Origin of the sequence: Vibrio iocasae (genome assembly GCF_042245395.1) — a bacterium.
GTDB classification, from domain to species: domain Bacteria; phylum Pseudomonadota; class Gammaproteobacteria; order Enterobacterales; family Vibrionaceae; genus Vibrio; species Vibrio iocasae.
Window position 1 is genome coordinate 1,672,473 of the sequence record NZ_CP145310.1, and the last position, 57,671, is coordinate 1,730,143.

Annotated in this window: 53 protein-coding genes (2 of these 53 cut by a window edge); 28 read left to right on the forward strand and 25 right to left on the reverse strand. The window is 43.7% G+C overall.

Features of this window, described 5'->3' with window-relative positions; all coding sequences use genetic code 11:
• On the forward strand, nucleotides 1–433 hold the 3' portion of the coding sequence (locus tag SNR28_RS07495; RefSeq protein WP_375748586.1) for an NRDE family protein. The gene continues 320 nt to the left of window position 1, outside the view; 433 of the gene's 753 nt are visible here — the last part of the coding sequence; its start codon lies beyond the left edge, outside the window; the stop codon is at nucleotides 431–433.
• Between the two features lie 77 nt (nucleotides 434–510).
• Nucleotides 511–966 carry a YHS domain-containing (seleno)protein gene (locus SNR28_RS07500; protein ID WP_375748587.1) on the forward strand — a complete coding sequence of 152 codons (456 nt, stop codon included), beginning with the start codon at nucleotides 511–513 and terminating at the stop codon, nucleotides 964–966.
• A gap of 60 nt (nucleotides 967–1,026) precedes the next feature.
• Here SNR28_RS07500 and SNR28_RS07505 read toward each other — a convergent pair whose 3' ends face one another.
• The 3 genes from SNR28_RS07505 to yqfB all read right to left on the reverse strand — a co-directional run bounded on the left by SNR28_RS07505 (nucleotide 1,027) and on the right by yqfB (nucleotide 3,095).
• Complete coding sequence (locus SNR28_RS07505; RefSeq protein ID WP_375748588.1) at nucleotides 1,027–2,193, reverse strand: methyl-accepting chemotaxis protein; 1,167 nt, start codon at nucleotides 2,191–2,193, stop codon at nucleotides 1,027–1,029.
• Nucleotides 2,194–2,273: 80 nt separating this feature from the next.
• The gene (locus SNR28_RS07510; protein ID WP_375748589.1) at nucleotides 2,274–2,612 is read right to left on the reverse strand and encodes a DUF1971 domain-containing protein; all 339 of its coding nucleotides are present in this window, start codon (nucleotides 2,610–2,612) and stop codon (nucleotides 2,274–2,276) included.
• A gap of 186 nt (nucleotides 2,613–2,798) precedes the next feature.
• Entirely contained in the window at nucleotides 2,799–3,095 is a 297-nt protein-coding gene (yqfB, locus tag SNR28_RS07515; RefSeq protein WP_375749916.1) for a N(4)-acetylcytidine aminohydrolase, read from the reverse strand.
• Between the two features lie 424 nt (nucleotides 3,096–3,519).
• Here yqfB and SNR28_RS07520 point away from each other — a divergent pair, with 424 nt between their 5' ends.
• Complete coding sequence (locus tag SNR28_RS07520) at nucleotides 3,520–4,119, forward strand: hypothetical protein (RefSeq protein ID WP_375748590.1); 600 nt, start codon at nucleotides 3,520–3,522, stop codon at nucleotides 4,117–4,119.
• 71 nt (nucleotides 4,120–4,190) lie between these two features.
• Here SNR28_RS07520 and SNR28_RS07525 read toward each other — a convergent pair whose 3' ends face one another.
• Nucleotides 4,191–5,816, reverse strand: coding sequence for a PTS fructose transporter subunit IIC (locus tag SNR28_RS07525; RefSeq protein ID WP_375748591.1), 1,626 nt, complete (start codon nucleotides 5,814–5,816; stop codon nucleotides 4,191–4,193).
• Nucleotides 5,817–6,195: 379 nt separating this feature from the next.
• Nucleotides 6,196–6,705 (reverse strand): NUDIX domain-containing protein, encoded by a 510-nt coding sequence (locus SNR28_RS07530; protein ID WP_375748592.1) that lies wholly within the window; start codon nucleotides 6,703–6,705, stop codon nucleotides 6,196–6,198.
• 128 nt (nucleotides 6,706–6,833) lie between these two features.
• On the opposite strand from SNR28_RS07530, the gene SNR28_RS07535 reads away from it, so the two are divergent.
• The 3 genes from SNR28_RS07535 (at nucleotide 6,834) to SNR28_RS07545 (ending at nucleotide 11,630) form a co-directional block, all read left to right on the forward strand.
• On the forward strand, nucleotides 6,834–8,066 hold the full coding sequence (locus SNR28_RS07535; protein ID WP_375748593.1) for an ABC transporter substrate-binding protein: 1,233 nt from the start codon (nucleotides 6,834–6,836) through the stop codon (nucleotides 8,064–8,066).
• A gap of 134 nt (nucleotides 8,067–8,200) precedes the next feature.
• Nucleotides 8,201–9,973: a choice-of-anchor I family protein gene (locus SNR28_RS07540; protein ID WP_375748594.1), complete on the forward strand. Its 1,773-nt coding sequence runs from the start codon at nucleotides 8,201–8,203 to the stop codon at nucleotides 9,971–9,973.
• A gap of 664 nt (nucleotides 9,974–10,637) precedes the next feature.
• The gene (locus tag SNR28_RS07545; protein WP_375748595.1) at nucleotides 10,638–11,630 is read left to right on the forward strand and encodes a porin; all 993 of its coding nucleotides are present in this window, start codon (nucleotides 10,638–10,640) and stop codon (nucleotides 11,628–11,630) included.
• Between the two features lie 424 nt (nucleotides 11,631–12,054).
• On the opposite strand, the gene SNR28_RS07550 is transcribed toward SNR28_RS07545, so the two are convergent.
• The 6 genes from SNR28_RS07550 to SNR28_RS07575 all read right to left on the reverse strand — a co-directional run bounded on the left by SNR28_RS07550 (nucleotide 12,055) and on the right by SNR28_RS07575 (nucleotide 18,467).
• A complete protein-coding gene (locus SNR28_RS07550) occupies nucleotides 12,055–13,053 on the reverse strand; it encodes a helix-turn-helix domain-containing protein (protein ID WP_375748596.1) in 999 nt (332 codons plus the stop codon).
• A 125-nt stretch (nucleotides 13,054–13,178) separates the two neighbouring features.
• Nucleotides 13,179–13,379: a hypothetical protein gene (locus tag SNR28_RS07555; RefSeq protein WP_375748597.1), complete on the reverse strand. Its 201-nt coding sequence runs from the start codon at nucleotides 13,377–13,379 to the stop codon at nucleotides 13,179–13,181.
• 18 nt (nucleotides 13,380–13,397) lie between these two features.
• Entirely contained in the window at nucleotides 13,398–14,018 is a 621-nt protein-coding gene (locus tag SNR28_RS07560; protein WP_375748598.1) for a TetR/AcrR family transcriptional regulator, read from the reverse strand.
• 257 nt (nucleotides 14,019–14,275) lie between these two features.
• Nucleotides 14,276–15,895, reverse strand: a complete 1,620-nt coding sequence (locus SNR28_RS07565) for a BCCT family transporter (protein ID WP_375748599.1) — start codon at nucleotides 15,893–15,895, stop codon at nucleotides 14,276–14,278.
• A gap of 82 nt (nucleotides 15,896–15,977) precedes the next feature.
• A complete protein-coding gene (locus SNR28_RS07570) occupies nucleotides 15,978–17,102 on the reverse strand; it encodes a mandelate racemase/muconate lactonizing enzyme family protein (RefSeq protein WP_375748600.1) in 1,125 nt (374 codons plus the stop codon).
• Between the two features lie 9 nt (nucleotides 17,103–17,111).
• Nucleotides 17,112–18,467, reverse strand: a complete 1,356-nt coding sequence (locus SNR28_RS07575) for an FAD-dependent oxidoreductase (protein WP_375748601.1) — start codon at nucleotides 18,465–18,467, stop codon at nucleotides 17,112–17,114.
• Nucleotides 18,468–18,608: 141 nt separating this feature from the next.
• On the opposite strand from SNR28_RS07575, the gene SNR28_RS07580 reads away from it, so the two are divergent.
• Nucleotides 18,609–19,265, forward strand: a complete 657-nt coding sequence (locus tag SNR28_RS07580; RefSeq protein ID WP_375748602.1) for a GntR family transcriptional regulator — start codon at nucleotides 18,609–18,611, stop codon at nucleotides 19,263–19,265.
• 76 nt (nucleotides 19,266–19,341) lie between these two features.
• Here SNR28_RS07580 and SNR28_RS07585 read toward each other — a convergent pair whose 3' ends face one another.
• The 3 genes from SNR28_RS07585 to SNR28_RS07595 all read right to left on the reverse strand — a co-directional run bounded on the left by SNR28_RS07585 (nucleotide 19,342) and on the right by SNR28_RS07595 (nucleotide 22,841).
• Nucleotides 19,342–20,898, reverse strand: coding sequence for a methyl-accepting chemotaxis protein (locus SNR28_RS07585; protein ID WP_375748603.1), 1,557 nt, complete (start codon nucleotides 20,896–20,898; stop codon nucleotides 19,342–19,344).
• A gap of 272 nt (nucleotides 20,899–21,170) precedes the next feature.
• Nucleotides 21,171–21,929 carry a DeoR/GlpR family DNA-binding transcription regulator gene (locus tag SNR28_RS07590; protein ID WP_375748604.1) on the reverse strand — a complete coding sequence of 253 codons (759 nt, stop codon included), beginning with the start codon at nucleotides 21,927–21,929 and terminating at the stop codon, nucleotides 21,171–21,173.
• Between the two features lie 24 nt (nucleotides 21,930–21,953).
• Nucleotides 21,954–22,841, reverse strand: a complete 888-nt coding sequence (locus SNR28_RS07595) for a PfkB family carbohydrate kinase (RefSeq protein WP_375748605.1) — start codon at nucleotides 22,839–22,841, stop codon at nucleotides 21,954–21,956.
• A 215-nt stretch (nucleotides 22,842–23,056) separates the two neighbouring features.
• On the opposite strand from SNR28_RS07595, the gene yihU reads away from it, so the two are divergent.
• The 8 genes from yihU (at nucleotide 23,057) to SNR28_RS07635 (ending at nucleotide 33,158) form a co-directional block, all read left to right on the forward strand.
• Nucleotides 23,057–23,950 (forward strand): sulfolactaldehyde 3-reductase, encoded by an 894-nt coding sequence (gene yihU / locus SNR28_RS07600; RefSeq protein WP_375748606.1) that lies wholly within the window; start codon nucleotides 23,057–23,059, stop codon nucleotides 23,948–23,950.
• A 37-nt stretch (nucleotides 23,951–23,987) separates the two neighbouring features.
• Nucleotides 23,988–25,049 (forward strand): aldose epimerase family protein, encoded by a 1,062-nt coding sequence (locus SNR28_RS07605; protein ID WP_375748607.1) that lies wholly within the window; start codon nucleotides 23,988–23,990, stop codon nucleotides 25,047–25,049.
• Between the two features lie 249 nt (nucleotides 25,050–25,298).
• On the forward strand, nucleotides 25,299–26,549 hold the full coding sequence (locus tag SNR28_RS07610) for an AGE family epimerase/isomerase (RefSeq protein ID WP_375748608.1): 1,251 nt from the start codon (nucleotides 25,299–25,301) through the stop codon (nucleotides 26,547–26,549).
• A 425-nt stretch (nucleotides 26,550–26,974) separates the two neighbouring features.
• A complete protein-coding gene (locus SNR28_RS07615) occupies nucleotides 26,975–27,835 on the forward strand; it encodes a ketose-bisphosphate aldolase (protein WP_375748609.1) in 861 nt (286 codons plus the stop codon).
• Between the two features lie 157 nt (nucleotides 27,836–27,992).
• Nucleotides 27,993–28,529 (forward strand): TRAP transporter small permease, encoded by a 537-nt coding sequence (locus SNR28_RS07620; RefSeq protein ID WP_375748610.1) that lies wholly within the window; start codon nucleotides 27,993–27,995, stop codon nucleotides 28,527–28,529.
• A gap of 9 nt (nucleotides 28,530–28,538) precedes the next feature.
• Entirely contained in the window at nucleotides 28,539–29,831 is a 1,293-nt protein-coding gene (locus tag SNR28_RS07625; RefSeq protein WP_375748611.1) for a TRAP transporter large permease, read from the forward strand.
• 74 nt (nucleotides 29,832–29,905) lie between these two features.
• Nucleotides 29,906–30,955, forward strand: coding sequence for a TRAP transporter substrate-binding protein DctP (gene dctP / locus SNR28_RS07630; RefSeq protein ID WP_375748612.1), 1,050 nt, complete (start codon nucleotides 29,906–29,908; stop codon nucleotides 30,953–30,955).
• 196 nt (nucleotides 30,956–31,151) lie between these two features.
• On the forward strand, nucleotides 31,152–33,158 hold the full coding sequence (locus SNR28_RS07635) for an alpha-glucosidase (RefSeq protein ID WP_375748613.1): 2,007 nt from the start codon (nucleotides 31,152–31,154) through the stop codon (nucleotides 33,156–33,158).
• 203 nt (nucleotides 33,159–33,361) lie between these two features.
• On the opposite strand, the gene SNR28_RS07640 is transcribed toward SNR28_RS07635, so the two are convergent.
• The 8 genes from SNR28_RS07640 to SNR28_RS07675 all read right to left on the reverse strand — a co-directional run bounded on the left by SNR28_RS07640 (nucleotide 33,362) and on the right by SNR28_RS07675 (nucleotide 39,646).
• Nucleotides 33,362–34,195, reverse strand: coding sequence for a trypsin-like serine peptidase (locus tag SNR28_RS07640; protein WP_375748614.1), 834 nt, complete (start codon nucleotides 34,193–34,195; stop codon nucleotides 33,362–33,364).
• A 93-nt stretch (nucleotides 34,196–34,288) separates the two neighbouring features.
• The gene (locus SNR28_RS07645; RefSeq protein WP_375748615.1) at nucleotides 34,289–34,831 is read right to left on the reverse strand and encodes a DUF924 family protein; all 543 of its coding nucleotides are present in this window, start codon (nucleotides 34,829–34,831) and stop codon (nucleotides 34,289–34,291) included.
• Nucleotides 34,832–34,938: 107 nt separating this feature from the next.
• Nucleotides 34,939–35,457, reverse strand: coding sequence for a GNAT family N-acetyltransferase (locus tag SNR28_RS07650; protein ID WP_375748616.1), 519 nt, complete (start codon nucleotides 35,455–35,457; stop codon nucleotides 34,939–34,941).
• A gap of 49 nt (nucleotides 35,458–35,506) precedes the next feature.
• Nucleotides 35,507–35,845 (reverse strand): hypothetical protein, encoded by a 339-nt coding sequence (locus SNR28_RS07655; protein ID WP_375748617.1) that lies wholly within the window; start codon nucleotides 35,843–35,845, stop codon nucleotides 35,507–35,509.
• Between the two features lie 68 nt (nucleotides 35,846–35,913).
• A complete protein-coding gene (locus SNR28_RS07660; RefSeq protein WP_375748618.1) occupies nucleotides 35,914–36,465 on the reverse strand; it encodes a GNAT family N-acetyltransferase in 552 nt (183 codons plus the stop codon).
• A gap of 10 nt (nucleotides 36,466–36,475) precedes the next feature.
• Complete coding sequence (gene cyaB, locus SNR28_RS07665; protein ID WP_375748619.1) at nucleotides 36,476–37,021, reverse strand: class IV adenylate cyclase; 546 nt, start codon at nucleotides 37,019–37,021, stop codon at nucleotides 36,476–36,478.
• A 200-nt stretch (nucleotides 37,022–37,221) separates the two neighbouring features.
• Complete coding sequence (gene glpK / locus SNR28_RS07670) at nucleotides 37,222–38,727, reverse strand: glycerol kinase GlpK (protein ID WP_375748620.1); 1,506 nt, start codon at nucleotides 38,725–38,727, stop codon at nucleotides 37,222–37,224.
• A 64-nt stretch (nucleotides 38,728–38,791) separates the two neighbouring features.
• On the reverse strand, nucleotides 38,792–39,646 hold the full coding sequence (locus tag SNR28_RS07675) for an MIP/aquaporin family protein (RefSeq protein ID WP_375748621.1): 855 nt from the start codon (nucleotides 39,644–39,646) through the stop codon (nucleotides 38,792–38,794).
• A 339-nt stretch (nucleotides 39,647–39,985) separates the two neighbouring features.
• Between SNR28_RS07675 and SNR28_RS07680 the strand changes: the two genes are divergently transcribed.
• The 10 genes from SNR28_RS07680 to SNR28_RS07725 all read left to right on the forward strand — a co-directional run bounded on the left by SNR28_RS07680 (nucleotide 39,986) and on the right by SNR28_RS07725 (nucleotide 52,902).
• Nucleotides 39,986–40,747: a DeoR/GlpR family transcriptional regulator gene (locus SNR28_RS07680; RefSeq protein WP_375748622.1), complete on the forward strand. Its 762-nt coding sequence runs from the start codon at nucleotides 39,986–39,988 to the stop codon at nucleotides 40,745–40,747.
• A 217-nt stretch (nucleotides 40,748–40,964) separates the two neighbouring features.
• Nucleotides 40,965–42,620, forward strand: coding sequence for an anaerobic glycerol-3-phosphate dehydrogenase subunit A (glpA, locus tag SNR28_RS07685; protein ID WP_375748623.1), 1,656 nt, complete (start codon nucleotides 40,965–40,967; stop codon nucleotides 42,618–42,620).
• A 1-nt stretch (nucleotide 42,621) separates the two neighbouring features.
• Entirely contained in the window at nucleotides 42,622–43,962 is a 1,341-nt protein-coding gene (glpB, locus tag SNR28_RS07690) for a glycerol-3-phosphate dehydrogenase subunit GlpB (protein WP_375748624.1), read from the forward strand.
• The gene (gene glpC, locus SNR28_RS07695; protein ID WP_375748625.1) at nucleotides 43,959–45,209 is read left to right on the forward strand and encodes an anaerobic glycerol-3-phosphate dehydrogenase subunit GlpC; all 1,251 of its coding nucleotides are present in this window, start codon (nucleotides 43,959–43,961) and stop codon (nucleotides 45,207–45,209) included. Before glpB ends, glpC begins: the two co-directional genes overlap by 4 nt.
• 378 nt (nucleotides 45,210–45,587) lie before the next feature.
• Complete coding sequence (locus SNR28_RS07700; protein ID WP_375748626.1) at nucleotides 45,588–48,035, forward strand: chitinase C-terminal domain-containing protein; 2,448 nt, start codon at nucleotides 45,588–45,590, stop codon at nucleotides 48,033–48,035.
• A gap of 102 nt (nucleotides 48,036–48,137) precedes the next feature.
• Nucleotides 48,138–50,477: a glycosyl hydrolase family 18 protein gene (locus tag SNR28_RS07705; protein ID WP_375748627.1), complete on the forward strand. Its 2,340-nt coding sequence runs from the start codon at nucleotides 48,138–48,140 to the stop codon at nucleotides 50,475–50,477.
• Nucleotides 50,478–50,637: 160 nt separating this feature from the next.
• Nucleotides 50,638–51,279 carry an esterase/lipase family protein gene (locus SNR28_RS07710; protein WP_375748628.1) on the forward strand — a complete coding sequence of 214 codons (642 nt, stop codon included), beginning with the start codon at nucleotides 50,638–50,640 and terminating at the stop codon, nucleotides 51,277–51,279.
• Nucleotides 51,272–51,526 carry a DUF1496 domain-containing protein gene (locus SNR28_RS07715; protein WP_375748629.1) on the forward strand — a complete coding sequence of 85 codons (255 nt, stop codon included), beginning with the start codon at nucleotides 51,272–51,274 and terminating at the stop codon, nucleotides 51,524–51,526. The genes SNR28_RS07710 and SNR28_RS07715 overlap by 8 nt, the downstream gene beginning before the upstream one ends.
• A gap of 164 nt (nucleotides 51,527–51,690) precedes the next feature.
• Nucleotides 51,691–51,849 (forward strand): hypothetical protein, encoded by a 159-nt coding sequence (locus SNR28_RS07720; RefSeq protein WP_375748630.1) that lies wholly within the window; start codon nucleotides 51,691–51,693, stop codon nucleotides 51,847–51,849.
• A gap of 285 nt (nucleotides 51,850–52,134) precedes the next feature.
• A complete protein-coding gene (locus SNR28_RS07725; RefSeq protein WP_375748631.1) occupies nucleotides 52,135–52,902 on the forward strand; it encodes a GNAT family N-acetyltransferase in 768 nt (255 codons plus the stop codon).
• Nucleotides 52,903–52,953: 51 nt separating this feature from the next.
• Here SNR28_RS07725 and SNR28_RS07730 read toward each other — a convergent pair whose 3' ends face one another.
• Nucleotides 52,954–53,529, reverse strand: a complete 576-nt coding sequence (locus SNR28_RS07730) for a class I SAM-dependent DNA methyltransferase (RefSeq protein WP_375748632.1) — start codon at nucleotides 53,527–53,529, stop codon at nucleotides 52,954–52,956.
• A 199-nt stretch (nucleotides 53,530–53,728) separates the two neighbouring features.
• On the opposite strand from SNR28_RS07730, the gene SNR28_RS07735 reads away from it, so the two are divergent.
• Together SNR28_RS07735 and SNR28_RS07740 are read left to right on the forward strand one after the other, a co-directional pair.
• Nucleotides 53,729–54,607, forward strand: a complete 879-nt coding sequence (locus SNR28_RS07735) for a LysR family transcriptional regulator (protein ID WP_375748633.1) — start codon at nucleotides 53,729–53,731, stop codon at nucleotides 54,605–54,607.
• Nucleotides 54,608–54,791: 184 nt separating this feature from the next.
• On the forward strand, nucleotides 54,792–55,688 hold the full coding sequence (locus SNR28_RS07740) for a cation transporter (RefSeq protein WP_375748634.1): 897 nt from the start codon (nucleotides 54,792–54,794) through the stop codon (nucleotides 55,686–55,688).
• A gap of 87 nt (nucleotides 55,689–55,775) precedes the next feature.
• Here SNR28_RS07740 and SNR28_RS07745 read toward each other — a convergent pair whose 3' ends face one another.
• A complete protein-coding gene (locus SNR28_RS07745) occupies nucleotides 55,776–56,264 on the reverse strand; it encodes a DUF2850 domain-containing protein (protein ID WP_375748635.1) in 489 nt (162 codons plus the stop codon).
• 163 nt (nucleotides 56,265–56,427) lie between these two features.
• Between SNR28_RS07745 and SNR28_RS07750 the strand changes: the two genes are divergently transcribed.
• Nucleotides 56,428–57,180 (forward strand): alpha/beta fold hydrolase, encoded by a 753-nt coding sequence (locus tag SNR28_RS07750; RefSeq protein WP_375748636.1) that lies wholly within the window; start codon nucleotides 56,428–56,430, stop codon nucleotides 57,178–57,180.
• Nucleotides 57,181–57,227: 47 nt separating this feature from the next.
• Here SNR28_RS07750 and SNR28_RS07755 read toward each other — a convergent pair whose 3' ends face one another.
• Nucleotides 57,228–57,671: the final stretch of an ABC transporter ATP-binding protein gene (locus SNR28_RS07755; RefSeq protein WP_375748637.1), read on the reverse strand. The gene runs 651 nt beyond the window's last position; 444 of the gene's 1,095 nt are visible here — the last part of the coding sequence; the start codon falls outside the window, past its right edge — the gene reads right to left on this strand; its stop codon occupies nucleotides 57,228–57,230.

A 57,671-nucleotide genomic window follows, 5' to 3' on the forward strand; every position in this document is an offset into this window, starting at 1 on the left:
TACAAACTATGCACCTTTTACTTTTGTCGTTTTCGATAGTGAGCTGAACTTAAACAGTGGGCATGTTAAAGCACTAAGGTGGGATGGAGAGAGCCTTTGTGAGTTTTTGGCAAAACCGCCTTTGATTTCAAGTGCGGTAGATGCAGAGACCGTGCATCACGTTCGCAGTGAACTATTTCATCGTTATCAATCTCAGGGAGATAGTCTGGAGTCGCGTTTGGCGTTTCATCACAGCCATCACCCGGAACAGGGGCACCTTTCTCCTTGCATGCACAGAGAAGACGCTCATACCGTCAGCTTTACCCTCATAAAGGTAACGACCGATAAAGTCAGCATTAGCTATCAGGAAGGGGCTCCGTGTCAGGAGAATCCATATCAGATAAGTCACCTTGAACGTAGACAAGTTGCTCAGAACATTAAGATTTCCAGATAAGAAAATCGCTTTCTACTGAAAGTTTTCTCTTCTTGTACCTGTCTTAATTATTACTGCACCAAGAATAGGATTTGGATATGAAAAAAATTGTATTACTGCTTACCATGGCTTTGAGCCAATTGTTGTTTTCGTTTAGTGCACACGCAGAAGACCCCGTTTACACAGGAATTTTCAGCAACAAAGCCGTTGATGGTTACGACACAGTTGCTTACTTCACTGAAGGGAAGCCAGTAAAAGGGACAAAGAAATTTAAGACAAGCTACATGGGTGCGGACTGGTACTTTGCTTCTCAAGAGAATCTGGATAAGTTTTCCGCGAACCCAGAAGCTTTTGCACCTCAATATGGTGGATACTGCGCCTGGGCCATCGCTGCAAAAAACGACTTTGCACCGGGTGATCCTGAGCAATGGAAAATTGTAGATGGTAAGTTGTACCTGAACTATGACTCAAATATTCAAAAGCGTTGGGTGAAAGATATACCCGGCTTTATTAAAACAGGCGACAAGAACTGGCCTTTACTAGTGAAGCAATAATCTTCGATTGCACAAGAACAAAAAGGCACTAGATAACCCGGTTTTCTAGTGCCTATTCTCTTAACGCGTTTTGAACAAATTCAAATGATCTACTATCTGTTCGGTAACTTCCGCTAACCTGTCGCCCTGCTCCTCTAAATTCCGACAATCGTTCGCGTTTGAGCCCGAAAGCGATTTCAAAGCTTCTGTTTCAACATGGACATCTTTCACCAGCTTGTTCAACTGAACGATATCGACACTGTTACTATCTCCCTCTTGACCAATGATGTTCAAAATCCCATCGATGCTACTACAAGCGGACTCCAACTCATGCTGGCTAGCTCTGGTGTGAGCAGAAAGTGATTCGAGAGCGCCAGATTGCGACTTCATCTGTTCCCCGGCATCTAACACCGCAGAAGAGATGCCCGCCACAATCTGGTTGATATCATTCAGGCTCGTCTGAGTTGACGCAGCTAAGGTGCGAACTTCATCCGCAACAACAGCAAAACCACGTCCATGCTCACCTGCTCTTGCAGCTTCAATTGCTGCGTTCAAAGCCAATAAATTTGTTTGGTCAGCCAGATTGCTGATAACCGCTATCACCTGACCAATAGAGCCCGTTTGCTCCGATAACTGAAGAAACTTAGCTTGCAGTTGATCATTGCTCGCAACATACCCTTCAAGATCAGAAACCATCTCGCCCATATTCTCGTTTGATCGAAGTAAACCTGTCCGCGTTTTCTCTACCTGATGTCTTGTTTCCTCTGCCTCAGCTTGAAGAGCGACAGATGTTCTATCCAAAACTTCAACCAAGTGAGTGATCTCATACACTCTCTTATCTTGTTCCGTAATACGCGAAGAAATGTTCTGAGTCTTTATCTTTAATTGCTCAGCAATATCATCTGACTCTTCAGCCTGTTGCTGTATCTCTGTTAGCGCTGATCTTACATTTTCTCTAAACCGATTAATCACACCGAGGACTTTGTCGATTTCGCTGTTATAGCTGCTGTTTATTTCACAGGGAACTGATAAGTCTTTATTCTCAAAAACACCCATGTAATCGGTGACGTTTCTCAGAGAATCAACACCCCAGACTTTTTCGTCAATATCGTGAATAATTAGAAATGCGGTGACGAAATATTGGATGACTTGTGAAGTCACTGACTCAGTGAAAAACAATGCGTTGATGAGAAGTGCAACAGCGCCTAGCCAATGGATCGTGCGCATCCGAAGAAAAAGAGATTTCATATAAGTTGATATTTCCTTAGCCTCCGATGGATTCATCAGAGGCTACAATTTTAAGTTTGCAATTAAGTTAGGGAGAATGGCTAGGATTTGGTGTTGTACATCTTTTGGTTATCTTTGTCAGATTCAGACCAAAAGTTAATGTTGAATTGCGCATCGTCACTCAATTCAATTCGATGCCAGTATTGAGGTGGGCTGGTAGCAAAACTCCCTGCGGGTATCACAACCTTTACTTCATGCTCCGTAGCATTTTCGTCAGCAAATCCGTAGTAAGTAACGACACCGTCCATAACACATAGCTGTCCGAATACGCCTTCGGCAGTGTTGTGGTGTGAAAGAAGAGCTGCGGGTACATTATCTTTCGTAAAAAAGGGAGTTGAGCGCTGAATTTTCCAGTTTTTCGGAATTCGATGGTGAGTCATACTGATCTCCTACTGTTATTTATGACTCTATAAGAGCAGGATACATGCCAGATTTTAATTCACTTAATATTCAATTAGTTAAGTGAGCTCCAGCCTCAAGGACAATCATTATGACAAAATTCAAACATTGTCATAATGAGCACGAGTTATCACCATGACAAAATGAAGTATTTCTCTTGCTCAGAGTTAAGCCAGATTGTAAGAAATGACGTACAGCTCATTGATACCAGGGTAGATTTCCTGAATCACACTTTTTAGCTGAGGAAGTGTCATATTCTCCTGAGTAGCATGAAACTCAGATAGTTCGTCAAACTTTATCGGGGTAACTGACTCGATGTTTAGTGAGCAAAACCAACGGTTATCTTCAAAGGTGGACACCTGAACAGTTGTGCCTGGTTCGTAATCCTTTTCTGCTTCGTCACGAATCGTGATGGTCTTCTTCCCCGAAAGAATGTCCGACTCAAATCGTTCAAAAAAGGTCATTTCAGATAAGCTCATCGTTGTTCCTAATTATTAGTCGCTATCAATTTGGAGCACCTTATATCACAGCTATTGTGGTAATTAACCCTAGTACGCAAAAATTTTGTATTGAAACAACTGTAAGTTTTTTTTACAGCACTTTAGTTTAGGGCTGAACAGCCATTAACCAACACATATTCTCCAGAAAAACTTTCTAGCTAAAAAATCAAGCAATTAAAGCAATATCTCCTCCTTTAGCCATCGAATGAATAAACTTTTACATTAAATCATCATTAACGAAGCAAATCATAGTGTCCACACTTTTTACATGGTTACTTACTTAATAAAACAACAAATCTAAGCAACTGATAAGTATAGAGATATAACGTATTGAAATACGGTTTGAATACTGCATGTATTTTGTTAGGTCATTGCTCTGGAGGTACTTATGAAGCTACGAACATTTTTTTCGCTACTGATGTTGCTCTACAGCCACGCCGTATTATCAGCGGTCATCTACAATGTCGATGGTAATGGTCAACTACTAGGAGCGAGTAACATAGATGTTTTAGGTATTACCTATGATGTGGCATTTCAAGACGGATCTTGCCGAACTTTGTTTGACGGTTGTGATAATGTAAGTGATTTCATATTCAAGACAAGAGAGTCTGCTCGTTCCGCTTCTGAAGCGCTGCTTTCTTCTGTTTTAGTTAATATTCCCGGACTCGGTTTATTTGACGATAACCCATCACTGACAAATGGTATTGAATACTTTGTCAGTGGGGGAATTGTTACACCATATGAGATACCAAGCATTAACAATGTCAGGGGTGCAAGAGCACACAATGTAAATCCTACATGGCCGGGTTCAGACGGAGCGGAATATCTGACTTTTACCACACGAAGTACTGACTTCTCAGATCATAACCAGCTAGTTTGGGCCGTATGGACACCGACGGCAATACCAGAGCCAAATGTACTCAATGTATTCTTACTTAGCTTGCTGATTCTGGGATACGTAAACCACAAAAACACCAATGGACTATGAGGTTAAAACCAAAATACAAAAAAGAGATGCCTTTCGACATCTCTTTTTAGTTTATTGATTAGAGAACTTAATTAAGCTTGAGCTTTAGTAGCTGCTGTCTTGCTCTCTTTGTTCATCATCTTCAGACCAACAGTGATAGCCATTGATACTGCGATACCGATTACGAAGTATGTTAACCATGTTAGTGGCTGACTGATTACTGGTAACATGAATACCGCACCACCTGCAACTGTACCGATTGTAATCTTAGATGAAAGAATCAGGCCTGCTGCTACACCACCACCAATCATGTGAGCTGGGATGATACGCATTGGGTCTTTAACAGCGTAAGGGATTGCACCTTCAGTGATACCACAGAAGCCCAGGATTGCTGTTGAAGGACCTGCTAGGCGGTCTTCTTCGTCGAAGTAGCGCTTGAATAGGAATGCCATGATACCTAGAGACATACCTGGGATACATTTCGCTGCAGTAAACGCTGCGTAGAAGATAGATGCATCACCGTCGAAGCTACCACTTGTACCCACACCGATACAGAACATGTAAGCCGCTTTGTTTACTGGACCACCCATGTCGAAACATGCCATTGCACCTAAGATGAAGCCTAGAATCAGTAGGTTGTTAGTACCCATTGATGTTAGCCACTCAACCAGACCAGAGTTCAGTTCTGCGAAGAATTTACCAGGACCAACGTACATGAAGATGATAGTTAGGATACCAGCAAGAAGCGGAGTGATGATAATCATCTTCACCGATTCCAGTACTGCCGGAACCTTAATCTGACGAACAAGCATTACGAACGCTGCTGCTGCCGCACCTGCTACCAGACCACCTAGGAAACCACCAGTCATAATGGAAATCTTACCGAAGCCGCCACCGACAGCAACGAAGCCACCTACGAAGCCCGGAGCAAGACCTGGCTTACCGACCATACCGTACGCTGTAAATGCAGCCAGAACACAGATCAGTAGTGGGTTAAACGCCTTCAAAGTACTGTAGTACAGGAAGTGAATGATACCCTGGAAAGAGGTTTCAAACTGAGCTTTACCCTCAGCTGTACCTATAGCAGCGTATACTTCTTTCTTAATTGCACCGATTTCACTATTTTTTAGACCTTCAGCGGCATTAAGGATTCCTAGATCCGCATAAGTCTTACCAGTGTACTCAGTTAGGATAGCTTCATCATAAAGGTGGGTGTAATCGTAACCAAAGAATAGGTTTAGAAGACCTACACAAAGACCACCGATTATTACAAGAGGAATGATGTGAGATACGCCTGACAGTGCACCTTTGTACCAGTCTTTCAGGAACTTCATTACAAAGTTATCGTTACTATCTTCCGTTGCTTCTTCAAACGATGCTTTAGCAGCCGCTTTAGGCGCTGAACCACCAGCTTTTACTTTAGCTTCAAGAGCGTCAAACATTTCGTCTGCTTTCTTGATGCCATCTTTAACTTTACCTTGAATTGAAGGAAGGCCTTCAAAACGTTCTACTTCAGCTACGCCAACATCTGTTGCGAAGATGATGCCGTCTGCTTCTGCTACATCTTGTGCTGTAATACGGCCATCAATACCGTTAGCACCCTGTTTTTCTACCTTGATTTGCCAACCGCGAGCGGCTGCCTTGTTTTCTAAATTCTTAGCCGCCATGTAGGTGTGTGCCACACCGGCGGTACATGCAGTAATAGCTAAGATTTTCATGTTCTGCCCCTTGTTCCGTCTCTAGTTATATGAGCAACCAATGAATTACTCAATGACTATATTGTTACCCAATTTGTCCTACTCATCCGTGACAGAACTCACAATAAGCGATTTTTTGTATTAAATTGGTACTATTTCAAAATACAACACCATTAATACAAGTCGATTTTCAGTCTGAATTTTAAGCGTTATATAGGCTTGCAAAGCAGTCACTTGAAAATTTTAACACCCTATCAAACCGTACAAAAGTCTACCATCATGTTGATTAAACAAGTAAAAACCTATTTGTTACAAATAATAGCTAATCGAGCTAACATCACGAGACATCCTAAAAAGCACTTAAAACAATTTGTACTTCAATATGTATGATGCAAATTACTTAATCAGACAAATGTGAGATAAGTCTCTTTACTGCCTGTTTTGCAGATTCAAACGCAAAGTTATCCAAACTCACATCTTTAAGTTTAGTCCATTCCACCGACTCGACGTCATCATCAGCCACAAGCAAAGGCTTGTGATCCAACTCGATAAGAAAGAACGCATCGAGGGTTTTGTACTCGACGTTCTTATATAGATAAGTATTGGGGTTTGAAGAAATGTATTGAGGAGTTTGAAAGGTAAAGTTTAGCTCTTCTTTTAATTCTCTTACTACCGCCTGCTCTAGCGACTCATCAGGATCGACAAATCCACCGGGAAGATCCCACATGCCTTTACCAGGATTACGCCCACGGATAGCAATTAGAATTTCATCGCCACAAACAATCGCCACCATAACTGCCGCAGCGGTGTTTTGAAACAGAGTAAAATCACATTTGTCACATACAAATTGCTTGGTTGGAAGGAAATAGGTTTGCAGAGCTTTCTCTCCGCATTCAGGGCAAAAATTCATGTTGTTACCTATAACTTTAGTCGTAATCTAAGTGACTGATTATAAACACCCTAGAAAGAAGTGTGTATTCTGGCTACCATTAGAGTGAAATACCTATTCAATACCATAACACTATTCTGGAGCAGTGAATGAAGAAAACGCGATTCATTAAGTTGTGGCTGTTCGCTTTATGGGGAGTAACCCTTGTTAGCTATGCTAAGCAAGACTTAAAAGTGTCTCTTTTGTCATTTAACGGGGCTCAACGAGCGGCTTATCACAATTTATTTGAACAGTTTTCAACACAAAATCCAGATATAAACTTGATAGTCCAAAACTACGAGGCAGAAAAATACAAATCAGAAATAAACCAATGGCTGGAATCCGAAAGTCACAGTGATGTCATGTACTGGTTCAGTGGCGAAAGGCTCCGGGCCTTCGTTAAAAAAGGACTGGTAAGCAATCTCGATAACGAATGGCTAGCTTATCAGTGGGACACACAGTTCACCCAAGGTGCGCGTTCTAGTGTTACCTACAATAATAATAAGTACGGTCTACCAGTACACTATTATCCCTGGGCGATTTACTACAAAAAATCGTTGTTTGAAAAACTAAATATTTCTCCCCCAACAGACTGGCCCTCTTTTATCGCTGCATCCGAGAAACTAAAGGAGAACGGTATCGCTCCAATCGTCATTGGTAGTAAAAACTATTGGACGCTCGCAGCATGGTTTGATTATCTCAACCTCAGAATCAATGGTCTCGAATTCCATGAAAGGCTGGTTACCGGTGACGTGAGTTACAAAAGTCAGCGTATTGCCAAGGTTTTTGAGTACTGGAAATCGCTAATAGACAGAGGCTACTTTTTAGATGGACATCAAGGCTTAACCTGGAGAGAAGCACTTCCCTTCTTATACAGAAATAAAGGAGGAATGATGTTGATGGGGAATTTCTGGACATCCCAAATTCCAGAATCACTTTACGATGACGTTGAAATGATTCGCTTCCCGGTGATAGATACATCTGTTCAGGTATATGAAGAAGCGCCTACCAATGTATGGATAGTGCCCCAAAATGCGAACAACAAAGCTGATGGCGTCAAGTTACTCCAGTTTATGGCTCAATCAAGGGTACAACAAGAGCTCAATTCTGCAATCGGCATGATTGCACCTAATCCAAACCAACAACAAGTTGACGATCATTTTATAAAACAAAGCTACAAGATCCTGGCTAACGCATCGGGTGTCTCTCAGTTCTATGATCGTGATAACCCCCAACCTATCGCCTCTGAAGGCATAAAACAGTTTGCGCGATTTGTAGCCGATCCCAGCTCGTTACCGCTAGTATTAGAGGAGCTAGAAAAGCTTCGCGAGCAGAGTTTTTAGCTAACAATCTCTTTACAACACACTGATTTTTCAGCGTAAACCGAACACTATACTCATAAGGCTTCTGAAAATGATTGTAGTAGAGCCTTCTTAAAGTACTCGTTTTAACTCACGAAAATCAGTAAGGAAGTTCTATGTTTACTAAATCGTCAGGCTATATCCTGGTGGGTGTATCCGCGATATCTCTGTCAGGCTGTTTCTCAGAAAATACAGAGAAACCAGAACTGGGAATACAATGCCAGGTTTCAACTAGCGTTGAAGCTTCGGACAAATCCGTCCAAGGGTTGTCATTGGTTGGTACCGCCATCGCAGACGCAAAATTTGCCAGTTCCGCAGCAGAAATCGTCAGCTATGACAGTTGTACCGACAAAGTGTATGTGGTGAATGCACAAGCCAGTCAAATAGACATACTTTCCTTAGATGGCAAAGGGGCACCTCGCCATAGTAGTGCGATAAACCTTGAGTCTGCCGGAAAATTAGCAGGCATAGAAATTGGTGCCGCCAACAGCATCGCCACCCACAACGGTCTGATTGCGGTGGCGATTGAAAATAAAGTTAAGCAAGAAAATGGGATCATCGCGTTATATCGCTCTGATACACTCGAACTCTTAACCACCTACCCTGCAGGTGCGTTGCCTGATATGGTCGGTATCTCCCATGACGGAAAATATATTGCGACAACAAATGAAGGTGAACCAAACAACGATTATTCACTCGATCCTGAAGGCAGCATCACTCTAGTTGATATCTCAAAAGATGTCACTAAAGGCGATGTATATCAAATTGGTTTTTCTGACTTTAATGAAGGGGCTGCACGCAGCAATGAGCTTGGTATGGATGTTCGAATCTCCGGGCCAAATGCGACCGTGGCGCAAGATCTAGAACCGGAGTATTTAGCTTTTGCAGATAACGGCAAGTTGTATGTGTCACTGCAAGAAAACAACGCTCTGGCGTCTATTAACTTAGACACAAAATCAGTCGAAGCCGTCGTTGGTCTGGGTAGCAAATCCTGGTCGAAGTACGAGCTTGATGCTTCAGACAAGGACAAAATAATCGGCAATTTCCATAGTTACCCGATGCTGGAAAGCCTTTACATGCCTGACACCATCGATAGCTTCACCATAGACGGAAAGTCTTACATTGTATCAGCCAACGAAGGTGAAGGTCGTACGTACGGTTTCGATACCACTCAGAAATCCTGTATTGCTCGAGGATTCAAGTGGGATGGTATCGACTATCGCGACACCGATATGTATGACACAGAGACAGGACTCTGTATTGCCTATACGGATGAAACCAGAGGCAAAAAGCTCGATGTTGATCCAGAACATCCTCTGGCGGAACAGCTAAACGACAAGAAAGCATTAGGTCGCCTTAAAGTAGCGAATGAAGATTCTATCTCCAAAGATGAGTCAGTATATCTATACGGTGCTCGCTCTTTCTCTATCTGGGATGAAAATGGAAAGCTGGTCTTTGACAGTGGTGATACTTTTGCCAAAGTGGCTTTTGAAACGAACGGTAAACATTTCAACAGTAAAAACAGCAACAACACCAGCGGTGATAAGCACAGTGACGCCAAAGGTACCGAGCCTGAAGCAATAGAAACTGCAAATATCAATGGTCGTCAGTACGTGTTTGTGGGTCTTGAAGAGCAGGGAGGCATCATGGTTTATGATGTTACTGAGCCTCAGAACAGCCATTTAGTCACTTACGTAAATAACCGCGATTTCGATGCTAACGTCTGTACCGAAGTGAGCAAAGGAAAATGTAAGAATGGTGTCTATAACCCTAAAGCGGGCGACCTAGGGCCTGAGTCTATTAAGCACTTCCAGAGAAACAGCTCTCATTTCATTGCTGTCAGCAACGAAGTGAGTGGAACAACATCAGTCTATAAGATTGAGTTTTAAGTCTTCGCGAGGCAGGCTTTGTTAAGAAGCCTGCTCAACCTCCTCTTGCACCTTCCCCTTTGCAACTTCCTTACCCCTGCAATCCCATATATAGATGGGTGAACAGGCAGCACACTCATCACAAACAACATGAGCCTCTTTCACTCCTCCTCCCCAAGCTGGAAAAAGGTATTCAACTGACAGTAAGTTGTTACTGCAAAATGGGCATGATTTAAACTTCATTCCTGACACTCCCCATAGCTCTGCCTTTTACTTTATAAGATGACGGGTTAACGGTGGGTTAAGCGACGAATAGTTTTATTGCTTTAATATAAAAATAATACACCAGGAATATTTTAATTTAAACCACTTGCTTAATGTGCCATATTTTTTATAGCGCGACACTGATAATAAATAAACGACAACTTAATCTGAATATGACAATACACCTCTAACAATGTCAAAAAAATTTAATTACGACATGATATTCCATTAAAGAATGGATATAGATATATTTATTACTATTAGTTTTTATAAGTTTAGATTTCATATATGAAAACATGAGTTCTAAAAACAACTGTGATCATCAGCAAGCTAATTTATCCGAGTAAATAAAACAATATATACAGAGCCTACAAATAATTGGTTCTAAATAATAATTAAACATAATTTAATAGGATAAATAATGAAAAAAAGCACAATCGCTCTTGCTGTTCTTGCCGCAGCTATTTCAGGTACAGCTTCTGCATACGAGGTAGTCAATACTGATGATACTAAATTATCTGTTGGTGGCTTCGCTGAAGCTCGTTACAGATCTCTAAAAGGCAATGATGACGCCGCAACACCAACGCCAGACAAAAAGAGTGACACCTCTCGCGCCCGTATCAACCTGGTTGGAGAAAAGAAGATCAACGACACCTACTCAAGTTTCGGTAAGGTGGAGATCGAATTTAAACAACATGATACTCAAACTCACCGTGCTATGTACGCTGGTGTTAAAGGAGATATGGGCTCTATCTCATTTGGGCGCAATGAGCCATCTGTAGGTTTAAAGAACGCTCGAAACCTTTCTGATATCCAAGTAGAAGGTGTTGAAGATACCCGCAAGCTTCCTAAAGCTTTGAAAGATTGGGCTGGTGCACAGTTTACCTACGAGTATGCGACTGATCTTTTTGAAGTAGCAGCGATTTATGCGTTGGAAGATGAAGGTGAAACCAAAGACAACCAAGGTAAAGCCTACGCTGCTTCAGCCAAAGTGAAGACGGATTTTGGCCTTCAGGTGGGTATTGGTTACGGTGCAGGTCAAAGACACTCTGATTTCCAAAATGGTTCCTGGACCGACAATATTGATGAAAGCGTATTGTATGTCGGTACTCAATATAAGTTAGACCAGCTAACACTGGGTCTGACTTACCATGACATGGGTAAAGACATCGATCAAAAAGGTTTTGAAGCCGTCGCTCGTTACGACTTCGACAAGCTAAGTATTTCTGCAGGTTACCTTCATGAAGAAGAAAAAGTTAGCGGAAAAACCAACGACTTGTACAAATCAGCAGTTATCTCAGCTGGTTACAACTTTACCGACAACTTCCTTGTTCATGCTGGTATAGCGACCAACTCTGCAGACGATGCTTCATTCGATCGTGTAGCAAGAATTGCTGCTAAATACTATTTCTAATATAAATTTCTAAACATAAATAAACACTGCCTTAGGGTTAATATTGGTGACGAGCTTTTATTAACCCTTTTTTATATATAATAAGTTATGAAAATATTCAATTACTCTTCAGCAGAAAACATAAAAGCCTATCGTGTCAAACAAGAACTTCACAAAAAAGGGCATTTTAAGATATCGATAATATCAAGATTCACTCAACTAAAAATAAAGGTAAACATATATCATGGTAACAACTATAACTTTAAGTTAATAAATAGTTATAATAATGAGACGATTGATGATTTAAATGATCGAGCAAGAAGTGTTAGTGCTATAAAGCGAAAACTGGCAAAGTACATCGATGAAATTAATACCATTCCACCTGCATGCTAGAAAACCGATATTTAATTCAAGAAATAATTTATGATTTAGCTATATTACTTTGCTATGCGACGCGAAGCTGGCGATAGTTTTCTGGTGTTTCACCATACCAACGCATAAATGCCCGATAAAATGAGTTTTCATCATTAAAACCCAATAAAAACGCCACATCATACGCAGTGAGTTGTGTCATTCGCAGGTAATGAGACGCTAACCTCATGCGAACATTGTTCAACACAGTGACATACGTTAACCCTTCATCTTTAAGTTTTCTTTGCAAGGTTCTCTTGCTCAACGCGAGTCTTTTCGCTGCTAACTCAATCGAATGTTGTCCGGTAGGCAGTGCGCGTAGCAGTATACGAGTTAACCTGTCTTCTGTCGTATTTGGCAGTGCAACATTTAAGAACGAAAATTCTGGTTCGAAAAAGCGCCAAATTTCTGCTTTATCGCTTAGAAAAGGTAGCTTCGCATCTCTGGCCGTAAATCGAATTCTGTTTCTGGAACTTTTGATTAACTTAGTACCAAAAAAAGTTTCATATGCACCTATCTGTTCCGGCAGTTCTTTTAGTTCAACAGACTGAACACGCATACGAGCATGTGATGCATCTCTAGCCATAACAACAAGAAAGACCATATCAAGTAGAACATTCAGTGCATGGACCGTTAGTGGCCCATTTTTCCCCTCGCAGCTGTATTCTATAGATGTCGACTCAGGAAGGTGTTGCACATACACACGTGTTGGACTAATCATAGCGATATACTCACTATAACGAGTCAATGCTTCATTAAGATCCTTACAACATAAAAAGGCAAACCAATCGGGGTAAAACTCCGTAGAGTCCGTGTCTTTTGCCATGAGCAACGGAACAGGCTTTCCATTCGCCACAAATTCGATCGCTTCGCAAAGTCTTATCGACTCTTCGTAGGTGATGGTTGTAATTTCATGAAGTAATTTATCTGGTGGTAACTGAGCATATGCAACGACTTGTTCTGGATTAACCCCAATCTCCTCTAGAAACTCGAACCAAATTGGAAATACTGTGAATTTTTTTGCCTGCTTCAAACTTTTCCCCCAAGGAGCCATAAAAAGACTCATTGAAATCGTGAATGCATTCTATGTGAAGCACTACACTATTTCACTTGCTGAACGTGCCAAATATCTTGCTAAACTAAGGTTTCAAGAAACAGCTAGGAGGCTTGAGCCATCGTCTCTTTCATTGGTGCTTTCACAGATTCTTTGCCTCTCTGATCCCAGATATAAACAGGTGACGATGCAGCACATTCATCACATACAACGTGGGCTTCTTTTTCATCTCCGCCCCAAGCTGGGTATAGGTATTCCACCGACAGAAGATTACTCCCACAAAACGGACAAGATTTATGTTTCATTGCTAGATATCCCCAAGGCTACATTATAGTTTTACTGGATTGCTGGTGAATTGCGGGTGAACTTCCGGTTAAAACTCGTACAACTTTGAGCACTTTTTTTAGTTCAGATTCCGCATCAAAAGAGGAAACGCTCGCAGCCATAGAGAGCGTTCCTTCAAACATTAGGTAAATTGCTGTTTTTAGTTCCTCGACACTCACCTCTTTTGTACGATTAGGGCAGCTTTCAATCGCTTCTTTAATCGCTTTCTTATACATCTCGAGGCAATTGTTCAGGATAGAAAGCACGGGTTCGCTCTCTGTGATTTCGTGACATACGGTGTTCAAACGATATAGCTTCACAAAATAATCCAAGTTATCCATCATATAAAAACTCAGAAAATCAAACGGCTGAGATTTGCTCTTAAACTCTTTAAAGTCTCTTTCGGTCGATATCTCTACCTCTTTTATGATCGAATGAAAGATATCCTCTTTACTGGTGAAATAGTGGTATATCGCTCCTTTTGAAAGCTGAGTCGCCACCATGATGTCTTTCATCGTTGTTCTCAAATAACCCTTCTCCAGGAAGATATCCAGAGCAGAGTCGAGAATCTGTCTTCGTCTCTCCTGCTCAGGTTTATGCTTAGTTCCCTGCGTCACCATAACCACCTATTAAACTCGCCATTCAAAATAAACCGCACGGTCGGTATGTTATTCTGTTTTGACCAAAAGATAAAGCAAAGTAATTATTCAAAAATGAAACAGACCATATTTTTATATTTACTCTTGAAGATGAAGAATGAAAGTCGATTAATTAACCAGAAGTGAATCAATGATGAAGTTGTTTGAAGGATAAAAAGAAGCCTTAGCTTTTTAAGCTAAGGCTTCTTATTTTAGTGGAGCAAGTGTGATTCAACAGATTAGTTGTTTTCAGTTACCAGAGTGCTTTCACCTTCTACTTCAGCTTTTTCCTTTACCGCAGTTTCCGGCTCCTGCTTATGCTTTTCCTGGATTTCTGAGGCACTCATATGCCCGTAATCTTCACCCATGTACTTCAGTGTCTTAAACAACATGAAGGTTTCTAGCACAAGTAGTGGCGCTGCAAATATCAGGATTGCTGACTGCATAGAACCAACAGGTGCGTTAACAATGATAAACACAGCCGGGATTGCGATAATCACCAAACACCAGAAGATTTTTAGCATGGTTGCCGGGTTCTTATCTTTATCAAGCACACGTTGTGTCTGACAAGCAACCGTGAATACCGAACCGTCCAGTGTTGTTACCAACAGTAGGAAAGTCGAAATGATAAACACAATCAGCAGTAGTGATGAGAATGGCAGCGTATTTAGCGCTTCTACAATCGACTGACTCGCCTGACCATCAGATACCATCTGGCTGATGTTAACCTTCTTATCAAGCTGTGTTTTCATCATAAATGAACCCACAATCGAGAACAGAATGGTTGTACCCAAAGTACCGCCACCTACCATACATGCGATAACTTCACGTAGCGTACGGCCTTTTGACACTTTAGTGATAAATACACACATCAGAGGAATAAAGATCATCCAGTATGCCCAGAAGTAAGCAGTCCAGTTCTGAGGGAACTTATCCTGAGTGATTGCATCAGTATACAAGCTCATGTGGATGAAGTTGGACGCCCACAGACTGATAGATGTACTTGTGTTCTCAAGAATAAACAGAGTTGGGCCAAACAACAGGATGTAGATAACCAGCGCAATCAGGAAGTAGGTACCCGAGCTGGAGATGTTTTTCATACCCTTTTCAATACCAACGAACGAGCTCACAATTAGCAGGGTCGCTACAATTCCAAGCATACCTAACTTCAGACCCAGACCATCTTCAAGGCCAGTAAGCTGAGCAAATGCCGCAGATACAATTGGCACACCCAGAGCAAGTACGATGATTAGACCAAATACCAAAGAGATTGGGTAAGTAATATCGATAACACGCGCAACCACTTTACCTACAGCTTGGTTCTTGATCATGCTCTGTACGATTTCACTGATCTTCAGAGAAGGATTCTTACGCACGTAGTACGAGTACATGATTGGCACAGCACTGATAGCATAAAGTGCCCAAGCGGTAATACCCCAGTGATGCAGAGAGTATGTCACAGCCCATTCGTGTGCAGTAACAGAGCCAGCTTCAATGGCAAAAGGTGGCGTCTTGATGTAGTACGACCATTCAAGGAAAGCCCAGTAAACGGTACCGGAACCTACACCCGCGAGTGCCATCATAGTGATGTAGGCAAAATTTGAGTATTCAGGTTTTCCTTCGCCCATACGGATATTACCGTACTTACTGGTCATTAAATAAACAGCAACAATAACCATGGCAAAACCAAACCACAAGATTGGCGTACCCAGGTTGTAAGCGATCATGGTAAAGATATCGCCAGCGATGGCAATTGCCCGATCTGTATCTGTCAGAAAGAACGAAGATATCGCAGCGATGATGACCAAAGAAACGACAATCGTCGTGCGGTCAAAATTATTTGGATTACTATTTTCCATAGAGGACTCCTTGATACTTCCGCCTACAGCAAAAGGCGGAAGTAACAGTTTCACGTCTTATTGTTAATTTTTAAAAGCAATATTATTCAAAAACATAGTGAGCAATAGATGCTTCTTTCACTGCTTCCCAGTCCATTTCTACACCCAGGCCATTGCCCTCTGGTGCATGAACATATCCCTCTTTATCCGTACGGATCTGAGTGTGTGAACAAAGCTCAAAACTCTCATATGGATAGAACTGTTCAAAGAAGTTGCAGTTGTTGTGAGCCAATGCCACATGCAGGTTCGCTGCCTGCGTAATGGTGTAACCCATGCTCTGGATCTCAAGGTTCTTAGAGTGGCCTTCCGCAATCGCGAAACACTTGTTAAGTTGAGTGATACCACCACAAACTGTCGCATCCTGACGAACATCAGACCAGAACTCGTTTCCAAGCGCGTAAGTCACTTCCTGTAGAGTCAGAAGGCAGTTACCGTGGCTGGAAATTTCCAGATCAGTTTTATCTACCAGACGTTGATAAGTTTTATAGTCATAGTCAGAAACTGGTGCTTCTAACCATTCCCAATCGTAGCTTTCCATCAGCTTAGCCATCTTCATTGCTTCAGCCGGAGTATAGAAAGTCGCTGTATCCAGCATAAAGCGGATATCGGTGTGGCCGTATCGCTCCTGAATTGCGTTAACCAGTTTTACGTCTTTCTCGAAAACACAGTAGCAATGAAGCTTAATCGCGGTAAAACCGTGCTCAATGCAGTCATCGATATACGGGTAGTACTCTTCAACTGTATCGAACATTGGTGAAGATGCGTAAGATTTCATCTTATGGCGTGCACCGCCCAAAAGCATATACAGAGGCATGTTTGCTTTCTTTGCCTTGATATCCCACGCAGCAATATCAATAGGAGATTTCGCTGGCAGTCCGCCCCATGAACAGCGAGCGCCCAACCAGGTACTTAGCTCTTCTGTCATTAACGGGTTTTTACCAATCAGTCCCGGAACGATCGTTTTCATCGCTTCGATGATGCACTTATCAAAATCATTTTCAGTGTAGCTAATTGTTGCACCCACACCTTCAGTGCCGTCTTCGGTGATGATTCTGACAATGTTGTTGGTGTAAAGCAGAGGTTCCTGATTGTCTGCCCAAGGAATCGGTGGTGCGTCTCTATCTGCTACTGCGTAGAGTTCAACACGTTTGATTTTTGTATCTTTCATGATTTCTCCTTAAAGAGCACTACCGTTTTTTATCATAATAGTGCGAATTTCTTCGCCACGTAGATCGCGAATTCGTCTGTTTTCTTCAATTGACTTCACAGCGGCAATACCTGCTGCGTGTCCATATTCAAAGCATTGCGCAGTAACACGAGCTGAAGCTAACGCCTCATGCTCTGCGCTCAGACAGCGACCAGCGACAATAATATTTTCACCAACGACAGGAACTAACGCGTTGTAGGGTACGTCGTAGTAATCGTTGATTAACCAATGAAGCTTCGGTTTGTCACCGTTATGTAGCTCGATTGGCCAGGGGGTTCTGCAGATGCCGTCTTCTCGCTTGCGGCAATTGACAACGTCATCATTCGAAAGGGTTTCCACTCCAACAATGGAGCGAGTTTGTCGGATACCAACTTCAACACCGGTATCAACAACGTATGAGGATTCACATCCCGGAACATGGTTTTGCAGGAAACGAGCGTATTGTCTGACCTGTCGACGGCCAAAGACTTCTGCCTCGGTAAAATCGACCGGATCGATAACATTCAATACTCGCCCATCCTGACCAGCCAGACGGGTAGCGTTCACCATGAGTTCGTTTGGTCGAGTTGTTGGGAATATCCAGATTTTGTGTCTTGGTAACTCATAATCACCCGATGCGTTTGCCGCCAGAATGTCTTCGGTTACCTTTGGTGGGCAAATAGTGTCATTGCCGTAGTAATCGAGATATTTGCCAATATCAACACCGCCGATTCGGAAGAACATGGTAGGGTTCTGAATCACGCCTTCTGCACCAAAGAAATAATCAAAACCTGCTCGCGCAACTGCAGCTGCATCACCTGAAGCATCAACGATTCTTTTGGCAAGTATCACTGACTGACCTGCATTCGATTCAATAACAACACCGTTGAAGGTATCTTCGTCCATAATCACGCCAATCACAGACGTATGAAAAAGCGTTTTTACACCCGCCTCTTCCAGCATATCGTCAGCGACTTCGCGCCAGACTAGTGGGTCATGCGTTACAGTAAATGTTTTGCCATAGCGCTGAGGCTCAGTAACACCACCTTTAGCTTTCAGTGCTTTTCTGAACTTTTCGGTAAACCCAAATACAACCTGTTCTGGTTGGTCATTAGCATCTTCACTCGCCAGGTACATACCGCAGATGGTTCCGGACAAGCCGGCAACCGCCGCACCACCACAAAATCCATACTTCTCAATCAGCCAGGTGTCCTTACCCATACTTCCGGTAGTTGTCGCCGCAGCTACACCAGCCGGGCCTCCACCAATGACCAGAACATCCACATCTCCGAGAATCGGTAGGTCTGGCACTTGTTCATATCGCTGAACAATTTTCCAATCTTTCATCTTAACCTCTCTGATGGACCACTGATAGACATCTGATATATCAGATGTATGTCTGGAATATACTCCCGGAATATTTGTGTTACAATCGGTGTGTTGAGATTCGTGAGAGCGCTCACTAAAAAATTTCCAGGAACAATAAGAATGAATTTAGAAATAAACCCTACAAATAAAACGGAAGTGGCTTATAACCAGTTGGAAAGAATGATCATTTTCCGGGAGCTAGAGCCCGGTAGTATGGTCAGCGAGAAGCAGCTGGCAGAAAATCTGGATCTTGGCCGAACACCAGTAAGAGAAGCACTACAACGACTCTCTTATGAACGTATGGTAGAGATCCATCCACGAAGAGGGATCCAGATCCCTGCGATTTCAGTTGAAAGCCAGCTGAAGATCCTTGAAGTCAGACGCGATATCGAAGCGCTATGTGTGAAGTATGCGTCTGTAAGAGCTTCTGTAGACGAAAAGCAACAGATGCAGGAGTATGCTCTTGAGCTTGAAAAGTGCGCTGAGACTGGTGATGAAATTACCTATGCTTCACTGCTGAAAAACATCCACCGTTTGTTGGTAAAGGCAGCAAGAAACGAATATCTTCAACTAGCAATGGCTCCGCTACAAGGTCTATCCAGAAGATTCTGGTTCGCATACAAAAATGATACTTCCGATTTGGCGGAAGCTACTTCGCTCCACGCTTCTGTGCTCAGAGCAGTTTGTCATACCGACGAAGACGAAGCAGTAGCAGCTTCGCATAAACTTAATGATTACCTCACCGATGTTGCTTATCGCAGTATCAGTTCAAGATAGGCTAGTTTAACCTATAAAAAAGCCCGCATTTCTAAATGTCAGAAATGCGGGCTTCTTGTTTTATTTGTATCTACTTCTACGCAACCTTGAACTTCGCAATCGCGCTCGACAGATCACTAGCCTGAGTCGCTACGCTTGCAGAAGACTGAGCGTTTTCAGATACCGCACTGACATTTGAAGATGCCAAATCCCGGATCACATTGATGTTGCGCGCTACCTCTTCAGACACGGTACTCTGCTCTTCCAGTGCTACGGCTATCTGATTACTACTGTCCAGTATATGTTGCATATCGCCTAGAATATTTTTGATCTGCTTGTACGCCTCACCAGAAGACTCCACACTTTGATCGCTTCGAGAAGTGCAACTATGCATAGTGCCAACGACTTTCTGAGTCTGCTCCTGAACGGAGCTGATAATATTTGAGATCTCTTCAGTAGAAGACTGAGTGCGGCTTGCCAGAGTTCTCACTTCATCCGCAACAACCGCAAAGCCTCTTCCCTGCTCTCCCGCCCTTGCAGCTTCAATTGCAGCATTTAAAGCAAGTAAATTGGTTTGCTCAGCAATCTCGCGAATCACATCCAGCACTGAACTGATCTCCTGTGAAAGTGAAGATAGGTGGTTCACCTCCTGGCTAGCACCCTCGAGATCATTTGAAAGCTCAGTGATCGACCCTTGAGTTTTCTCTATTTCCGACAGCCCGACATGAGCAACATCGTAACTTTTTTGTGCATTCGTTGCTGCACGTTCGGTTGTCATCGCGACTTCTTTGATCGTTTCGCCCATCTCTGTCATCGCAGTGGCAACACTATCGGTCTCAATCTGCTGCTGGTTAAGCGCTTCTTCCGTCCCCATACTACTTTGCTGTAGCTGCTTTGATGCTGCTCCGAGTTCGCTGATAGTATCCTGAACACAGCCTACCAGTCCCTGGATGCTTTTCAGCAGAGCATTGAACTGCCCAGCCACCAAAGAAAGCTCATCATTTCCAGTTTCGGGTGCTTTTAATGACAAATTGTGTGTCGTACTTACTTCACACATCACATCACTGAGTGACTGTATACGGTTTTGTATACTCCTGATGACCAAAAGAGAAAGAGCAATCAATACAATCGCAACCACGGCAATTGATATCAGAATAAACTGCTCAATAGATTCTTGATTACTTGCCAGCTCCTCTTCCAACTGTGCTTCAACGGATTTAAAAATCGACATTATGTCGGCGAAGAGTGCTTTCATCTCTTGAATGATTTGCTGATCACGAGCTGAATCCACCCCAAAGTCTGATACAAGTTTTGCAAAGTCTTTGTTGTACAGCTCCATCTCTTTATGCAATTTATCGAACTCAGAAAAACTGATCCCGAGCTCGTGCAAATGCGCTTCCATTGCTATATCGAGTGAAGTGAAGTGTTGATATTCACGCTTGAACTCCGACAACTTAGCGTTATCCGGAGTATTAATAAACTCAAGTTCAATTCTGTTGAGTTCAAGTAAAGAGAGCTCTAGGTCTTTTACTTCGACCAGAGTTTTCTCAAGTTTCAGAAGTTTAAGGTTGGATAGTTCGGTTATTGCAACAATCGTGATCAGGGCAACAAGTGAAATGCCTGTCAGGCCAAAAAGTTTATGTTTAATCTTCATAAGCTCATCTACCAATAGTAATTATGGTGGTTAAAGCCTTACTTTTTATATTGTTATTATTATGAATAGTTATACATGTTTATTTTACTATTCATTATAGCTATTAATGTGATGCTTATAGAAGAAAGTGGTAGGTGCAGAAAGGACAGACCAGTAAGCCATGAACAGAACAATAGGTATGCTGGCAAGCGGAATTATCAACTAGGATTCTAATTAAGAACAAAAAAGCCAGATAATAAATACGAGATTACTATCTGGCCTAGAGATTTATATTATCGACAGATCTCGACTTTCACATTACCCGTACTTAGCACATCCTGAATATCTTCAGGTGGCTTCTCATCAGTAAAGAACACGGTAGCATCCTTGATATTTCCAAGTTCAATAGAGCCTTTTGGTGTGTACTTAGTTGAATCCAATGCGACAAACACGTTTCGTGCTGATTTCATCACCGCCTGAGCAATGGCCGTTTCATTTAGATCGTACTCCAGAAGCGTACCGTCTTCATCAACGGAACCAGCACTGGTGATCATATAATCGAAGCGGAAGTTGTTGATAAAATCCAGCGCTTCAGTTCCTACAATGCCACCATTTTTCGCTCTGATTTTTCCGCTCGGAATCAAAACATCAAAGCTCTTGTTGCTGTGCAGTACGTTGGCTACTCGGAGCGAGTTAGTAATCACCTGAAGGTTACTCTTTTTGAGCAAGTGCGTTGCAATGATTTCCGTTGTCGTCCCTATGGTCAGGAACACTGTTGAGTTATCGGGAATCATTTGGGTGATGCGCTCACCAATCGCATTTTTTTCTTCAGTTTCAGAAACTTTACGAATTTCGTAATCAAGGTTTACTGTACTCGACGGAGAACTAGCGCCACCGTGGTGACGCACTAACAAACGCTCATCGCTTAGCTTTTTGATGTCTCTTCTGATTGTTTGTGTCGAAACTTGCAGAATTTCTGCAAGTTCTTCGACCGTACAGTAACCTTTATCAATAACTAATTGTAATAGTTTGTCTTGTCTTGGATTAGTCATGATAACCTTTGTTAAATATTGTTATTAACCTGCGATATCGACATCAACCGTTGCCCGGTCAGGAATGCCCTCGCGACCACCTCTTTGGGTGCATTTAATCGCTGCTACTGTATTAGAAAATATAACCGCCTGACGTGTTTCCATTCCCTCTGCAACTGCTACAGCAAGAGCCCCATGGAAAACATCTCCTGCTCCAGTTGTATCAACCACATCAACAACCTTACCTGGCTGATGCATCAGTTCGTTATCTTCTAACCAGTAACAACCCTTTGCGCCGACAGTAACATATACTTTCCCTTTTGTCCTTTTCTGAGCGATTTTTAGACCCTCAATTGGATCTTCTGTCTCACTAAATTTGGCCAGACCAGGTTCTGAAAACGCGATGTGATCGGCAAGTTCCACAAGTTCATCAATGGGATCCGGGCAAATATCCGCGTCCAATACCGAAGGGATGCCAAATTTTTTCGCCTGTTCGAGCGCATATTTGGCACCTTCTATCCATCGTACATCACATAAAATGGTTTCGTATGTAGAGAAATCAACAGATTTAAGTGGTTCAATATCACGACTCAAAGATTTGTCCTGATAATTAATGATCATGCGTTCACCTTCATCATCCACCAGCACAGCGGAGAACGCAGATGAGGCTTCAGAAATATGAACTGCGTTATCTACACCCACCCCATAACCCGAAAGCTCAGATAGCATGGTATCGGCTACGGAATCGCCACCAACACGACCAATAAAGTCCACTTCTTTACCCATTTTAGCAACAGCGACTGAAGCAGTTGCTGCCGGGCCACCACCCACTTCAAAATAGTCGGTTGCGACATACTTGCCGCCAGCCGTCGGTAGTTGTGAGACTCGCTGAATTCTGTCGAGTACGGTAATTCCAAGACACGCTATTGCCATTGTTTCATTCTCTTTCTGTAGTTTGTAGGTACGGATTGTCGGTACGTTGATGATTCCATTATATGAATATTCCGCTTTTTGGATGGGACGACAATCACAAAACAACATCAAATGTACACAAAACAACAAAATGTGACATTGCTTACGGTTGTATTTGTAGAAATCGTTATATTGACGACACTATCGAAACACTAATCACGCAAAAGGATAAATTCATGTCAACTATCGGCTTTATCGGTCTTGGACAAATGGGTAGCCCAATGGCTGCAAACCTAATCAAAGGCGGTCACTCACTAAAAGTCTTTGATATCAATGAAGAAGCGGTAAGCAAGCTTGTTGAGCAAGGCGCAGCTGCTGCGACTTCTCCTGCTGATGCAGCAAACGATGTTGAGTTTATCGTATCTATGCTTCCAAACGGCAGCCTTGTTCGTGCAACTCTGTTTGGCGACAACGGTATTGCTTCAACGATGAGCAAAGACGCACTTTACATCGATATGTCGACTATCCACCCAATGGAAACAGACGCCCTGGTTAAAGAGATGGGTGATGCTGGCTTTGAAATGATGGAAGCACCGGTTGGTCGTACATCCGATCACGCGATCCGTGGCGAACTTCTTATCATGGCAGGCGGTACTCCAGAGCAAATCGTAAAAGCTCAGCCACTGTTCGATTGCATGGGTAACGAAACAGTTGATTGTGGTGGTCAGGGTAAAGGTATCCGCGTAAAAATCATCAACAACTACATGAGTATCGCTCTGAACGCTTTGTCTGCGGAAGCTGCAACACTGGCAGAAGCAATCGGCCTGGAGTTTGACGCTGCGCTTAAAGTTATGAACGGCACTCCTGCTGGTAAAGGCCACTTCACTACAACATGGCCAGGTAAAGTACTGGCTGGAAACCTTGACCCTGCATTTATGATCGACCTTGCACACAAAGACCTTGGTATTGCGCTAGACCTTGCTAATCAGGTTAACGTTCCAATGCCTTGTGGTGCAGCATCTCGTGAAATGTACAGCATTGCGCGTGCAGCAGGCCGTGGTCGTCAAGACTGGACAGCAGTACTTGAGCAACTACGCGTAACTTCTGGTCTTGAGCCAAAAATCAAATAATTAACCATATGCTCAAGTAAGTTAAAGAGGCAATAACGTGAAACTCACTACGACCCCATGGGGCGAAGTAGAAGGCCAGAACACACCAGTCCAGCTATTTACGCTGGAAAACCAGAGCGGGATGAAGCTTTCGGTCACCAACTATGGCTGCATAGTGACATCGATTGAAACACCAGACCGCAATGGTGAACTTGCTGATGTGGTTCTGGGCTACGAAAGCCTGGAAAAATACCTTGCAGGTCACCCTTTCTTCGGGGCAATTGCAGGCCGATATGCCAACCGAATTAAAGATGGCAAGTACTCACTTGATGGCGTTGAGTATCAGCTTGAAACCAATGAACCGCCTACAGCGCAGCACCTTCACGGTGGTACCAAAGGTTTCGATAAATATGTCTGGGACTACTCAATAGAAGAGAAGGAAACGGGTACATTTATTCACTTCAACCGTGTTTCACCCGATGGTGAATCTGGTTACGGTGGCACGTTAAACGTTGTGCATACCATTGGCCTGGATGAAGAGAATCAGGTGCACTACAACTTTAAGGCAACAACCGACAAGCCAACGGTCGTTAACCTTTGTAACCACAGTTACTACAACCTTGGTGGCCATGATTCAGGTTCGGTAGAAGGCCATGAGTTAAAGCTGTTTGCCGACTTCTATACTCCAGTATCGGAAAACATGATTCCTACAGGTGAAATCCTTTCTGTTAAGGGGACTGGATTGGATTTCACCGCTTCTTCTGTCATTGGTGAGAACAAGCTAAAGCTGGAAGAAGATGGATTCGACCATAACTACATACTTCATCACAGAGATACTCGAGATGACTACGGTTATGCCGCTGAGTTGTATGACCCCCAAACTGGTCGATTTATGACAGTTCTTACCACTCAACCAGCGGTTCAGTTCTATAGCGGTTTTAAACTGTCGAACAAAGTATGGTTTGGTCGCAACGGATTTAAGTATGAATCCTGGGGTGGAATGTGTCTTGAAACTCAGCACTTTCCCGACAGTCCAAACCAGTCTCACTTCCCTTCAGTTCGCCTGAATCCAGGCGAAATATTTGAAGAGAAAACAGTACACCAGTTTAGTGTGAGATAGGACTGAGATAAACCTAACAAGTCCCAACAACAGCTCGTGGGATGACGAACTTAATAGCGCTCATCTGAGCGCTTTTTTTAGGCCATAACCATGTTTAAAGCTTGTGGCCTAACGCTCAAAAATGTCCATTTGTGATTATTTTTGTTGAAAAGTGATACATAACTAACAGAAATGAAATCAATCGACTGATAATTTCTCTATCAACAAACAATAATGACGATTATCCAATAATTCCAGAGGAAACAATGTATGAAGTGGATTAATACCCGATCCCATATTTCTTGGTTAGAAACCGAAACAGACCGAATCTTTGAGTTTGGTAGAAACGCTCTAGTACCTAACGGTTTCGGCTGGATTGGCAACAACGGTAATGTTCGCGAAGAGATGGGAACACGCCTGTGGATCACAGCAAGAATGCTTCACTGTTACTCTCTGGCTGCTCTGATGGGTCGCCCTGGTGCAATGGACCTGGTTGAACACGGTATTACCGCGCTGGAAGGCCCGCTAAAGGATAAAGAGCATGGTGGCTGGTTTGCAACCATCGATAACGAAGGCGAAGGCATCATGGATGAGTCTAAACAAGGCTACCAGCATGCGTTCGCTCTTCTTGGCGCAGCAAGTGCTGTAACTACAGGCCACCCTCGTGCTCGTGCTCTTCTGGACGAAGCTATCAATGTATACGAAAAACACTTCTGGGTAGAAGAGAAGCAGATGTGTTATGAGTCATGGGATCGTGCCTGGACTGAAACAGAAGATTACCGTGGCGGTAATATGGCAATGCACTCTGTGGAAGCATTCCTGATTGTTTACGATGTAACAAAAGATAAGAAGTGGCTGGATCGAGCACTGAACATCACAGAGTTTATGGTTCACAAGACAGCGAAAGGTCTAAGCTACCGTGTAAACGAGCACTTCGACTCTGACTGGAATCCACTACCAGACTACAACAAAGAAACACCGGCAAGTCACTTCCGTGCATACGGTGGTACTCCAGGTCACTGGATTGAGTGGGGACGTCTGATCTGTCATCTACGTGCAACACTGCTTGAAATTGGCGCAGATGCACCAGAGTGGATGCTGGAAGATGCGATTGGTCTGTTTGACGCAACAGTACGTGATGCATGGCATGTTGATGGTGCGCCTGGCTTTGTATACTCAGTAGACTGGGATGGCAAGCCTGTTGTACGCGAACGTATCCGCTGGGCTCCAGTTGAAGCAATCGGTACTGCTTATGCGCTTTACGCAGTAACAGGTGAGAAGAAGTACGAAGATTGGTACCGCACATGGTGGGACTACTGCCGTACTTACCTGATTGACTATGAAGGTTGCTCATGGTGGCAGGAACTGGATGTAAACAACCAGGCAGGTACAAGTGTTGTTTGGGATGGTAAGCAGGATATCTACCACCTGATGCACTGTCTGGTTATTCCTCGTCTGCCTCTGACTCCGGGTCTGGCTCCAGCAGTTGCTGCAGGTCTTCTGGATCAGGATGTGAAGTAACTCTCCGCAAACTCTTATCTCTATCATTCCCACGCTTATTCGTGGGAATGCTTTTCTGACACGTTTCACCGCTTTCCGTTCTTGCTTCTTTGTTTCCTAAACCTTTAATACTTACACATAGTAGCGCCTTTTCAAGTCGTCGAGATCTGTCTTCATTCCCACGCAGAGCATGGGAACGAGTAACAAAATTCATGTTTCGATAGCTGCCCAGATTCGAGAAGCATTCTCTCTCGTTCCCACGGTTTCCGTGGGAATGCATACCTAAGTCAAAAACAAACACCAAACATTGCCTCAAAGATGTGTCCCAGCGCTCATTTTGTCCATTTTTGTACGTTTATGTTGAAAAGTGATACATAAATAACAGAAATGAAATCGACTCACTGATAATTTCTACACCAACAAACAAATAAAGAGGAATCTCCAAAATGCCTTACATGTCCGGTAAAACTATGATCAAAGAAGCGTGGGACAACAGCTACGCTATCGGTGCGTTCACTGCTCACAACCTGGAAACAATCAAAGCTGTGCTTCTGGCAGCTCAGGAAGAGCAATCTCCTATCATGATTCAGATCGGTCAGAAAGCTATCAATGAAATGGGCATGAAGCCTCTGCGTGATGCAGTTGACTCTCTTATTCAGCACCATGAAATCACAGTTCCTATCTGTGTTCACCTTGACCACAGCCGCAAGTTCGAGCAGTGCATGGAAGCTGCTACTCGTGACTTCCAGTCACTGATGTTTGATGGCTCTGCACTTCCTTTTGAAGACAATATCCGTATCACTAAAGCAGTGGTTGAAGTAGCGAATGCTCTTGGCCTTGGTGCTGAAGGTGAAATCGGCAAAATAGGTGGTACAGAAGACGACATCACTGTTGATGAAAAAGACGCAATGGTTACAACAGTAGAAGAAGCACTGGACTTCTCTGAGCGCACTGGTGTTGATTATCTTGCTGTTTCTATCGGTACAGCGCACGGTGTATACAAAACAACACCAGAGCTTAAGTTTGACCGTCTATCTGAAATTAAAGAAGCCGTTAAGAAGCCAATCGTACTTCACGGTGGTTCAGGTGTACCAGACGATCAGGTTGTTGAAGCAGTTAAACGCGGCGTAGCTAAGATAAACGTTGATACAGAGCTACGTCAGGGCTTTATCGCTGGTGTTAAAGCGTACTGGGAAGCAAACCCAGAAGACGTCATTCTTGCGGATGCAAACAACTCTGGTATCGCTTCGATGATGGAAGTTGTTAAACACAAAATTCGTCTGTTTGGTTCAAACGGCAAAGCTTAATGTCATTTATGTGACACAAACCCTACAAAAAACGACACATTGTCCACGGCTGTGAAAAGGTTCAAAGAACCAAAAGAGTAAGTGGGTTATCAATACCATTAAGTGAACAATGTGTTGTTTAAACAACTATACAGATAATAAATATTTTGGTGATTCTATGCTGAAAGCAATAGAAAGAGCATTAAACACAATCAATGCGCCAATCGCTCGATGGACAGCTAACATTGCAGGCTTCTTCCTGTTGGTGATGACTGTAATCGTAATCGTCCAGGTAGCGTTCCGATATCTTCTAAACACCCCTTTGGGTTGGACTGATGAGTCATCACGCTTTTTGATGATCTACATGACATATCTTTGTCTGCCAATCATCTATCTGGATGAACGCAACATCGCAATGACCTTTGTGACCGATAAGCTAAAAGGCACTCGCGTATTTGAGTTCCTTATGGTAATTGCACACATCGCAAGTTTGGTTCTGTTCGCGGTTTGGATTTACTTTGGTTACGCATTCTACCAAACCGGCTCGGTAATGGCAGACAGCCTGCCAATTCCAATGTATACGATATACGCCATTCCTCCTGTAATGCTGGCAATTTCTTGCTCGTTTGCACTACAAAAACTGGCTGGTGCCCTGCACAAGCTTATCCATTTTAATGAAGAGCAGAAGAAAGTCGCTGCTCAAGCGGCGGAGTAGAGGTATATCATGGTTTCTCCTATTTTCGTTCTCTACTTTATGGCATTCCTGCTGATTGGTGTGCCTGTACTATTCGCACTGGGCTTAGCCCCGATCATTACTTTCTTCCAGAATGATCAAGTGCTGTTCATTAACATGCTTTACCAGCGTTTGTACTCTGGTCTGGATAACTTCCTGCTACTTGCTCTGCCATTCTTTATGCTGGCTGGTGAGTGTATGTCGAGTGGTGGTATTACTCCTCGTATTATCGCTTTTGCTCAGGCACGCGTTCAGCACCTTCGTGGTGGTCTGGGACACGTAGTAATCCTGACTTCTACTCTGTTTGGTGCCCTAACAGGTTCTGCTGTAGCAGCAACATCCGCTATCGGTAACATGCTGTTGCCTGAGATGACCAAGTTCAAATACGACAAGAGTTACTCAGCAGCGATCACCGCAGCTTCAACGATCATCGGTAACATTATTCCGCCTTCAGGTCTGATGCTTCTTTACGCATTCGTAATGAACACATCCGTAGCGGCAATGTTTATCGCGGGCATCGTTCCGGGTCTGATTTTCTGTGTTGGTTTAATGCTTGTTAACCGAGTACAGATTAAAAAATACCCTCAAGTGCAAACGTTGCCACGTGCAAGCAAGCTTGATCGTCGTGAAAGTCTGAAACTGGCGATTCTACCTTTGCTTACTCCGGTCATCATTCTGGGTGGTATTTATGGCGGTATCTTTACACCGACAGAAGCAGCAGCGGTAGCCGTTGCATACGCAATCTTCCTGTCTGTTTACGTAATCAAAGTCACTGACCTGAAAGCAACTTACGCACTGTTTACCAAAGTAGCTGTCAACGCAGCAGCAGTATTGATTATCGTAGCGGCCGCGAGTGGCTTTGCTTCAGCAATCAGCTTCTCTGGTATCTCTAATATGGTGACTGAGTTCTTCAACGGAATTACTCGTGACCCATTGATGCTGTTCTTCATCATCAACGTGTTCTTGTTCATTGTTGGCATGTTCTTAGATGCAGGTCCTGCGATTCTTATCTTCGCACCTATCATCGCGCCAATCATGATCAATGCGGGCGTCGATCCTGTGCACTTTGGTGTGGTGATGTGTATCAACCTGTCAATTGGTCTGGCAACCCCTCCGATGGGACTGGTGCTATTCGTAGCGTCGGGCGTATCGGGTCAGCCATTACAGAAGATTTCGAAGGCGATTATTCCATTCATTATCGTGGAATTCCTAATCATCTTCCTAATTTCGTTCTTCCCTGATCTAGTTATCGGCCTACCGAAACTGTTAGGCGTGATGCAGTAACTAATACAAAAACAATTTGTGAAACAACAAAACAAATCGTGAAACATAAAGCAAAATACTATAAGGAACATAACATGAAAAAATCACTACTGGCACTTGCAACTACAGCCCTATTTGCAACATCAGCTGCCAATGCGGCGGATTACAAGCTGACTGTGCCACACGTGTCAAACCTGGAAAGCTACAACCACCAGTCATTGTTAGTATTTAAGAACTATGTTGAGTCTCGTTCTAACGGTGCTATCGAAGTTGATATCTACCCATCAGGTCAGCTATGTAGCAACGCTAAAGAGTGTATTGCCGGGGTTCAGGCAGGTATGTTTGATTACTTCCAGACGACTATCCCTGAGCTAGCTAACTTCTGGAAACCAGTAGGTGCGTTCGACCTTCCATACATGCTACCAAACGACCGTGTTGCTGAGTGTGTTTACGACAACGAAGAGTTCCTGGGCGATGTTCGTGGCGAACTTATCAAGAAAGCGCCAAACGTACGTCTGATGATGGTATCTAACTCTGGTGGCTGGCGTAACATCGCAACTACTAAGAAGCAGGTTATGTCTCCAGATGATGTTAAAGGTCTGAAACTACGTACAGTACCAGCAAAGATCCAGCAGGAACTGGTTAAAGAACTTGGTGGTTCACCAACTCCTATCGCTTGGCCAGAAGTTTACACAGCACTTTCAACAGGCGTAGTAGATGGTACTAAGAACGGTATCGTAGATATCGTACAGAACAAATTCCACGAAAGCCTTGACTACCTAATTCTTGATGGTCACGCATACATGGGTGGTGCTTGGGTATTTAACGACATGAAGTTCAAGTCTATGCCAAACGAGCTTAAGCAAGTTCTTGTTGACGGTATTGACGCTCAAAACCAGTACCTACGTGCATATCCTAAGCACCGTGAATTCTCTGCTTACGAAGAGTTCCGCAAAGCTGACGGTACAATCTATAACCCAACTGCAGAAGAAAAAGCGAAGTTCCAGGCTAAGACTGCTCCAGTTAAAGATTACTTCCTAAGCACTGCTGGTGACGAAGGTAAAGCATGGCTAGAGCGCTTCCAGAGCGAAATCAAGACTTGTGAAGCTAAGATCGCTGCAGATTACTCAGTACAGTTCAAGTAATTAGCAGACTGACTCTGTATAAATGATAAGGAGGGGAGCTCTCCCCTCCTTTTTATCAAGAAACGGGTCTTATTATTAATTTAATCAATAAGATTTCACTTAAGTATATTTCTGCCTGTCCTTACTCATAGACAGAGAAAGGACAAACACAAATATCACTTATAAATAACCACTTACCCTATGTGGAGCTATAAAAATGAACGTATCTTACGACAACAGTTCACTAGTTATTAAACATAAAGAAAGAGTTGTTTTTACACACTCTGAAGAAGCCCCTTCTCTATTTTTAGGCGTTGGTGACGCTAACTACGATATGTATCGTGGTAACTTCAAAATCACCGACTACGTGACAGAAAGACTGCCAATGCGCAAGTTCTCTGTAGAACAGGCTGAAGACAAAACGGTTATCACCTTTAAGTTTGATGGCGAACCTGCGATTGCAATGACGGTTGGTGAAACCGCTGAAGGACGCCTTAAGGCTGAGTTCGAAGCTATCGATAAAAAATACAACCGTTTCTGGATGCGTGTAAACGCAACAGCAGAAGAGAAAGTATACGGTTGTGGTGAGCAGTTAACTTACTTCAACCTTCGTGGTAAAAACTTCCCACTATGGTCTTCTGAGCCGGGTGTAGGCCGTAACAAGAACTCTTATGTTACCTTCCTTGCTGACACTAAAGATAAAGCGGGCGGTGACTACTACAACACTAACTACCCTCAGCCAACCTTTGTTTCTGACAAGAAATACTTCTGCCACTTAGAAACAACTGCATACGCAGATTTTGACTTCACTAACGAAGACTTCCATGAGCTTCAGGCATGGAACATTCCAGAATACGTACTATTCGACGCAGAGGAATCCTTCCCTGCTCTTGTGAAAAACATCACTGACCTGTTTGGTCGCCAGCCAGAACTTCCTGACTGGGTATTAGACGGTGTGATCCTGGGTATTCAGGGTGGTACTGAAATCATGCTGGATAAAGTCGCCAACGCTAAAGCAGCGGGTGTAGAAGTTGCTGGTGCATGGTGTCAGGACTGGCAAGGCATCAAGATGACTTCCTTCGGTAAGCGTCTGCAGTGGGACTGGCACTGGAACGAAGATCTGTACCCAGGTCTGGACACTAAGATTCATGAGCTTAAAGAAGAAGGCGTTCGCTTCCTTGGTTACATCAACCCATATGTTCTGGAAGACTTCCCTCTATACAAAGAAGCAGAAGCACAAGGCTTCCTGGCGACCAAAGAAGACGGTTCTAAGTACGTAGTAGACTTTGGTGAGTTCTACTGTGGTGTGGTTGACTTTACTAACCCAGACGCTTGTGAATGGTATAAGGGTGTCATCAAGAAGAACATGATCGACTTCGGCCTTGATGGCTGGATGGGTGACTTTGGTGAGTACCTTCCAACTGACTGTTCACTAAGCAACGGTGTTAGCGCTGAAATTGAACACAACAAATGGCCATACCGTTGGGCGAAAGTACAGCACGAGGCGATTGAAGAAGCAGGTAAGACAGATGATATTTTGTTCTTTATGCGTGCGGGTGGTACCGGCATTCAGGGTTACTGTCATACGCTTTGGGGCGGTGACCAACTCGTTGACTGGTGTATTGATGATGGTCTAGCGTCCGTTATCCCGGCAGCACTTTCTTCTGGTTTGATGGGTAATGGTATCCACCACTCAGATATCGGCGGTTACACAACGCTACACGGCTGTAAGCGACCAAAAGAGCTATTCCAGCGTTGGGCAGAGATGGCAGCGTTTACACCAATCATGCGTAGTCATGAAGGAAATCGTCCTGGAGACAACCATCAGTTCGATTCTGATGCAGAGACTCTGGCTCACTTAGCTCGAATGACAAAAATCTTCAAGCACCTGAAACCATACATAAAAGCAGCGGTTAAAGAGAACTCTGAAGTGGGCATTCCTGTCCAGAGACCTTTATTCATGCACTATGAGAACGATCAGGAAGCTTACGAAATTAAATTCCAGTACCTATTTGGGCGTGACATTTTAGTCGCTCCGGTCTACAATCAAGGGGAAGTTGTTAAAAAATTGTACCTTCCAGAAGACGAATGGGTTCATATCTGGACAGGGGAAACGTTTACAGGCGGATGGGTAGAAGTTGATGCACCGATTGGTCAGCCAGCAGTGTTCTACCGCAAGCAATCTGAAAACGCAGAACTGATTAAAGAGATTTCAAAAATTTAGCCATAATAGACGTAGTTTATAAAGCTATCCCACGATGATACCGGTCTCTGATGACTGCTGTTAGTCGATTTGAACGTTCGACCTACAGGGAAATGCAGAGTTTCCCAACCGGTATTTTTTAGCCATAATCTATTTCTCTTATGCTAATTAAAGGGCCTTCTTCGGAAGGCCCTTATCTTATTCTTACAAATCATTTCCTTGATTTAATGCTCATATTTATCAAAAACTGCCTTTGCATCCTCGTGAAAGCGTACATGTTCGATAAAGATAGTCTCGTCTCCACCATTTAAATCAGACATGTTGTCATTTAATGAGCCATCAACACTCTGAAGTACGCCCGTTAAATACGCGGCTTTTCCATAACCATTTCGTAGATCCATAAATGAAATAACAGCACCACCTGAAGAGCCACCATATGACCTAGCCTTTACCACACCTCCCTCAGGACCAGCGGCCAATGACAATCTTTTTACTTTTGTATAAGTCAGCACTTTGCCACTATCGCCCAAAACAGAATCACTGGAGTACCCTGCTACATAAAACGTAGGTCTAGGTCTCACTTTTCTGTGGTATTTATCCAAGCGAATATCACTGTCAAAATCAATAAGTAACGGCTGAATATCCTCAACACTCACTACATCATCTAAAAGCAAAAAAGCATAATCAATGTGATGATTCGTATAGTAGTCAAGCACACGAGCCTTACGTTTTATCACGCTGCCACTCCTAGTTTCGGATACCCATAAAAATTCACCGGCTCTCAAACAATGAGCTGCGGTTATCACCAATCGACTGTTAATTTTAGATGCGGATGATATTAATGAGCCTGAACACTGTAGCATCTTCTTAGAATTATCCATTGGGAATATGATTTTAACTTTACCAACAGCATCTAAAAATAAAGGGCTATTCTCACTTCTTACTACTCTTGTGTCTTTTTTTGGATTCGATTCGCTGCCAACAGAAGTAGCATACAAATGAGAACTACTTAGCGAGAGTAAGAAAATCGAGATGGTGATCAGATAGTTTTTAATCATATACAGTTGAACTCGTAATATAGTCTTCTTAATGACGCTTGATACACCATCGCACTTTTTATCCTAAAAACCTACACCTAAGAACCTGGATACCTAAAAACCAGAGTTAGGTTGTTTCAAAAACTCTATCTCTTCTTCTGTGGACTCTCGACCAAGGATTTGATTTCTATGAGGGTAACGACCAAAACGGTCGATAATCGCTTTGTGCTTATATTCAAAATCGAGGTTCCCTTTACCTTCCGGACCAAGAGATTCGAATAGCTTCACGGCCTCGATATGGATTAACTTAGATTCACTGTGCATAAACGGCATGTAAAGAAATACTCGCTGAGTTTGTGGTAACTCTGAATCTAAACCTTTAGAAACAGCGAACTGAGACAATGCTAGCGCCATAGCATCACATGCGAAGGATTCTGGTGTGTCGCGATAGATATTGCGAGAGAACTGATCGAGAACGATAACTTCAGCAAGGCTTCCTAGCGCTGTTTCCCGCCAATGGAACAACTCTCCAGCCTTAGCCTGATTGTGGAGATCACCAAAACGAGATTGGATCATTTGATCAAACTCAAAATCCTTTATCCACCACTGTTTGGGTTCAAGTTCTTTAAACCAAAAATCGATAATTTGCTTGTACATTCACACTTTCCCTGTTCGGTAGCCTGTACTAAAACATAGTGAGATTTTTGGTTGTAAGCAATTATTCGTTCTTTGTCAGAACTAGAAAGTTCCTTAAAGCTCGCTCACTAGACAAGTGCCGACTTGTAGACACATACTTCGCGTTCCTGTCCGTGCACCTGAAGTGTTTGGTTTTCTATGTACTCTACACCTAGCTTTCGAATCACCGATTTTGATCTTTCGTTTCCGGCCAAATGCATAACCAACAACTCTTTTAGCCCTAAGTGTTCCTGACTGTGTTTAATCAAAGCCTGAGAAGCTTCGAATGCAATGCCTCGTCCCCAAAAAGGAACACCTAACCAGTAACCGAGAGTTCCGAGTCCATTTTCTATCGAAGGAAAGCTAACCGCACCAATAATCTCATCGTTGCCTATCAGGGTTATGGCATAAATCACACCTTTTCCATCAGTAAAGTGAGGCTCATGGGTTTCTATCCACTCTACCGCCATTTCTGGATGATACGGATGAGGAATGTTTGCTGTCATGTCAGCAATGATCTTCTCTCCGGCCAACTCCGCGACACGTTCGCTGTCACTCAACCTAAATGGACGTAATACTAATCTTTCAGTAAATATGTTTTGCTGCATAACTTCATACCTTACAGATGGATTTTAAGAACTCTGAGCAACCTAGTTTTTACTCAGTTTTGTTGAATGTTATTTTGGGCCACGAAGCTTTGAAACCGAGCCTTACGTCACTGCAACACAACCCAAAGTCAAAGAACGAATCATCTATCGGTTTAGAATCAAATCGAATGATATCCCAAGGCAAGTTGAAATCTAAAAAGGTGTCCTGGCTATCACGCTCAGCTTCGATGTATTCGATCTCTACATTGGTGAACTCAGCAATAGCCTCATCGGACAAATCAGTCCACGGTGCGACAACTAACCTCAACCTTCCTTCAGCCAAAGTGATTTCTTTTAAAGCATGGGTACCGTAGGAACGAAATAGCACGTTGCTTATGCTGTTGCTCATATGTATTACTCACTCTTTTATAAAGGTGTTTAAACCCAGCAATTCTGATCATTACCGAGCACTTCGACTCATCGTACAGTTTGCTTTTCGAGCCTATTACTCCATTCTGAACGTAACACACCAAACTTTACAGAGTCATAATACTCTCCCTTGTAGTATCTGACCTTACGAAGTCTGGCTTCTTGTTGAAAGCCTAGCTTCAAAGCAAGAGACATCATCCTAGGATTCCCTGACCAGGTTGTCATTCCTACCCGCTCTAACTCGTAATTCTCAAATAGATAAGTCACCCATTTAGCAACGGCTTTCGCTGCAATCCCCTTTCCCCAGGCTCTAGAGTCATAAATCACAACACCAGCTTCCAACCATCGTGTATCCTCACACTCCCAGTAACAGTTGACTGAGCCAACAGGGATATTTTCAACAGTCACCAGCTGCATGTCCTTCCCTTTAAGCAACCTTTGGAAAGTAGACTGTTCAAACTGCTCCATTGTTGGGTGTTCATATGGAAAATACGGGCCATTAAATCTAGTCCACTCATCATTTGAGGTAATCAGCTTATAAACATGCTCTAGTTCATACGGCATTGCGGCTCTGATATTTACAGCATAGCTATGCGACATATGGTTACCTCTATTTGCTCGCGAACATTTGCTTGTAAGATTTTGTTTGCAAATCGGACTGAGTTAAACCAAATTTTGTAGCTAATACTTCTAGCTCGACTTTATATGTAGAAAGCTTCGACTCATCATCTGTCATGATCGCGAACTCAGCGAAATCGCCAATACCTTCAAGGGTATCCACTGTGATATGGAAATCCCCAACAAAATAGATACTACGAACTTTTTGCGCTTTTAAAACCACGTTGTAGCCCATGGTTTCCAACATGCTTCTAGCATTTACTACATCGGTAATGTTTGTTGCTTCGCATTTATCCGCTTCCGGCCCTTTAACAATCCATAGCTTGATTCCAGAAGGTTCCATAGTACGTATGCAAAGGCTTTTGTTTTCAGCCTCCAGAGGTTTATCTGGACGGTCAAAATACCAGTCATTCTCGATATTATCCTGAAGCATTACTTCATGCGGTATATTACTTAAAACTTGCAGAAATGCTGATTTGGATTGCAGGCGGTATTTGAGCTCTACCTCATACTTGCCTTTGAAATGATCTTCGTTCATAGGTAACTTATCTAAAAATTGAAGAGTCTATACTATCGCAGTCGACTGTCATTGAAATAGATAATTAGCCCACTATCAGATACCTAAACCATCTATCACATTAATATCACGAACAGCTTCGAACGAACATTTTCAATGCTCAAAGCAAAAAAAGCCCCGCAGAGCGGGGCAATTACGTTTAGGAACAAAGGTTTAGATTATTATTCAGCTTCAGACCATGCACGTACACCGCGTACTGCACGTTTCCAGCCGTTGTAACGCTCTGCACGCTTCTCTTCATCGTGAGAAGGTTCAAACGTCTTGTCGATTTCTGCTTTGTCAGATACATCGTCGATGCTATCCCAGAAGCCAACTGCCAGACCAGCAAGATATGCTGCACCAAGTGCTGTTACTTCCGTTACCTTAGGACGTAGAACCTTAGTATCAAGGATGTCTGACTGGAACTGCATTAGGAAGTTGTTTGCTACCGCACCACCATCAACACGTAGAGTTTCTAGCTTGATGTTAGAGTCAGCCTGCATCGCGTCGATAACGTCGCGGCTCTGGTAAGCAATACTTTCTAGTGTTGCACGGATGATGTGATCACGACCTGTACCACGAGTCATACCTACGATAGTACCGCGAGCGTATGCATCCCAGTAAGGAGCACCAAGACCAGCAAATGCAGGTACAACGTAAACGCCGTTACAAGAATCGATCTTAGTTGCGAAGTACTCAGAATCTTTTGCATCGTTCAGAAGTTTCATTTCGTCACGTAGCCACTGGATAGATGCACCACCCATGAATACAGAACCTTCTAGTGCGTATGCAACTTCACCCTTAGGACCACAAGCAAGAGTAGTAAGTAGACCGTTCTGAGACGTTACTTTCTCTTTACCTGTGTTCATTAGCAAGAAGCAACCAGTACCGTATGTGTTCTTCGCCTGACCTGGTTCTACACACATCTGACCGAATAGTGCAGCTTGCTGGTCACCAGCAATACCAGCAACAGGGATACGAGTACCGCCTTTACCACCAATGTTTGTTTCGCCGTATACTTCAGAAGAGTTCTTCACTTCAGGCATCATAGACAATGGGATGTTGTACTCTTTAAGGATCTTCTCATCCCACTGAAGAGTATTGATGTTGAACAGCATTGTACGAGATGCGTTAGTGTAATCAGTTACGTGTACACGTCCTTGAGTCATCTTCCAAACTAGCCAGGTATCAACTGTACCGAATAGTAGTTTACCTTCTTCAGCCAGCTCACGAGCACCTTCTACATTGTCAAGAATCCACTTAACTTTTGTGCCTGAGAAGTATGGGTCAAGTACAAGACCTGTGTTCTCTTTGATGTATGCTTCCAAACCATCGCGTGTTTTTAGCTCATCACACATAGATGCTGTACGACGACACTGCCAAACAATCGCGTTGTAAACTGGCTCACCAGTTTCTTTGTTCCAAACGATTGTTGTTTCACGCTGGTTAGTAATACCGATACCTGCGATTTCGTCTGAACGGATACCTTTTTGACCTAGAGCTTCAACCAGTGTTGAGCTCTGAGTTGCCCAGATTTCCATTGGATCATGCTCAACCCAACCGGCTTCAGGGTAGATTTGTGTAAACTCGCGCTGTGCAACACTTACAATGTTTGCATCGTGATCTAAAACTACTGCACGGGAGCTTGTTGTACCCTGATCCAGAGCGACGATATATTTCTTAGTCATAGGTGAGTCCTTCGTTTCACTTTTATTAGAAGTATAATTCTTTAATTTCACGTTATTCGATTAGTTAAGCGTTTGCGTTTTCTTTCGCAGTCGCTTCTTCTTTAGCACTTACTTCTTCCTCTTCAGAAGCAACGCCTGGTGCATACTTACCTACCATGTTCGGATATAGCCATCCGCCAAGTAGAGCACCACCAATAGGAGCCAGAATTGGAACGATAAAGTAAGGGATATCTTTAGCGCCTGTTAGTGCGTGATCCCAACCAGCAAGGAATGCGAACAGTTTCGGACCAAAGTCACGAGCCGGGTTCATTGCAAAACCTGTTAGAGGACCCATAGCACCACCAATAGTCGCAACCAAAAGACCAATTAGTAGAGGAACCATTGCACCATTCGGTCCACCATTTTTCTCATCAACAAGAGCAAGGATACCGAACATCAGAACAGCAGTAATAACGAACTCAACAAGTACAGCGCCACCAAATGATAGAGAAGGGTTAGGGTATGTGGAGAATACACCTGCTGTTGCTAATGCTTCAGGGGTATTTCTTGCAACACCATTTGCAACTTCCCATTCCACAAACAAGTTCGCGTATAATGCATATACTAATGCTGCTGCACAAAACGCTCCCGCAACCTGAGAAACAATGTATGGAACTACTTTGTGCTTCTCAAAGCCATGGAATGCAGCCAGTGCAATCGTTACTGCTGGGTTAATATGCGCACCAGATACGCCTGCTGTACAATATACTGCTAGTGCAACTGCTAAACCCCAGATGATGCAGATTTCCCAATGCCCCAGAGGAGCACCTGCAAGAACCAAAGCAGCAACACAACCAGCACCCCAGAAGATAAGTAAACCGGTACCGATGAATTCCGAAATACACTGTCCCATCAGTGTATGGTCTTTTTTATTAGCCATAATTATTTCCCTTTGAACGTATTTCACTATCCCACGATGATAGTGTGGCTATGATTCTAACTAAAAGAACGCATTCGAAAATGCGCCAACCTCTCAAATGTGCGTACGAACATAGAAAATGTTCTAAATATGTTCAAAATTGTTAATCGAAGCACATTTTGTTGCAAATGCCCCTTTAGGGGGATATATATCGAGCATAAACGCGTTATTTTAAGCCCAAAATGAGCATAAATTCACAATTAAGAAACATTATACTCACAAACAATTAATGTTTAAAAATTTGGTCAATAGCAGTAAACTCGGAAAAACAAAAGGTTGTATGGAAGTGAGGAAAAATTCTTGAAAGCTATTAAACGTCATCAAGAAATCATCGAATTGGTTAAAGCTCAGGGTTATGTCAGTACAGAAGATCTGGTAGAAAAGTTCGATGTAAGCCCACAGACCATTCGTCGCGACTTAAATGAACTGGCTGATCTCAATAAGATAAAGCGAAATCACGGTGGAGCAACTATCGTAACCAGTTCAGAAAACTCTTCTTACCAAACTCGAAAGGTATCTAACCAGGGCGAAAAAGAGAGAATTGCTTCAAGACTGGTAGAGCACATACCGGACGGCGCTACTTTATTTATCGATATTGGCACAACACCAGAAGCGATATCTAAAGCACTATTAAAGAGTCACAGTAACTTGCGCATAGTGACGAACAACATTAATGCAGCATCAATATTAATGGTAAAACAAGACTTTAAGGTCATACTCGCTGGCGGTGAAGTTCGAAGCCGAGATGGTGGTGTCACCGGTGAAGCGACCATGGATTTCATCTCTCAGTTCCGATTGGATTTTGGCATATTGGGTATCAGTGGTATTGACTACGACGGCTCCCTACTCGATTTCGACTATCACGAAGTACGCGTCAAAAAATCCATTATTGAAAACAGTCGAAGTGTCTTCCTGGGTGTGGACCACAGCAAGTTTGGCCGAAACGCTATGGTGAAACTGGGTGGTATAGAAGAGGTCGATTTGGTGATCACCGACGAAAAACCACCAGAAGAAATATGCTCACTTCTGAAAGAAAACGATGTTCAAATCGAAATAGTCTAACCTTCGAAAGCCTTACATTGATTAAAAAACCAGCCATCCCGGCTGGTTTTTTTGTCTCCGATTGGCCATATCTCTCATTTCTCCATAATAATTTAACGCGCATTTCTATATAACCCATCAGTATTAATGCTCGAACGAACATTTGTGAGCAAAATCGCGAACGAAAACGCAATTTAATGGCACAATAAAAGTGCGTAAATTATTTTGTGAGATGGCAATGAAACCGACAGCTCGATATGAAACCGAAGTCATTATTATAGGCGGTGGTGCTACAGGGACTGGCATAATGCGAGACTGCGCCCTACGTGGCATTGACTGTATCTTATTAGAAAAAGATGATCTGGCATCTGGTACAACAGGCCGAAACCACGGCCTATTACACTCTGGTGCGCGTTATGCAGTAACAGATCAACACTCAGCAAAAGAGTGTATTCAGGAAAACTTAATTCTTAAGAAGATAGCTCGCCACTGTGTTGAAGACACAGAGGGATTATTCATCACGTTGCCTGAAGATGACATCAAGTTTCAAGACACCTTTGTAGAGTCATGTCAGTCAGCAGGAATAGAAGCCCAGCGTCTAACACCAAAAGAAGCATTGATGCTAGAGCCAAACACTAACCCAGAGTTAATTGGGGCGGTGAAGGTGCCTGATGGAACGTTAGATCCATTCCGACTATGTGCTTCTAACGTTCTTGATGCGAAAGAGCATGGTGCTCGTTTATTCAGCCACTCACTCGTGACTTCTTTGATCCGCGAAGGCGAACAGGTTATTGGTGTTAACTGCGTTAATACGCGCACGAAACTTCCTTTCCAGGTATTCGCGCATGAAGTGATCAATGCAGCTGGTATCTGGGGTCAAAATATTTGTGAATATGCAGATCTAAACATCAAGATGTTCCCTGCAAAAGGTTCACTTCTGATTCTGGATTACCGAATCAACAATCTGGTTATCAACCGTTGCCGTAAACCGGCAGACGCCGACATTTTGGTACCGGGTGACACAATCGCGCTTATTGGTACCACATCCGAACACATCGACTATGACCAGATCGATGATCTTCACGTTACAGCGGATGAAGTGGATGTGTTACTGGAAGAAGGTGCGAAACTGGCACCAATCATGAACAACACTCGTGTGCTACGAGCATACGCTGGTGTCCGTCCACTCGTTGCTGTTGATGATGACGGAAGCGGCCGAAACATCAGTCGCGGCATCGTCTTGCTTGACCATGAAGAGCGCGATGGCCTGAAAGGTCTTACAACCATTACTGGTGGTAAGCTGATGACTTACCGTCTTATGGCAGAAATGGCAACAGACACCGTTGCGAAGAAACTTGGCAACACTAAAGCTTGTGAAACTCATACCAAGCCACTACCAGGTTCAAATGAAACACCTAAACAGGTTAAACGCACTGCAAGCATCGCGAAGCCGGTTTATGAGTCTGCAATATACAGACATGGTGAACGTGCGATGTCTTTCTTATCTGAACAACCAAAAAGCCAGGCGATCATTTGTGAATGCGAGATGGTAACAGCTGGCGAAATCGAATACGCAATTAAGAAATTGGATGTTCACAACCTTGTAGACCTTCGCCGTCGTACCCGATTAGGCATGGGCCCTTGTCAGGGCGAGCTATGTACTTACCGCGCTGCCAGTCTGTTCAAAGATTACGGAGATATCAGCGGACACGAGTCAGGTCAGTTGTTAGTCGACTTCCTTGAAGAGCGATGGAAAGGCATTAAACCTATCTTCTGGGGTGATGCACTGCGTGAAGCTGAATTCAGCTACTGGATTTATGAAGGACTATTTGGCGCAGGCGATGTGCCTCCGGAGCAAACTTCAATGCTCAGCCATGTAGGAGAAGAACAATAATATGATGAACTACGACGTAATAATTATCGGTGGTGGTGTTGCTGGATACTCGGCTGCACTCAAGTGCCTCGAAAACGGACTAAAGACAGCCGTAATAAGTAGCGGTCAAAGTGCACTGCATTTTTCATCTGGCTCGGTCGACCTGCTCACCCACTCCCCGGTGACAAACAAACCGATTAGAAAGCCGCTTAACGAAATTCAAAAGCTGGAATCTGAGTTGCCTGCTCACCCATACGCTAAGCTTGGAGCGCAAAAGGTTGAGAAAGCCCTAAACTGGTTCCAATACAAGATGGAGCAGCAAGGTCTGCCTCTATATAAGCAAGATAGCGGTGATAACCACTACCGCATCAGCACTATGGGTACGCTAAAACCAACCTGGCTTTCACAACCGTACGTGAAACAAATCGATTTCGATTTTAAAGCTCTGGAAGGGATTAAAAGAGTCATTATGATCTCTATGGATGGCTTCAGAGACTTCCAGCCGCAGATCGCTCAAGACAATTTAGGCAGATACGCTGAGTTCAACGGCATTGAAATCAAGACTGCAAACATCAGTCTGACTGCTTTTGGACAGCTTAACCGCAACCCTCACGATTTCCGCTCTATTGATATCTCTCGTATTCTACGGGACGAAGTACAGTTTAAAGAGTTTGCAAATCAGCTGACCTCAGCGGCAAATCCGGACGACTTAGTCATGATGCCTTCCATCATGGGCAATGGCGATGGTTTGAAACTCATGGGTAAACTGAAAGAGTACACCAATCTTCAGTTCCATGAAGTACCGACTATGCCACCATCACTACTGGGTATCAGGATCGAAGATATACTGATGCGCTCATTTATCAAGGGTGGCGGTAGCCTGCACAAAGGTGATGAAGTTCTAAAAGGTGACTTTGAAGAGAAAGATGGTGAGCTGAAACTTGCCCGAATCCATACCAAGAAAATGGGCGATCTTACTCTTTCTGCTGACCACTACGTTTTTGCTACTGGTAGTTTCTTCAGTAAAGGGCTGGTTGCTCAACAACAAGACATCATCGAGCCTGTGTTTGATCTTGATATGTGCGATATCGGCAAACGTTCTGAATGGCATCAGCATGATTTCTTCAGCCAGAGCCCTCATGCCTTCTTAGGCTTCGGTGTAGAAACTAACGAAAGGTTCTTACCTTCTATTGAAGGAAAAACAGTGAAGAACCTTTTCTGTGCCGGTTCAATTCTGGCCCATTACAACCCTGTTGCACATGGCTGTGGCAGCGGTGTTGCAATCAGTACCGCATGTAATGCTGTAGACAATATTCTTCAGGAGCTTCAGGAAGAGATGCAATTAACGGAGGCGACAGCATGAATATCGCCCAAAGAATCCCAACCCGATCCATAGATCCGGTAGATAACCGAGACACGACTTTTGATCACTGCATAAAATGTACGGTTTGTACTGTGTACTGTCCGGTTGCAAAGGCAAATCCAGAATACCCGGGTCCAAAACAGTGTGGCCCAGATGGTGAAAGACTTCGCTTAAAAAGTCCTGAGTTTTATGACGACATCTTGAAATACTGCACCAACTGTAAGCGTTGTGAAACCGCTTGTCCTTCCGGTGTTCGCGTTGGCGACATCATTGCTGTTGCGAGAGGAGAACACGGTAAGAAACCAATGAATCCGAAGACAGTCAGGGACTTTGTATTAAGTCATACCGATCTGTTTGGTTCGATTGCAACGCCAGTTGGCCCAATCGTTAACAAGATGACGGAAATTCCGCTTGTTAAGAAGGTGATGCATAAAACCATTGGTGTTCATGACCATAAATCGTTACCAAAATATTCTCACGGTACTTTCCGTAGCTGGTACAAGAAAAAGGCACCGGATCAGGCGCAATTTGAAAAACACATTAGCTACTTCCATGGCTGCTATGTGAACTACAACCATCCACAGTTGGGTAAAGATTTCCTAAAAGTATTGAACGCTATGGACTATGGTGTGCAATTACTTGATAAAGAAAAATGCTGTGGCGTACCGTTAATTGCAAATGGTTTCCACGCTAAGGCGAAGAAAAACGCTGAGTTTAATGTTAAGCATCTGGAAAAAGCCGTTGAAAGTGAAACCAAAGCAATACTTTCAACGTCATCGACTTGCTGCTTTACACTTCAGGATGAGTACCCGCATGTTCTGGGCGTAAACAACGATAAGGTTGTAAACAAGATCAGTTTCTTCAGCCGATTCCTTCTGCAGGAGTTTATGAACGGCAATATGCCGAAGATGAAACCATTAAACAAAACCATTGTTTACCACACACCTTGCCACCTGGAACGAAGCGGTGAAGTTGTCTTCACTATTGAGCTTCTGAAGATGATCCCAGGTCTGAATGTCGTTGTACTGGACAGCGAATGCTGTGGCCTTGCCGGAACCTACGGATTTAAGGAAGAGAACTACGACGTATCGATGAGAATCGGGGCAAGCTTGTTCGAACAGATTAACAGTTCAGATGCAGATTACGCCATCACCGACTGCGAAACCTGTAAATGGCAAATTGAAGAGAACACAAAGCTAGACTGTATTCACCCAATTAGCCTGATAGCAGAGGCGTTAAATAACTAATTCATTGTTCAACTTTTCTTTACTGCAAAACTAAAACTATACCCCCTCGATGTTTTGCTTTTTGGCCTCCAATTTGGAGGCCATTTTTTTATGCGATGAAAAGCTATTTACTCTGAAACCGCAGCTCACTTTCTAAATATTCCTCCCTTCAGAAATTCATGTCATTACCATGACAACATCTGTCTCAATACTTGGTTGCTGGTGCAAATTATACCGGACACTGTTGCATATAGATTACATATTCGGTTGAAGTGACTCCTAAGTTTACATGCAACTTTATGAATATTTTCCGGCTGATTCTATGGTTAATTCGTGATGCAACCAAAGCAGAACATAAAACTAAGAACATTCTTTCCAGATGATTTTTAAGGAAAAAATATGAATCGACAGGACTTTTACAAAAGGGAAAATGCACTTTTTTCGTTAAGTTCACTAACAACATCATGTCTATTGGCTCTAGGAGTGATATCAAGCTCAGCTACCGCGACTACACTGACGAACCATGAAGCATGCCGTCCGGATGGGTTACATCAAACACCAGGAGTCACTGTACCCTACTGTACCGTTTACGATCAGGATGGACGTGAACTAATGGGTATCGATCACCCAAGGCGGGTCATTGGCTATTTCACTAGTTGGCGAGACGGCAATGACCCACAGGCACAATATCTCGCCAGCAATATCCCGTGGGAGCAGTTAACACACATCAACTACGCCTTTGTAAGCATCGGATCAGATGGCAAAGCCAATATAGGAGACATCAACGCGCCGGATAACGCTGCGGTAGGGAAGGAATGGCCGGGTGTAGAGATCGACCCTGCACTTGGTTTTAAAGGACACTTTGGTGCACTGGCCACAGCTAAAGCCAAACATGGTGTTAAAACGCTGATTTCCATTGGTGGTTGGGCTGAAACTGGTGGGCACTTTGATATCAATGGTAATCGAATAGCTGATGGTGGCTTTTATACCATGACAACCAATGCTGACGGTTCCATCAACCACGCAGGCATTGAAACATTCGCCACGTCAGCCGTTGAAATGATGCGAAAGTACAAATTTGATGGACTGGACATTGACTACGAATACCCGACATCAATGGCCGGCTCGGGCAACCCTGATGACGCTAGTTTTATGGAACCACGCAGAGCGTATTTATGGGCATCCTATCAGGAGTTGATGAAAGTTCTTCGAGAAAAAATCGACCGAGCTTCTGCGCAAGATGGTCATCACTATATGTTAACCATTGCCGCACCTTCATCAGCTTACCTTCTCCGTGGTATGGAAACCTTCGATGTCACTAAGTATCTCGACTATGTAAACATCATGACTTACGACCTGCACGGGGCATGGAATGACCACGTTGGCCACAACGCCGCACTTTATGATACCGGCAACGATTCTGAACTCGCGCAGTGGAACGTCTATGGAACCGCAGCATACGGTGGAATCGGTTATCTGAATACTGACTGGGCCTATCACTACTTCCGGGGGTCAATGCCGGCAGGGCGAATCAATATTGGCGTTCCGTACTACACCCGTGGTTGGCAGGGAGTAACTGGTGGTACCAATGGTTTGTGGGGAAGAGCAGCCTTGCCAAATCAGAGTGAATGTCCTCCGGGCACAGGGGTTGGTGAGAAAAACAAGTGTGGCTACGGTGCTACGGGTATTGACAACATGTGGCATGACAAAGATGCACAAGGCAATGAAATGGGTGCTGGCTCCAACCCTATGTGGCACGCCAAGAACCTGGAAAATGGCATCTATGGCTCTTATGCCACAGCCTACAGTTTAGACCCGACTAATAATCCAGAACACCAACTTACAGGTACCTACACACGCCACTTCGATAATGTTGCGGTTGCACCGTGGCTCTGGAATGCCGATAAAAGTGTCTTCCTCTCTCTGGAAGATAAACAATCTATTGATGTGAAAGCAGACTACGTTATCGACAAAGAAATCGGTGGCATTATGTTTTGGGAACTTGCCGGTGATTACAACTGTTATGTTTTGGATGCCAACGGCAACCGGACGTCGGTCGACCTGTCAGAACAAGCTTGTGCATCCGGAAACGGTGAGTACCACATAGGTAACACCATGACCAAAGCGATACATGACAAGTTCAAATCTGCAACACCATACGGGAACAAGGTTGCCGTACTTCCTACTCCGGCGGAAACTCTGGACATTGGCGTTGCCATTGGTGGGTTCAAGGTTGGGGACCAAAACTACCCGATCAACCCTAAAATCACCTTCACCAACAATACTGGTCACGAACTACCGGGAGGAACCGAATTCCAGTTCGATATTCCAGTTTCTGCACCGGACAACGCGAAGGATCAATCCGGAGCAGGATTGGCGGTTATCTCTTCGGGTCACACACGCGCTGACAACATTGGTGGCTTAGACGGTGTTATGCATCGAATCTCTTTCTCACTTCCTAATTGGAAAAGTTTACCCGCTGGCGGAACCTACGAGCTGGATATGGTGTACTACCTACCAATTTCAGGCCCATCAAACTATAGCGTCAATGTAAACGGTGTTGAGTATGCCTTTAAGTTTGAACAACCTACCCTGCCTGTTGGTGATATCTCTTCCGGCGGCAATACAGGAGGAGGGAACAGCGGTGGTGGCACCGACGGAACCTGCGATACCACAGGCGTCAATGTTTACCCGGATTGGCCTCAGACCAACTGGGAAGGCAAACCTAACAATGCTGGTGCCGGAGATCTGATGGTTCATAACGGTACCGTCTACAAAGCAAAGTGGTGGACAAACTCGGTACCTGGCAGTGACGACAGCTGGGAAACGATCTGTTCCGTTCAGTAAGCCATATCCATAAACGATCCCTCAAAAATGCGGGTGTTCACGCACCCGCCAAAACAATACCTATTAAGTTGAAATTGCTTTATTTACTATCCGGAGAAGATAATGAAATCTAATACATTAAAAAGGAATACCCTCGCCTTAGCGATCACAACTAGCATGACCGCAGGACTGGCTTTTACTGCACAAGCCGCTCCGACTCATGACAAACAAGTTATTGGCTATCTCACACAATGGGAAGCATGGAAAGGTTCAGCCGATGGCTTCACTGTAAAAGGTGAAGCTACACATCTGAACGTCAATATGGATATCTACTCCATTCTCAATTTCTCGTTCTTTGGTGTTGCCAAAGATGGCTCGCTTCACTCAGGGGATTTACGCAACAAATCAATATATCAACCAGATGCGGTTCAGGAGCCTGGCCCCCTACTTCATCCTGATGTCTATTCAAGCTGGGACTTCCATATTCTTTGGGGAGAGCTTGAGTATGTGCACGAGTTTCCCGGAACCGGAGCCTGGGAAGCAGAAAAACGCCAGCAAGTTGAAGCGGCTGGTTTTGTAAAGTTCGGCAATGGCTGGAAGCATGAACCATCGGGCGTTACAGGTCAGATGCCCATCCCTTTACCCAAAGAAGGTGGCGCTCCGGGATTAATCGATCTGGCTCACCAAAATGGTGTAAAAGTGATGGCTTCGCTCGGTGGCTGGTCAATGTCGAAACATTTCCCGGAAATGGCAGCCGATCCGGTTAAAAAACAGAGGTTCCTTGAAGATATCGATAAATTACTGGCGTTGGGGTTTGATGGTATCGATATCGACTGGGAATATCCGGGTACTGGCGGGATGAACTTCGCAGGCAGTCCTGAAGACTACGCAAACTTCGAACAACTGATGGAAGATATTCGGGCTAAAATAGGGCCCGACCGACTGCTGACTGCGGCTTTTTCTGCATCACCTGCGAAGCTGGAAGGTTATAACTGGCCTCGCCTTGTCGCATCAATGGATTACTTCAACATGATGACCTACGACCTGAACGGTGGTTGGTCAAATATCACTGGTCATAACGCACCTCTATATCCTTATCCTGAAGAAGAATACCCGAACCTAACTCTTGATGATCTTCGAATCTGGATGGATGCAAAAGGGATACCTTCAGAAAAAATTAACTTTGGTGCTGCCTTCTATGGTCGCGGTGTTCAAACTACCGAGGCACTTGCTTATGTCGGGGCCCCGACGGAAAAACGCATGGTTAATTTTGCGGTTGACGGTCCCACAAACTCATCGGTGGACTTAACTAACTGGTCTAACTTTGAAGGGCAACCGAGCTACAATTATATTCTGCAAAAACAGAGTGGCTGGATAAAAGGCTGGGATGTGAATGCCGAGGTGCCTTACATGGTCAACGGGAAATTCTTTCTAAGCTATGACGATGTCGAATCGATAGGTAAAAAGGCGCAATATATTTCAGATTATAATCTCGGTGGCGTAATCGTATGGCAGGTACACGGTGATATTAAGTGTGAAGGTACTTTCATTAAATATGGTTCTAAACTTAGTCAGTGTACGAATCTGAGCTCGCCTTTAGCTGAAGAGATGGACCGCGTATTCAACGCTAATACGGTTCCAAATGCAGCACCAGTGTTAACGGTTCCCGGGATGCAAACTGCCAACGCAGGGCAAACTATTACATTCGCAGTTTCTGCAACGGATGCAGACGGGGATGCGCTCTCGTTCAGCGTGATAAACGCACAAATCAGCGACAATGGCGACGGAACGGCTTTGGTTACCTATACTGCACCAACAGTGGGTAAGGATCAGGTCGATATTGTGAAGGTTTCAGTGTCTGATGGTCGCAAATCGGTGTCTTCTGATGTCACCATCAATGTGAAAGGTGATGGTACGATTACCAACACAGCCCCAACTATCACAGCTCCGGGAAGTGTCGATGCGCAAAGCGGTCAAAACGTTGTTATTGCCGTAACCGCTTCTGACGCTGATGGTGACTCTCTTATCTATACTGCTTCGCAAGGCACAGTTACACCGACAGCAACAGGGGCAGACATCGAATTTACCGCCCCTGTCGTTGATACCGATACCCAAATACCATTAACGGTGACGGTGTCTGATGGCAATCTCACCTCAAAAGCTACTGTCACGGTGAATGTGAAAGCAGGATCTGCCTATCCTGTCTGGGATGCTGCAACACCGTATAAGACAGGAACAACCGTTGTTCATAATGGTGTAGAGTACACGGCCAAATGGTGGACCGAGGGAGAAGAACCCGGAGTCGCAGATGTTTGGGCTAAAGAATCCGGTACTGGCTGGAATGCTTCGAAAGCTTATCAAGGTGGTGACCAGGTCGTCTATGAAGGAAAGACCTATCGAGCAAAACACTGGACCCAGGGCGATGCTCCCGGAAATCCTGCTGGCCCTTGGGAGTTAATCTGACGCCTGAGTGTTAAGCATTAAATATGTTGTGGCCTCTTCTGAGGCCATTTTTTGTTTGTTCAGATATGTTGCATTCGTACCACAATTTGGTCGTTGGCAATTGTACCAACCTGATTTACAAATATAATAATTTAATAATGACGTTGTAGGGAGGAGTAGCATGAAGATTGTAATTTTACATGGTTTGTATATGCACGGTGTCGTCATGCTTCCACTAAGTAAAAAGCTACAGACCCTTGGTTACGAGACACAAATCATTAGTTACAACACGTTATCTATCAATGAAGATATCTTGTTTCAGGATATTGATGACGCCCTCGAGGATTCAGAGAACGTACTTCTGGGCCATAGCCTTGGTGGCATTATGATCAAACGCTATCTGGCATCTCGAAAACCATCGGTTGAAAAAATATCCCATGCGATTGTTCTCGCTTCTCCTATCAAGGGAGCATCCATTGCAGAGAAGATACAGGGGCTTGGACTGGGTGCCATGTTAGGAAATTCTGTCGATCATGGACTAGAGCTTCATGAAGACAAGTGGGATTTCCCGCAGCTACTAGGGTGTATAACCGGAAATGTCTCAGCCGGAATCAGGCCAATCCTGATAGGAAATGACAGTTGTGACGGTACTGTCACTGTTGATGAGACAAAAATCGAAGGCATGGCGGATCATATAGAAACAAAAAACAGCCACACCAGTATTTTGTTTAGCTCACGGGCCCTCAAGCAGATCGATTACTTTATTAAAAATGGACACTTTAGATCTAAGAAAACAAGTGGAAAGGTAGGTCAATATGACTAAATATATCGCCCTTTTGTTAGCACTTCCTTTGGTTGCTACCGCTAAATCCTACTCAACACCGGAAAAAGCTATCGTACTCGGTGGTAACGATATTGGAAAACGAGTTTGTTATTACGAGGATAAAGCCTACTCCGAAGGGGCTGTGTTAAGAATAGGCGAGCAGTATATTATCTGCGGTAAAGCAAATAGCTTTGAAACCAATGGGCAACTCAAGTGGGTTCGCTTGGAAAACAAACCGAAGAAATAGTTACAACCGGTTTTTAAACAATAAGTTATCATCGTTTAATAAATCTAATGTAATATTATTTTCATTTTTGTAATTTTATTACCACATAAACATTGACATTGGTCACAATTACGGCAATAATTGTGACCAAGATTTAAAAACAACCGTCAAAAAGAGGTAATAAAATGAGCTCAATCCTAGCATCTCAAGTAGAAGTAACTGAAACTAAAGAAGTTGTAAAAACACCACTAAAAGAAACACTAGCTGATCTTGCTGCTATGTTCTCTATGTACGCTGTAACAGCAACTATCGTTCTACTGCTAAGCCTTCAGTGGGTAGCGTAAAACTCGAACGTTTTCTGAAACCCATATGTGACTCCATCTGGATTTGAATGAATCAACTGTCATTTAAGCACTCACATGGATAGGGTTTTATCAAACTAGATATAAACTGTCTTCCTTATACAAGCTGGATTACTTCCCGATCAGGGAAAACTCAAAAGAATAGCCAGCTGTTATTTATCACTCCATTCTTAATCACTCAAAACATACCTTCCCAGACACACAAACGCTCCAATCTGTTATAGTTTCCGCTACTCTGTTTAAATCTATAAAGAGAATGAGGGAACATTGGATATCCAAAAGATAATTGAAGAGTACAATCAATTCGAACGTATCGGAGAAAATGTACCTGGCTGTCAAAAATTTCAGGATGAGCAGGTTGTTAAAATTGTTTCTCCGGGCAAGCATGGTAGTTACATCAACTATTTTTGTCTTAATGCTGCTCAGGCGGATACTCGAATAAAGCAAGAAATAGACTTCTTTACCAATCTCGACAAAAGTTTTGAGTGGAAAGTTTACGACACAGATTATCCGTCAGACATGGGTGAAAGGCTTGTTCAATTAGGCTTTGTCGCCGGAGAAAAAGAGTCTTTCATGGTGTTTGATATCGAAAAGCACTACCACCGTTTTGCAAACCACCAGCCAGCATGTACTAAAGTCACTTCTGTTGAGCAGATCAAAGACACAATGAGTATCCACCCAAAGGTTTGGGGCGGTGATTTCACGCATCAGGAACAGGCACTGATAAATCAGTTCACTGAAGATCCTGACTCTGTTTCCATTTATAACGCTTATGCAGATGGCAAAACCGTCTCATCAGCCCGAATCACCTTTAATGGCAACAGCCCATTTGCAGGTCTTTGGGGCGGTTCGACTCTGGAGGAGTATCGAGGAAAAGGCCATTACACTGACCTGTTGGCGGCCAGAGTGTTAGAAGCCAAAAAAAGAGGCATCAAATACTTAATTATTGATGCCTCCGATATGAGTCGTCCAATTGTGGAAAAGTATGGATTTGAGTTTGTTACCTATACAACGCCGTATGAGTATGAAGTTTAAATCTCTTAAGTCTCAGACAATAGGCTAGCCGATTTCAGACTACTTAGTCTGTTACTTTTCACCAACTCCCATAACAACTGACATTCGTCCCTGTTCGGTATCAACTTCGAACGGGACAGATACGGTAACGGTATCGAAACCAGCATTTACCAGTACACGCTCAACCGAAGCTTCTGTCAGCCCCTCTTCCCCGTCTTCAGCAAGCCAGTCCCAATGAACAAACACACCTTCTTCCTCAAGAAGTGTATAAATGATCTGAGCCGCTGTATCAAAATCTTCAAGGAAACCACAAACCGATGAAGCAACAACACAATCGAACTGACCACGAAATGCAGGGTGCTGTGCAACCAAACCACGACTCAGGTGATCAACTACAGGCTCTACATTTTCTAATAGCTTTTTATCCAGCTCTTCAATCATCGCTTCGGATGCATCCAGAGCCACAACATCTTTCGCAAATGGTGCAATTTCTTCGGTTAACAGACCGGTACCACATCCAAAGTCAAACACTCGCTTGCCCTTCAGATTGATAATTTTCTCAAGCTCTTTAAATGCCAGCTCGGAATAGTTACGGACTGATTTATCATTTTCCCATTCCGTAGCAAACTTATCCCAATCGTGTGCCATTCGGCCTCCGTTCATACATCCCTATCTGCGCCCATGTTAAACAAAATATCTCTTGGCTTCACGAAAAATTCTCTTAATTTAGCAATAGAGCTCACGACTTTTCTCATAATTGGCTATGACTTAGCCAGTCTGGACTTAAATGTGTAAGGTATGCACAATATTGAGCATAGCTAAAAGTAACCTTCTCTCAGGTAGAACTATGAACCTCTCCCATATTGAAGCTTTTTGTACCGTTGCCGATCTTGGTTCGGTATCAGAAGCAGCAAGACAGTTGGAATGCAACCGTACAAAGCTCAGTATGGCGATCAAAGCCTTGGAGAAAGAGCTGGATATCGAACTCTTTGTACGAACAGGCAACAATGTTTCTCTGTCAGAAGCAGGAAAAGCCATATACAAAGACTGCGAGAGCCTGTTGGTGACCGCAGACAGAATTAAGCAGACGTGCAGCCATGTCTCCGGAGAGTTCAACGCGGAGATTTGGATTGCACGTGATGACTCGTTGCCGGATTCACTTTGGCAAGATTTGGCGCACAAACTGAACAATAAGTATCCCGCGACTTCATTTAATATCGTCCTGGCTTCAAGTGGGGATCTCTCCAATCTGGTGGAAACAAAACAGGTCGATTTTGCTTTCGGTGTAGACTACGAACGACTCGATGATCCACGTATAAATTACAACCCTTTAGGCAAAATCCGCATGATGTCAGTATGTCGCTCAGGAAGCCCGCTAGCAAAACTCGGAAGAGTGTCAGACGAAACCTTGCGTAACGCAATGCAAGCGTCAATGGCCTACCTGAACGAAAAAGATAACCCAGAGCTACAACCCTTCTCACATAAGTACATCGGCTTTTCCAGTTTTGACTATATGCTGAACACTATCTTGCAGGAAGATGCCTGGGGCGTAATGCCCGAACCATTAATCCGCCACCTATTGAGAAAAGAAGAGATTGCCGTGATCAAACATACTTACGGACTAACTCAGGAGGACTACTGTATGTTCAGTGCGGCAGGCATGGTGGAACACCCTGGAATGACGTGGTTAAACGATAAGCTTAGCGATTACCTGTTCGACTTTTAATGAACACATTATCAATACTCACTCAGTGTCAATTTATATGACACTCAATATTGTTATTACCCTATTGAAAAAGAACACATTTTTCATAAGACACAAATGTAATCCATTTCAATACATCAACTATTGTTTGTAAAACACTCACAAGTATCAAAGAATGGTTCTGTGTTTGTTACCGGATTATTTTATGTGTGCCAGAGTCAGTAAGAATGAAAACCGAGTGTTAGCCTTTTCAGCCCTTTTAGCATCAGGGTTTGCTATTGGTGGTCTCATCCTTGGTTTACTAGTCGGCTCTCTGGTCATCATCTTCGATGGCGTCTACTCTACCGTGAGTTTACTGTTAACTTTATTGTCACTGGCAGTATCAAAGTACATTCAAACGCCTTCAAAAAGTATTTTCCCTTTTGGCAAGGCCATCTTAGAACCCGTCGTCATCGCGATAAAAGCGACGGTTATATTGGGCGTTGTCGGTTATTCTCTGCATTCAGCGATTATTGCTATGTTCAATGGCGGTCGAGATGTTGACGTCTCAATCGCAACCTTGTTCGGCATTGTGAACGTGTTAGGTTGTGGTTACGCCTGGTGGTACATAGCGAATAAGAGTAAATCTTTCTCGTCAGGATTGATCGAAGCGGAAGCTAAGCAGTGGCAGATGGATACGTTATTGAGTGTTGCCGTTACTCTGGGCTTCGTCACCGCGTGGTTTGTGACCCTAACACCCTGGGCGAGCCTGTCAGTTTACGCTGATCCTTTGATGATGTGTTTGATGTCAGGTTATTTCATAAAGGTTCCTTTCGACATGCTTAAAGAAGCACTGCGCGAACTGTTAATGATGAGCCCGGATGAAGATATTCGCAATCAGGTGAACGAAGGGATAGAGGCGGTAGACCGCAAAGCGAGTCAGAAAATTGCGCTGGCAGGTGTCACCAAGATTGGTCGCGAATTAAGAGTCGATGTGGATATAAAAACTGATGCCAGTGCCATCATCGCAGTTGATGATATCGAGCAAACTCGCCGCTCAATAACTCACAAGCTTTCTGCACTGCCGTTTGATCTACAACTTAACCTGAGTATCGCTAGGTAATCAAATTTACCACTAATACCAAATTACCTATCGCCTATCGCCTATCGCCTATCGCCTATCGCCTATCGCCTATCGCCTATCGCCAGCTTATTTTTGTTGAAAATGCTCAGCAAGTGAAACGCGTCGGGCCGGGCCAACACCTTTGTCTTTAGGCACAGTATGTTCATAGCCTTCTTTGATAAATGAAGCCGCATGACCACCACCGGTGATTCTTCTCAGGCGTTCGTCGTTGTCCCCGAAAACCTGATACTCATAGAGCATGTCGCTCTGATAGAACGAAACCGTCGCACCATCAAACTCAAAGCTGGTCGCAACAAAGCGGTTATCAATCCTTACACCATCTTCCCTAAGAACGAAGATATCGGTCGCATGAGAGGGAGCGCCAATCTCTGTCCACTGGCCGTAGACACGTCTTTTATCCGTATACTTAGCGTAACTTTCAACTGAGACGTATGTAAGAGTGATAAGGGTAATCGAGATCAGGAAATACCACAGATACCTGCCATAAGGAACGGGCTTATTCAATCCGGTAAGCTTGTTGTCATCCGACCCTTTAAATGAACGTGAATCTGCCATACTTCCTCAGAAATAAAAATGTGATACTGATATCCTAGCTTAGCTTTAGCTGACAAAACAATAATTAGGCACGACTTAAACGATCTCCTGCTCCTTTTTCTGACAAGCCATCACAAACTGAGCTATAAAAATTAGAGTAAAAGTGTAAATAGAGAGTCATCGCATGGAAGAAAAACATCCTATTCTGCTTATCCGAGGGCTCCTTCGCGAAGAGCGTCATTGGGGTAAGTTTCCTGACTTTATGCAAACACGCTTCCCCGACAGACCGATATTAACGCTTTCTCTGGCCGGAACGGGTGTCAGACATCAGCAAGTCTCTCCAAACACCATATCCGCAATGACCGAAGATCTGCGTACAGAGTTGAGCAGAAAACACCCTCAATACTCGAAGATAAACATTCTGGGAATCTCTATGGGAGGAATGATCGCCATTGACTGGGCTGCACGTTATCCGGAACAACTCAATAAAGTGATATTGATGAATACCAGCACCCGAGAGTTTGGAAGGGTGTATGAGCGATTACGCTGGCAAGCTTACGGCAATTTTGTGAAGTCTCTATTTTCAGACACTTACGGTCAGGAAGCAGAAACACTTAAGCTGCTTTCTAACCGCCCTTTCAATCAAACACTTGCAGACGAGTGGGGACGATTGAGGCTGGAGTGCCCCATGTCAGGTAAAACTATGATCAACCAGCTACTTGCCAGTGCGCGATTCCATATAACTGAACAACCTAAAGTACCGACACTCGTCATGACCTCACTACAAGATAAAATGGTTTCCCCTAAATGCAGTTACAGGCTCGCAGAGGCATGGAACCTGAGAATAGAAAAGCACCCGACAGCCGGGCACGATATCTCTATTGATGATCCTGAGTGGGTTTGTGAAGTAACAAAAGAGTTTCTGGATAGGAAATAAAAGAGCCCCCAGCGATTGGAGGCTCAGATTCGTGATAAATGCCTTAGCTAGTCCATATGCTTAACTGAAATATCATCCTGATTAAACAGATGCAACTTCTCAGGTGATGCCTTCAGGTGGACCATCTCACCTTTGTGAAGATCCACAATACCCGGGATCTTCGCTACTATCGCTTCATCATGGTGAGGAACATCGATATGAAGTAACGTTACCTCGCCCAGAGACTCAACAAACAAGACTTTACCTGATAAATACGCTTCTGACTCTTCTGCAATCAGGAAGTCTTCCGGACGGATGCCTGCCTTGCCTTTAGTCCCCTTAAGTTGCTCAGGAACCGCAAACGGGAATGATGATTCAACACCATTTTCAAACTTGATATTGCCTTGCTCTCCCGCTTCTGTGATATCCACATCCATGATGTTCATTGCAGGTGAACCAATAAAACGCGCAACAAAGATATTTCTTGGATTGGTATACAACTCAAGCGGTGT

Coding starts and splice junctions, on each gene's coding strand:
- SNR28_RS07705 (WP_375748627.1), top strand. CDS start 48,138: ATGAAATCTAATACATTAAAAAGGAATACCCTCGCCTTAGCGATCACA.
- SNR28_RS07625 (WP_375748611.1), top strand. CDS start 28,539: ATGGTTTCTCCTATTTTCGTTCTCTACTTTATGGCATTCCTGCTGATT.
- SNR28_RS07620 (WP_375748610.1), top strand. CDS start 27,993: ATGCTGAAAGCAATAGAAAGAGCATTAAACACAATCAATGCGCCAATC.
- SNR28_RS07720 (WP_375748630.1), top strand. CDS start 51,691: ATGAGCTCAATCCTAGCATCTCAAGTAGAAGTAACTGAAACTAAAGAA.
- glpK (WP_375748620.1), bottom strand. CDS start 38,727: ATGACTAAGAAATATATCGTCGCTCTGGATCAGGGTACAACAAGCTCC.
- SNR28_RS07700 (WP_375748626.1), top strand. CDS start 45,588: ATGAATCGACAGGACTTTTACAAAAGGGAAAATGCACTTTTTTCGTTA.
- SNR28_RS07610 (WP_375748608.1), top strand. CDS start 25,299: ATGAAGTGGATTAATACCCGATCCCATATTTCTTGGTTAGAAACCGAA.
- SNR28_RS07595 (WP_375748605.1), bottom strand. CDS start 22,841: ATGGCAATAGCGTGTCTTGGAATTACCGTACTCGACAGAATTCAGCGA.
- SNR28_RS07580 (WP_375748602.1), top strand. CDS start 18,609: ATGAATTTAGAAATAAACCCTACAAATAAAACGGAAGTGGCTTATAAC.
- SNR28_RS07585 (WP_375748603.1), bottom strand. CDS start 20,898: ATGAAGATTAAACATAAACTTTTTGGCCTGACAGGCATTTCACTTGTT.
- SNR28_RS07545 (WP_375748595.1), top strand. CDS start 10,638: ATGAAAAAAAGCACAATCGCTCTTGCTGTTCTTGCCGCAGCTATTTCA.
- SNR28_RS07635 (WP_375748613.1), top strand. CDS start 31,152: ATGAACGTATCTTACGACAACAGTTCACTAGTTATTAAACATAAAGAA.
- SNR28_RS07645 (WP_375748615.1), bottom strand. CDS start 34,831: ATGTACAAGCAAATTATCGATTTTTGGTTTAAAGAACTTGAACCCAAA.
- glpB (WP_375748624.1), top strand. CDS start 42,622: ATGATGAACTACGACGTAATAATTATCGGTGGTGGTGTTGCTGGATAC.
- SNR28_RS07660 (WP_375748618.1), bottom strand. CDS start 36,465: ATGTCGCATAGCTATGCTGTAAATATCAGAGCCGCAATGCCGTATGAA.
- SNR28_RS07750 (WP_375748636.1), top strand. CDS start 56,428: ATGGAAGAAAAACATCCTATTCTGCTTATCCGAGGGCTCCTTCGCGAA.
- SNR28_RS07745 (WP_375748635.1), bottom strand. CDS start 56,264: ATGGCAGATTCACGTTCATTTAAAGGGTCGGATGACAACAAGCTTACC.
- SNR28_RS07675 (WP_375748621.1), bottom strand. CDS start 39,646: ATGGCTAATAAAAAAGACCATACACTGATGGGACAGTGTATTTCGGAA.
- SNR28_RS07560 (WP_375748598.1), bottom strand. CDS start 14,018: ATGGTGACGCAGGGAACTAAGCATAAACCTGAGCAGGAGAGACGAAGA.
- SNR28_RS07650 (WP_375748616.1), bottom strand. CDS start 35,457: ATGCAGCAAAACATATTTACTGAAAGATTAGTATTACGTCCATTTAGG.
- SNR28_RS07510 (WP_375748589.1), bottom strand. CDS start 2,612: ATGACTCACCATCGAATTCCGAAAAACTGGAAAATTCAGCGCTCAACT.
- SNR28_RS07525 (WP_375748591.1), bottom strand. CDS start 5,816: ATGAAAATCTTAGCTATTACTGCATGTACCGCCGGTGTGGCACACACC.
- SNR28_RS07565 (WP_375748599.1), bottom strand. CDS start 15,895: ATGGAAAATAGTAATCCAAATAATTTTGACCGCACGACGATTGTCGTT.
- glpA (WP_375748623.1), top strand. CDS start 40,965: ATGAAACCGACAGCTCGATATGAAACCGAAGTCATTATTATAGGCGGT.
- SNR28_RS07590 (WP_375748604.1), bottom strand. CDS start 21,929: ATGACTAATCCAAGACAAGACAAACTATTACAATTAGTTATTGATAAA.
- SNR28_RS07530 (WP_375748592.1), bottom strand. CDS start 6,705: ATGAATTTTTGCCCTGAATGCGGAGAGAAAGCTCTGCAAACCTATTTC.
- SNR28_RS07710 (WP_375748628.1), top strand. CDS start 50,638: ATGAAGATTGTAATTTTACATGGTTTGTATATGCACGGTGTCGTCATG.
- SNR28_RS07655 (WP_375748617.1), bottom strand. CDS start 35,845: ATGAGCAACAGCATAAGCAACGTGCTATTTCGTTCCTACGGTACCCAT.
- glpC (WP_375748625.1), top strand. CDS start 43,959: ATGAATATCGCCCAAAGAATCCCAACCCGATCCATAGATCCGGTAGAT.
- SNR28_RS07505 (WP_375748588.1), bottom strand. CDS start 2,193: ATGAAATCTCTTTTTCTTCGGATGCGCACGATCCATTGGCTAGGCGCT.
- yihU (WP_375748606.1), top strand. CDS start 23,057: ATGTCAACTATCGGCTTTATCGGTCTTGGACAAATGGGTAGCCCAATG.
- SNR28_RS07500 (WP_375748587.1), top strand. CDS start 511: ATGAAAAAAATTGTATTACTGCTTACCATGGCTTTGAGCCAATTGTTG.
- yqfB (WP_375749916.1), bottom strand. CDS start 3,095: ATGACCTTTTTTGAACGATTTGAGTCGGACATTCTTTCGGGGAAGAAG.
- SNR28_RS07555 (WP_375748597.1), bottom strand. CDS start 13,379: ATGAAACATAAATCTTGTCCGTTTTGTGGGAGTAATCTTCTGTCGGTG.
- SNR28_RS07640 (WP_375748614.1), bottom strand. CDS start 34,195: ATGATTAAAAACTATCTGATCACCATCTCGATTTTCTTACTCTCGCTA.
- SNR28_RS07520 (WP_375748590.1), top strand. CDS start 3,520: ATGAAGCTACGAACATTTTTTTCGCTACTGATGTTGCTCTACAGCCAC.
- SNR28_RS07735 (WP_375748633.1), top strand. CDS start 53,729: ATGAACCTCTCCCATATTGAAGCTTTTTGTACCGTTGCCGATCTTGGT.
- SNR28_RS07570 (WP_375748600.1), bottom strand. CDS start 17,102: ATGAAAGATACAAAAATCAAACGTGTTGAACTCTACGCAGTAGCAGAT.
- SNR28_RS07540 (WP_375748594.1), top strand. CDS start 8,201: ATGTTTACTAAATCGTCAGGCTATATCCTGGTGGGTGTATCCGCGATA.
- SNR28_RS07715 (WP_375748629.1), top strand. CDS start 51,272: ATGACTAAATATATCGCCCTTTTGTTAGCACTTCCTTTGGTTGCTACC.
- dctP (WP_375748612.1), top strand. CDS start 29,906: ATGAAAAAATCACTACTGGCACTTGCAACTACAGCCCTATTTGCAACA.
- SNR28_RS07575 (WP_375748601.1), bottom strand. CDS start 18,467: ATGAAAGATTGGAAAATTGTTCAGCGATATGAACAAGTGCCAGACCTA.
- cyaB (WP_375748619.1), bottom strand. CDS start 37,021: ATGAACGAAGATCATTTCAAAGGCAAGTATGAGGTAGAGCTCAAATAC.
- SNR28_RS07730 (WP_375748632.1), bottom strand. CDS start 53,529: ATGGCACACGATTGGGATAAGTTTGCTACGGAATGGGAAAATGATAAA.
- SNR28_RS07535 (WP_375748593.1), top strand. CDS start 6,834: ATGAAGAAAACGCGATTCATTAAGTTGTGGCTGTTCGCTTTATGGGGA.
- SNR28_RS07740 (WP_375748634.1), top strand. CDS start 54,792: ATGTGTGCCAGAGTCAGTAAGAATGAAAACCGAGTGTTAGCCTTTTCA.
- SNR28_RS07615 (WP_375748609.1), top strand. CDS start 26,975: ATGCCTTACATGTCCGGTAAAACTATGATCAAAGAAGCGTGGGACAAC.